The following is a 48,972-nucleotide window of genomic DNA, read 5'->3' as shown; positions in this document are numbered from 1 at the left end:
GGGAAACGCCCGGCTCCATTCCGAACCCGGAAGCTAAGCCCTTCAGCGCCGATGGTACTGCACTGGTGACGGTGTGGGAGAGTAGGACGCAGCCGGACAACCATTCACGACAACCCCGCCAGGTATCTGGCGGGGTTGTCGCATTTCCGGGTTTATCCTTGAGATTCGTGTTCTGTCTGCCAGGGGCTTGGGTGGGGACTTCTGGGCCGTCGAGGACGGCGAGCAGTACCACCTCCCTTGCGACGTGGACCGGGTCGGCGGTGCGGCAACGGACGGTCCCTGGTCCATGCTCTAGGCGGGGCGTCCTTGAATTCGTTCGGGCGAACGTGCAGTCGATTGGGTGCGCGACGTTCTCGGACGTGGTGGCCAGCGACAAGGCGCCGGGGCCAGTGCTCCCTGCTCTCGGGGGGATCTACGAGATGTGGGCGCCGGCGGCCGAGGGGAACTGGCACAGCGAGGCGTTCCGCGACCCGTGGATGTTCGCTGACCCTGACAGAACGGTGGCACATGCTCATCATGGCGCGGTCGGTGGCTGGCCTCCCTGACGATTCCTCGGACCGCGTCGACCGCGGGGTGGTGGGGCAGCGGGGTCGACCGACATGGAGAGCTGGGAGCTCGGGAACCGCTGTCGGCGCCCGGTAAAGGGGGATCTGGCAGCTCGAGGTTCTCCAGCCGATCGTAGTGGCCGGGTAGGAGGTGCTGCCTTTTATCTGCATGGCGGGTGCTCAGACCGGCTCAAGGCGACGGGGACCCTGGGCAGTGTGTGGATCTCCCTCGCCGAGTCGCCGCTCGGCCTTAAGGCATCGACGGCCCGACGGCCCGACGCGAGTTCATCACCCAGAGCGAGAGCTGCGAGGCCAAGTTCGTGGCCCTTCCCCAACGAAACCGGCGGCCAGTTCAGCGGCGAGATCACCGACCCGTATGCCGTCATCCCGGAGGGCGACCGCCTCGCCCTTACGCCGGCGCTGAGCTCGAGGGGTCGTCAGGCGACTGAGGTTCGGCGGGGTGCCGTCTACCCCCGCGAACGCTTTGTCCGCAACCTCGCCCCGGCCCGCGTCGGCCCGGAGTGGCGCGGCACGCGCGTGCAGCGATGGCGGGTGCCAAGACGCAACGCGCGCTCTGGGTACGCTAGCCCTTCAATGGACCTGTGCGGTGTGTGCGCAACAGCAGTGCGGGTCAATAGTTTTGGTGGAGAGGTAGCGCGTGGCGACGTTCGTCGAGTTGTTCGCCGGTTGCGGCGGGATGTCCCTTGGTCTCGAGGCCGCAAGCCACACGATGGTCCTGGCGAATGAGCTGTCACCCATGGCTGCGGAGTCCTATGCCTACAACCTCCTCGGGAGCGACATTCGTGACGAGGGCTTCGCGGCCACTCCGGTCTCGATGCGTCCCGTCCTATGGTTAAACAGCAGGTACGGCTCGGGGGATGTGCGTCCACGACTGGACGAGAATCCTCACGAATATGCGTCTGCGCCTCAGGTGAACGAGCTCGGTGAGTCGAACCTCAAGGGCAAGCTTGTTGTGGGGGACCTGAGGCGCCTGAATGAGTACGTGAGCGTCCTCAAGCGGCCCCTTCTGGACGCGCCGCCCGACATCGTGTCTGGCGGCCCGCCATGCCAAAGCTTCTCCATGGCCGGCCTTCGCGAGCTCAGCAACCATCGGAATAGGTTGCCGTGGGAGTTCGCAAGATTCGTCAGCGTGCACCAGCCCAAACTGGCGATCTTGGAGAACGTTTCAGGGATCCTGCGCCCATTCCTCGACAAGGGACAGCGCGTTTACGCCTGGCTCGAGGTGGCCAAGGCGTTCGCCACCGTCGGTTATGCGCCCATTTGCCTTCATGTGAACGCGAAGGACGCCGGAGTGGCGCAGAACCGCCCGCGGTTCATCATGATCGCCGTCCGGGATGTGCATATAGCGGACGTGAGGAAAAACCTGGGTGCCGACGGGGACCTGCTCGATTGGGGAACGGGTTTGCTGAAGACGCTGGCCACAGGCGAGAAAGTGCGCGAGGGCCAGCAAGATGGGGGGGTTGTGGATCTCACGCGCCCAGAAGTGGCAGAGCGATACCACGACGGTGTTCTGAGAGATCTGCTCACAACCGCGCATAGGCCTTTCACCGTGGAAGATGCGATAGGTGACCTGCATGACCCAGATAACCCGTCCCTTTCTTCATACGCTGTCAACATCAACACGACGCTGGGCGCGCACGTCACCGCCGCGCAAAGGAAGTGCGTTAGCAGTGGTCTTGCGAACAACGAACACCGAAGGCACACCGCGCTGGTGCAGGCGCGATTTCGCTTGTACCAGCGCATAGAAGAAGTCTCGGCCACCGGTGTGCGGCTGGATGGGGTACGCGCCTTCCTGCGCGGCGCTGAAGGGGTGGGGCTTCCAAGCGAGAAGGAGCTGCGTTCACTCCTGAGGAACGGGCCACTCCGCGACGCAGCTGGCGACGAAGTGCGCAGGGAGCAAGAGGTTTTGCGTCTTGTTTTCCAGCTTCGGACTCGTAAGCGAACGCAAAAGGCGCTGCGTCGAGGTGTTCCTGCGCCGGCCGCTCTATCCATACCAGACGACGCATGCCACTACTCCGAACCGAGAACCCTCTCGGTTAGGGAGATGGCGAGAATTCAGTCTTTCCCAGACAATTTTGAATTCCGCTCAGTGCCTACTACTGGGGGGGCGCGGCGCAAGTATCAGGTCCCGCAGTACACTCAGGTGGGAAACGCTGTCCCCCCTAAACTTGCTTATGCCGTGGGACGCGTCGCCGCAGCGATGCTGGGGGAAAGTATTACACCGTCCCGCTTCGAAACGAAGCTTGAGAACTCTTGGGTCGGTGGGGAGCGGGAGCTCGCCCTGGTGGACTAGGTTGTTATCGTGCCACTGGGATGGACTGCGGAAGAGAACCGTGAGGTCGTAAGGGCCTACATGGACATCGTCGAAGCTGACATGCAGGGGGCCCCGGTAATTAAGACGCGCGTGTACAAGGACCTGGCCGAGAAGCTCGGCCGGGCGCCAAAGGCCGTCGAGTACAAAATGCTCAACGTGTCAGGGGCGTTGGTAGACATGGGCTTCGGCTTTGCGCGTGGACTGGCTCCGGCCAGAAACTTCCAGCGAAGCCTCATCGACTTGGTGCACCTTGAGGGGGAACGTCGCCCTGAAGCCCTTGCTTATCTGGCGCGCCGCAAGGCGAGTGGAGCGGCGACGGGGCGGTCTCCATCACGTGCTGACGTTCCTTGGGTAGCGCCTGACCGAGAAAAACCATCACGGGAGCAAAGCGAGACCTTCTACATGCACCTTTATGACTTGTGGGACCTTGGCACGGGTGGCAGCGACGTCGCTGCATCGCCCGATACGAGCTCCAATGTGCCTCACGCTCCCACCCCTGCTGCCGTTGATCAGGCCGCGAGTTGGCTCCAGCAGGCACTCGCCGGGGAAACCAAGAACCGGCGAATGCTCTTTCTGGTTGGCGGCCCTGGCGGCGGCAAGTCCTTCGTGGCATCGCGAATCACAGGCTCTTTGGAGCGGCTTGACGGCCGCAAGGATGGTCTGGCCCACAGGGAGTACTCGTTCATGAGCCCGGGGGGCGAGCTGATCCTCATTAATGACGCGACGATCCCCCCCGAGGAGAGAAGCGGCCGGGCGGGCTCGACATTGTCCGCCGATATCCAGAAGAGTCTAAATCGGCATTTGCTGGCCTGCGTGAACCGCGGTGTTCTGGTAGACGAACTCTCGGCAGAGGACCGAGCCTCCGCCGGATCGATGGTTTCCTCCTGGCTTAGGGGGGAGGAGAGCGAGGAACCTGAGGGGCTGCCCTGGTCGCGCCTAACGGTTATCGCTAAGTCCGAGTATCTGCGTCAAGCGACCCTGGTATCAGGCGGCTCGACGATTGAACTGATGGCTGTCTATGTCGATGTCTGCTCACTCCTCGAGCCTGTTCCGGACTGCAACCTCCGCGCCTCAGGCCTGCTTGATGGCGAGCCTTATAAACTGCGCGGCTTCGAGTCGAAATCAAATCGCCTGGATACGCCCGCTGGCGAACTGCTCTCTTCAGTGGTCGATCACTTGTCTTGGCCTGCTGAGTTCGAGTACGATCCAATCGCAGCCAATCTGCAGACGTTGAGTCAAGAGAGGCCTCGAAACGGACTTCTGACCATCCTGCGAAGCGGAGAAATCCTCACTTCACAACGGCTAACTTTCCGCGAACTGTGGGGAGCTATCGCCCGGTGTGTCGCGGGCTCACTTCCGGAGACCATGCCGCCGGAGCACTTGGTGGAGTGGATCCTAACGAATACACCAGACTCGCTGGACGACCCAAGAACTGCCTTCGAAAAGGTGCGAAGGCTTGCCGCGGTTCGGTTCTGGCAAGCATTGTTCGGTGAGCCGGCAGAAGCAGCAACCCGGCACCCAGTCCTGCGCCTAACGGCTTCCGCAGATCCAGCTCGCGACATGATTCCGGGAAAACCTGACGATCAGGGCGACGGCTGGGCCACTCCTGTCACAGAAGCGTTCTCCAGCGCTGAGTTGGGCGACTCGCCTCTTCAAACACTGCTCCTCAGTGCGGGTACGCCTCAACTGGAAGAAGCCGTGACAGCGTTCGATCGGCTTCTCGACGACCGCTACGTCGAGGCCATGCACCATTCCACCGACTCACGATGGTCCAGCGAGGCAACCGCGTGGTACGGCACGTACCTGACGCGAATGCTGGCGGTCTGTCTGGGGTATCCGGCATTCAAGGCCGACGTGAGCTCTTGGGTGGAGGCCTGGCGGTTGTCGCCGGGGTTGCCTGAGGTTCTACGTAATCGTCTTGAAACTCTAATTAGCCCTCCACGGGATCCGGAGACGAGTTCTCACAGGTCGCAGGTGCCATTGTTCGCGGCACGTGCGGAGGCGATTCGTGGCAGGCCCGACTCCCCGGTGCTGGCGCTCGATGTGGAGGACATAGATCTGGAGACACACCGGGACGGCGAAACTCTCTTGCTCAGAATATCGAGGAAGGGAGAAGAGGTCGGAGTGGTCCAATTGGACCTGAACCTGGTCCGCGAGGCAATGGCGTGCGCGGGGGGATGGGTCGGCATGACAGACGCGACTGACTCGACTGTCCCGCGTTTGGAACGCTTCCGATCCTTGCAGCTCTTGGCGTCGCACCGTGGAGCAAGCAGTATTCGGATAGTGACTCCTATTCACGAGTATCAGGTCACAGTGGCAGGCAAGGGGCTATGACAAATCCACTGATAGTCCCGCTGAATCGGCCACAGTATGTCCCTATCGGCGAGGTTTTGGTATCCGAGCTCGCGCGGCGAGCGTTGAGCTGGTCCCCTGCGGAAGAGGGCCCCGAATCAGGAGCCTACGAGCCCCCCGAGTCGGCTAAGACGTATTCCGGGATCACGGATCCGAACGCCCCGCGGCGCTTCACCGCTCGCCAGGGCGGGAAGGGTGCTGTGAGCGTCGCTCCTTCCACCGCAGAGCAGGCCACGTGGTTTGCCTCGGCGCTCCGGCACGCTGGCCTACAGACGGATGCGCCGGATGATGTTCTGACGCAAGCGCTTGTCGACGCCGCAACCGGTCTCAGGAGCGACCAGGGAAAGGGCGCCTCCGCAAGCCCAATGTCGCGCAACTTAGCCCTCTCACAAAACTTGCGCGGGGTGCTTGGTGCTCCGAGGCCGCCCGATATGGGTGGAATTTTGGAGACGATGCATGACATGGGGCGCCACCCCGACTCTTCCTGCTCGGTAGAATCAATGGGTGCACGCTGGATCCAGGCCGCTGCGACCCGAACAACAGAGGACCCCGTTCTGAGGGCCCTCGATGCCGCGCTAGGACGATACGCTGCCCTAAATAGGTACAGGGAAAAGATGTCGGACGGCGTAGAACCCGATGATTCAGGCGTAAGCGCTGACGCCTGGAGCCGCTATGCCTATAAGGATACGCCGTTCAGCTGGTTGCGAGACAGCTGGAGAAAGCTGACGGACGACTCTTGGGTCGCGGCTATCCCACCAAGAGTTTGGGCGGACTGGTGCAGTATGGTCCTGAGAATGGGTTTGGCTTTCGGCTTTTTGTGGGAGTGCCGTTGGTACGAAGTCGTCGGCCGCTCAATTCTCATGCAAGACAACAATCCCGTCGATATTGCTACCCACATGTCGACGCCTCTGCTTCCGTGGCCTGGCAAGCGCCTGCCTGTGGCGTCGCGCAACGTAAAGCCCGTAATAAAACTGACGGCGAGCCGCGCAGTCGCGACAAGGGCCGCCATGCTTGTACACGACAAGGCGCATGGGGATGGCTGGCAATCGGCGGCATCTGTGGAAGAGGCTATCCGACATTTGAGGCGCTGTCGCCTCAGGGTGTCGGAGCTAGGAGACCAGAACGTCCGGGACAACATCAGGACGGCCCTGTCCGGGCGGGTGTGGAATCGCTCAACCAACAACGTCTATGAAACCATCCTGTACTCCCTGCAGCAGCGCAGCTCTAATGTGCTATCCGAGGATTACTACGGCTTTCTGCGACCTCGGGGTGGCAGGTATTCAATAGTAGCCCCTGGGACCGAGTGGATCGCCGTGGTGGCTAGCCTCGCTACGGACCGCCCAGGAGGTGAGACGCATCTGGGCAAGGTTCTGTCGTCCCTCGCTCAATTGGGCGTGCGTCCGGAGTTGCAAGAGTTAGTGGAGTTGCTGGAATCGGCGGGGCTCGCGCGTGGTAGCGCGGATGCTGACCATGGCGTACGCGTGAAGGGTGCCTTTTGATGACGAACAGAAGCCTCGTTGGAGCGTGCCTTGCCCGCATGGCCTGTGAGCGTGACGGATTGATGGCCGTCTACCTACCCAGCGGGGTCGACCGGCTGATAGGTCAGAGCATTGTTTGGGAGGCAAATAATATCCGTCGCAGCGAGCCACCTTTCTGCGTGTTTGTGAGCAATGCGGCGCACGAGCCGGATGCCTCCATGCCGGTCGTGGACCGCGCTGAGTCAATCAAGTTCCGCCAGGGAAACCGGCTTGCCGTGGTGGATTCCACGAGTGTTGACCTCGCATCCTTCGACGGAGCCTTCCGAGAAGTAGTTGGACCGGGATTCCCGGCGACCGCAGTAACCGGGTTCGACGTCGAGACACTGTCGAGAACAGCGACGTGCCTGCTCTTGGAATTGGGGGGCCTTGAAGCTGCCGACGTTGATCTTCCAGCCTGCAGCAGCCTCTTGGCCAAATGTCTCACGCAAATTGCGAACGTCTTTGCAGAGGAGCAAGACGGCGCCGTGGCCTGGAACGCAGCCTGGTTCCGGGCGGCGGATCGCGGACTCTTACGTTTGGCGGAGGCGATCCGCGCGGAGGCGACGGGCACAGGCGATCGCACGTTCGATGAATTGGTCCATGACTTGGTGTGGCCCTGCTTTGCTCTTCCGACCCCTGACGCGGGTACGGACTGGTCCAAACGCCACACTTTTGCTGACTTCGTTGGGGCGTACGGGGATCTTTGGTCCTCGGAGGAGTCGGTTTACCTCCACACTCGTGAGGCGCTCCTCAATCTGGGGGATTCTGCGCGCCCTCTAGAGAATTGCGAGAAGATCGGCTGGGACGGCTTATCCGAGTCCGTGGCGCGAAACGGGAGCCCGTTTCTTGCCTTGCAAGAGATCGCGACAGCATCCACCAAGCTGCTTGAGGCGTTTGCAGGTGTCCGTGAGTCGCTCTTCTTCCCCGTCAATGTCCAACAAGACTTGGACGTTCGTGGCGAAGGTGGCTCCGTGATAAACGTGGGCCCATCGCATTCTTCCCCTTTGCGTTTGGCATCGTCTGCCCCTAGTGCCGACGGAAGGCTCGCGTCAGAGGAGCTTTGGGCGATCGCTAGCCCTCGTTTGGAGCCTCCTCCTTCAGCCGTGATTGCAAGTCGTATTCACCTCAAGGCGAATGGCGGGGCGCGCGTCATTGAGGAGGGGCGACCAGAACTGCAAGATGGGAAGATCGGCTTCAGGTTCCGTCTGGAGATGCCTGCGAAGCCAGAGTTCAAACTGCGCAAGATCGCAATTTCGCTCGAGGTTGCAGCTGACGATCCGCTGTACGGGTATCTGCGGGACGCGGTTGTGCCTGTTTACGTCACGCCGCCCACGCGAAGCGCTCTTGTCCTATGCCCGTGGAGCAGCCGAACGCGAAAGAACTTCAAGACGCCATCATATGTTGGTCAGGAGTCGGCGTCGGACGTCGAAGATCAATATGACGCGGAGTTGCCCTTTAACGTCGCCTTCCGTGTCGTGGTCAAGGCGCCGGTAGCTCCTGTCAGCGATAATGTAAGTCTTGCGCCGGTGCCAAACCGAGAGGACTGGTTCGTAGCCGAGCTTCCGGCTAATTCGCCTGCCACAATCAGGGCTGGGGAATTCACTTGGACCTTGTCGAACGTGGGCCCCTCCGAGGCTCCGCAATCCCTTTTGCTTGCCGCGATAGCTCATGTTCCGGTAGCTCCTGAGGACCCTGATGCTCTAGTCGTCGAATCCTTCAGAGGCCAGTTTGAGAGCCTACTTTCTGCCAGGGCAGAGGACGGGGCCTTTCAGGACTTGCTCGGGCACGTCGTCCTGGGGGTAGATGTGGTTAGCGGTTTCGATGAAGTCTCCCGCCACCGGGGACTGTTGATGCCAGCCACAGTGCGAAAGGCTTGGGACGACCGCGTCAACAAGGCGGCTGTACCCAGCGAGGCGGTGCTGGATGCCCGGTCAAATTTCGTGGCGGTCTGGAGGCGCTGTTTGGATCGGCTCGTTCCGGTCAGTGACTTTACGTCAGGGGGGTGGCCGTCGAAGAGAACGATGGCGGCATTGGCGGCCGACCCACGGCTGCTCGCTGAATTGTTGGCCTCCTACACGCGGATGATGGAGTCTGCCGACGCGAGCCGTGACGCGCTAGTGCGGTTCCAGTGTGCCTATCCGTTTAGCGCGTCCGTCTGGAATCTGACGGGGACTGGAGGTGGGTGCGCTGCGGTGCTGCTCTCGCCATGGCACCCGATTCGGCTTGCTTGGCTTGCTGAGGCGGAGGGCGCACTGCAAGCCGCAGAGCGGGCCCAAGAACTCAGCGGCGTCCTAGAGGGTTGGCAATTCCCGTTAGTGGCGCCTGCCCCCTCACCGGTGGGCCGCATGGTGTCCGTGCCCATCGACGCCGGCGAAGGGCAAGTATTTGCCGGCTGGTCACTCATGGTCCGGTTGTCCACAGATGAGGCCCAGCCGCTGACTATCCCCACGCGGGCCGCCGGTCTTCGTCTTCCCGGCAGTTCGGCGAGCGGCCTCAGCGGCTCGGCCGTCGACGCGGCCGTCCGTGACTTCCGGAGAATGAACAGTCACCTTCCAACCGTCACTGTGGATCTTGCTAGCTCGGCTTCGGGGCCGCGCCTTCGCGATTTGGACAGCAGCGTGATCCGCGCCGCATCGACATGGGCAGCGTCCGCTGCGCCTGTGCGCGGGGTGCGTGTAATGGACTCGCTGAACCGCGCCGGAGATTTGCCGCGCGAAGAGCTCGCCGAGATGCTGCACACCGCGTCACCCTCGGTGGTCACCTGGTCCCGGTACGAGGATCGGCCTGATGCGCGTCCCTTGAGCAATCTGCGGATCCTACAAGACAGCGGCGTGAAGGCGCGTTTGGAGCTCTATGCCGACGCACGGGCCGGAGGTGTGGTGGGACCGCGCCCCCTTCGCCGTTTCGAGGCTCCGGCAGCCACCCATGCCGGCTCTGAGTCCTACGTTGAGCCTGGGCTCGCGGACGTCGACTCCCCGTTTGCACTGGCAATCAGGGCGTTGGAGGGCGCTAATCAGCCACCCCGTCTCGGCCTCGAGCTGGCGGTGTCGCAACTTGTCGATACTCGCGCTGAGTGGACAATTTCCGGCGAAGCCTTCATATCTCCGTCGGCGCTGGCGCGTCAACTCGGGTCGGATAATCCAGTCGACAAGCGGATGCTCTGGGAATGGCGCCCGCCGTTCCTGCGTCCCGAGAAGGGGGAAGCTCCCCTCAACAGGCGCCCATACCTATCCGTTTCAAAGGTTTCACGAGCCCTCATCGAGCGCGTCACGGACCAGATTGCCGGTATTGCTGGTGAGGAAACAGCCCCCGCGATAGCCAACGACGTTTTCCACGCCCTGGGCTCTCAGGGAATCGGCCTCTCCTCGCTCCTGACAATGGGTGGGCATCACGCGTCCGGCGCGCTGGGCTTCTACCTTGCCCTTCGATTGTCTAAGTTGGCTGCGCCGCAAGAGAACACCCTTCGTGTCGTAATGCCTCTGGACGCGTGCCAGTCGTTTCTCGAGGTGCTGGCACCGGATGTGGCCGCTGGAGAAGTCAAGAAGCGTGCGGACTTGCTCGTTATTTCGATGTGCGAGGATCAGCTGACTATCTCCCCGGTGGAGATCAAGTTCTACGGATCTAACGGTCAAGGTGGAGCGCTAAAGACGCCTGGGGCGGACTTCGCTGAGCCGCTGTCTCAGCTAGAGGCGACGATGGACTGCCTGCGTTCAATGCAGCACGAGCGCGCACGTCTCCGTGATGAACATCTAGATGCAGACGCCGCATTGTGGGACAACGCCTTGACAACGTTGGTCGAAGCGGCGCTTCGCTTGGCTACACCCTCCTCCTCTGAGGGATTCGAGCGTGCACGTATGACACTTCATCGGCTCGTTCGAGGGGATTATGCCATCAGGCTTGGGCGCCCGCTGATTATGTTCTTCAACCATCAATCCAATGCAGTGGACGACTTCGCCGTCTACTACGAGGGACGCCCGGCGGCTCACGACCCAATGGCGGCCTACGGGGCACTCTCGGCGCGTCCGGCCGCAGCTCTCAAGGCGGTCTCCGGTCCCGAATTGGGAGACGCCAATTCGGCCATGGTGTCAAGCTGGAGTGACCTTCTGGCTTGGTCTGAGCAGAACGCCGTGGGTCAGGTCTTGGAGACTTTGGATGAGGATGGTGAGGAGGGTTCACCCCTTACCCCTGAAGAATTGCCGGAAGAAAGCGTTGTGCCGCGACTCGATTCTGTGCCATTGGACTCCCCAGAAACGGTGACGTCGGACATCGATCCCGTCTCGAGTGGAGTTCAACGTGACCTCACCGTCACCGAGGGGCCCTCTGAAGCAAGCGAGGGGGGCGCGGCTGCTGCCATTCAACATGGCGTACGTTTTCCGGTTGGTTCCTTCATTGGCGCACTCGGCAGCGGCCTCGCGGAGTACTGGCCGGGAAACACTGAAACGACTCAGCTCAACATGGGCATAGTGGGAGATTTGGGGACTGGCAAAACGCAGTTGCTCAAGGCGCTGCTTTTGAACCTGCGCCGACAAGCAAGGGCGGCTCAGGCCACTCCGGTCAGTGGCCTTGTGTTTGATTACAAGAAGGACTTTCAGGGTGCCGACTTTGCTGCTTCGGTGGGTGCAACGGTCTGGCAGCCGACGAACATGCCCCTCAATGTGCTCGAACTGCACGGCGAATATACAGCGCCTGCGGCCTATCGTCGAGCTGCATCGTTCACGACGATGCTGCAACGCATTTACTCGGGAATTGGTCCCGTGCAGCGTGACAAGTTGATTTCGACGATCATGGGACTGTTCAAAGACCATGGGGGTCTAGCGCCAACATTGGCCGAGGTGCTCGATAGGTATGGCGACGCTAGCAAGCCTGATTCCGTAACGTCGGTACTGAATGCTTTCGTCTTGGGCCAAGTGTTCTCGGAGGACAGGCATTCGCTGGTGAGTTTGGACGAGGCCATGGATGACACGGTTCTTGTGATCGGGCTCAATAGCCTAGGCGCGGATACGTACACGAAAAACGCCATTGTCGTCCTTTTCTTGGAAATGTTCTACGAAAGTATGAAGCGCCGGGGACCGCTCGCGCCGCGCATAACACCGGAAGGGGAGACGCTTCGTACTCTGACCTCCTATCTACTCGTTGACGAGGCGTCCAATATCATGCAGTATGGCTTCGAAGTCCTCCAAAGCCTTTTGAAGGAAGGCCGGGAGTTTGGGGTGGGGACGATCTTGTCATCGCAATACCTTTCCCATTTCTTTCAAGGTGGAGTGAATTACGCAGAAACGCTCTCAACTTGGTTCATCCACAAGGTTCCCAACGCGACGAAAAGCGAGTTGTCCTCGCTCGGCATCCCAGGCGCTAGTCCTGAGATGGCCGAGCGGATCAAGTCGCTCCATGTTCATGAATCGTTATACCGCAGCGACCTGTCGCCAGCTCGGTTCATACGCGACATTCCGTTCTGGAGGCTCGTGAGAGAGTCTGAGGAAGGGAACTATTGATGGCGTCCGTGCCGCCTAATGAGCTGATAGTGCCTCGGGCTCCGGCCACCACTCCTTCTGCCTCATCGGCGCTGATCCGGGCCAAAATGCAGGCTCAGGGCAGTTATGACACAAAGCCAGAAGTGGCATTGAGGAGAGCCCTTCACCGCCGCGGAGTCCGGTTCCGCCGCGACCAATCGCTTCCAAGCTATAAGCGACGGCGTGCGGACATAGTTTGGCGAGGTCGTAGATTGGCAGTTTTTGTCGATGGTTGCTTTTGGCACGGGTGTCCACGCCATTTCGTGCTCCCAAAGACGAATAGCTCGTGGTGGGAGGCGAAGATCGATGGAAATAGGGCACGCGACGAGGAAACAACGCTTCAGCTGGCCTCGTTTGGATGGACTGTCGTGCGCGTGTGGGAGCACGCCAACCTTGACGAGGCCGCGGACTCGATCAAGATGCTTCTGACTCAGCCGCCAGGCGGAGTGGTTCGGATTGAGTGAGTCTGGGCACGGGAACTGCGGCCTAGCAGGCCGTGCATGATCGCGTTCATCAGGGTCGGGCGGGTGAATGCCGCGGAAGTCTGCTGGAGTGCCGCCCCGCGCGGACGTTGATCTCCTGTGCGTACAAGTCCTTGGCAGTCCGGCAGAGACCAGCTTGGCGCACGCCCCGCGCGCCCGCTTGTGCTCGGCGATGTCGGACTGCGTCGACACCAGCCGGAACTAGCAGATAATCAAGGTGCCCTCCTCGCCGGTGACGCCGTCGGCCTCGGGTGCAGGCAGACGAAGTCGCGCACAGCGCCACACGTCGCTGCTGCATCTGCGAGCGCGGGGCGTCGCCCATGTGCGCGACGCCTGTCGACGACGTTCGAAATCGATGGCCATAGCGACGGTTGAAGACGGGCCACCCAGACAGATTTGATGGGTGATCTCAGTGGAGGGATGGGCTCTGATCCGGCGGCTGGTGGCCGAGGGTGTCCGGCAGCGTCTGGTCGCGCGGGATCTGGGGGTCGGCAGGTGGACGGTCGCGCGGGCGTTGGCGTCGGACCGGCCACCGGAGTACGACCGGGCGGCGGTGCCGATGGCGTTCACACCGTTCGAGCCGCAGGCGCGGCATTTGTTCAAGGACACCCAGAACATGCCGGCGACGGTGATCGCGGAAGCGGGTCGGCTGGACCGGGTCGATCACGTGGCTCCGTGAACGCGTGACCAGCTGCGACCGGAGCATCGACCGGCCGATCCCGCGGACCGGCTGACGTGGCTGCCGGGTGACGCGCCGCAGTGCGACCTGTGGTTCCCCTCGAAGAAGATCCCGCGCGAGGACGGCACGATGGTGCTGCTGCCGGTCATGGTGATCACCGCGGCCCATTCGCGGTTCATGTTCGGCCGGATGATCCCGACCCCGCACACCGAGGACCTGGTGCTGGGGATGTAGGAGCTGCTGCAGCAGCTCGGGCGGGTCCCGCGCCGTCTAATCTGGGACAACGAGACTCGCGTCGGGCGCGGCAAACGGCACGCTGCAGGGGTTGGCGCGTTCATCGGCACCCTGGCCACCACGTTGCACCGGTTTAAGCCGTACGACCCGGAATCGAAGGGCGTGGTCGAGCGGCGCAACGGCTTCTTCGAAACCTCCTTCATGCCCGGGCGACCCTTCGAGTCACGGGCCGACTTCAATACCCAGTTCACCGACTGGCTGACCATGGCGAACGGCCGGGTCGTGCGCACCACTCAGGCGCGTCCGGTCGAGCGGCTCGAGGCCGACCGGGCGGCGGTGCTTCCCCTGCCGCCCGTGGCGCCGGGCATGGGCTGGGTCAACCGGGTCCGGTTGGGTCGTGAGTGCTACGTGCGTGTCGACCCTGCGACTACTCGGTCGACCCCGCGGTGATCGGCCGGTTTGTCGACGTGACCGTGGACCTGTCCCATGTCGAGGTCCGCCACGAAGCCCGCCGCTCACGACCGACTGGCGGCGCGCGGGATGACCATCACCGACCCGGTCGATGTCGCCGCAGCCAAAGGAAGCTGCGCGAGCAGTTCCAGCGACCTGCCCGAACAGCCCCATCAGCCCCGATCCCCATCAGAGCTTGGCGCGGGACTTGGTCGACTCGGACCGCGCGATCGGGCTCCTCGACAGCGGGCTCCGCGATGGTGAGGTGGCCTGATGCCGGGCAGGGCGACCTGCCCGACGGCTACCGGGACAAGTTGCTGGACGACATCCTCGCCGAACTCGCTGACCAGATGACTGAGCAGCCGGCGGCGTGCGGACACCCGGAAGGGACTGCGCTCAGGCGCTGCCACGTCGTGGCGGTCTGCATGGGCGGCGACAACCGCTACTGCAGCCACTGCGAGGACTGCCGCACAGGGACGGTCCGCTCGGCGACACCCTCGACTCGGAGCGAGTCGTCCTGCAGCACAGGTGGATCACTTGGAGGCTGGATGGGGAAACGGGCTACCGAGGTTTCAGCAGCTGCATCTGATGGGGCCGGCTTGGAGTGCGCCAAAGTACGCTATAGGGCGTACTCCTCAAGCCGGAGGTAGGCCCTTCCGCGGTGTACGCGCGATAGTCAGCAGCCCTCAAGCGGTCAGAACCGCTGGCCGACTACCGTACGAAGGTCGCCGTCGCCCGAGCGGAGCCTCCAGAACTTCCGCCCGTTGGTGTTCACGGTCTCTCGCTTTCCAGGGACGTGGGAGACCACTGCCTCCGCGGCGGCTGTGGGTGAAGAGAACACCTTGCCAGACCAAGGAGCCGACGTGATGCGAACTTCGAGGCTCGCTGGGTTGAACTCAGCCTCGAAGGTTTGGCCTTTGAAGACCCGGTAGACGGGAATCCACTTTGTCTCGCGGACAACTGACGACTGCTCGGGCGGCGTGGATGCTTGAGGCGCCATTCGAGCCCGCTGAGCCGCCGGAGTGTGTCTTGCCTCGGGCACATTCGAGCGTGGCGCCTCTTGATCAAGTCTTGAGACCAGCATTGCGACTACCTCGCCAGGGGAACATCCCATTAGTGCCGCTGAGAAACGCAGCTTCTCGTACGTGGAACTGTCTACGGTCACGCTGGCCACGGAGGCTCCTATCTCGGCAAGCTCAAATGTCCGTTGAGACACCCTGATGACACTTTCCGAACATCCTTGAATTGCAGGGACGTTCTGTGCGAATTGGTTCCGCGGCCGGCACTCCCCGCGCGTGGCGTGCGCCGCATGTGCGCCAGAGCGCGTAGGCGAGCAAGTGCACCAAACTCGCCACTCAACATGGCCGAGTCGCGCCGCATCGCGACAAGCAAGCGCGGCAATGGGTCCTCACCTGCGATCGTCCTCGTCGTTAGCCGTTCTTGCCATTAACTCCTGAAGGCGTTCGATAACTGCGGGCCAGAGGTCCGGAGCGAGCGCATGGCGGATCTCAGCAGCGATTGTTTCTGCAGCGCCATCGACGATGGTGCGATTAAGCAGGCCAAGCCTCGGAAGTCGCAGAGAGTGGCGTGGCCTCGCGACTCCAGCTGCAGCGTGATCATCAATCGTGGCGGGGTCGGCGCCAAGGTCGTCTGACTCTGGTTGAGGTGAAACGATTTGCGCGCTAGGTGTTGACTCCCTCGCTGTTGGGGTGAAGAGATCGGTTTGCTCTAGCCCCCGGACCTCCGCGATCTCTAGTAGACCGTCGCTGACCGTTTGGTCCTTGGGGAGCGGCAGTGGGTCACCGGTATGTACCACAGTCAGGTACTTGGTCGTTCGTGTCAGCGCTACATATAGATGACGGAGGCCCCATTCGGACTCGTGCACGATTGCTGCAGGGTCGAGAATGACGACCGCGTCAAACTCCAACCCCTTTGCCTCGGCCGGGCTGGCGATGTTGATCGACGCGTCCAGCTGTCCGGCGCCGACGTCCGCCCATTTCACGTCGTGCCAGATGAGTTCATCCTCGAGTTTTTGTCTGTGCGCGTCCGGACAGATGACGCCGACGAATCGCCCGCTACCGGCGTGGCCCCTCGCCGCGGACAGTGCAGCATCCACCAGATCGCCGTCCTCCGACATCACTAGCTCGGGCTCCCCCGGGCCAAGTCGAACGACGGTGGGCGGGGTGAGGCCAGGGGCGACATACGGCAGTAGTTGAGCGGCGAACTCGTAGATCTGTCGTGGCACGCGATAGCCGAGCTCCAGCTGCTCGAAGGCAACCTTTGCGTCCATTGTGAGCGCAGCCTGAACGTCGTCCCAGCTGTTGCGCGCCCAAGGGCCCGTCGACTGGGCGATGTCTCCCAAGACGGTCATCGAGCCGTCGCTGGAGCGGCGTCTGATCGATCGGAGCTGCATCGGCGAAAGATCCTGCGCTTCATCTACGACGATGTGACCGTAGGTGGCGGTGAAGCGCCCGTTGATGAGCTCGTCCGCTTCGTCCAAGAGAGCGACGTCTGCGTCCGACCATTGCTCGTCCGAGACCTTGTCGGAGGCTGCGCGCGAGAGCCTGCTGACCTCGGATGCAGTGAAGAGGTCTCCCGCGGCTGCCAGCAGCCGATCGCGTGAGCCGAACAGGTCGCGAAGGAAAGCCGTCGTAGTGAGCGACGGCCACACCCGCTCCACAGCGGCGTCAACTGTTGCCGGCGCGATCACTACGCCACGCGGACTCCGCATAGAAGTCTCGCGCTGGATGAATGAGCGGAAGGAGGCCCTGCCGACGTTGTACGAACCGCGATCACGGTGCCTCGGGAGTTCTGACTCGATTTCCTCGCGTGTAAAACGCGGACTGCCGAAACCGGTGCCGACCTCGATCGTTGCGGCGCGCTCAGGGAATCGCACACGTTGCCACAAGGCAGTCCTGAGCAGGTCCACCATCCGGGCTTCGCCCTTGATCCGCCTGACGGAGGTCGACTCGTGGCGGCCAGTAGATCGCTGAGGGCCCAACGACCGAAGATCCCGGTACTCGACGTTGTCGTCGCCCAACCCCGGCAGCACTCCGCGGATGTACTTGGTGAAGGTGTCTGTCGGGCCGACGACGAGCACGTCTTCCGGGGGCAGAGCGCCGGCATGGTTGAAGAGAAGCCACGACACTCGGTGAAGGGCTACCGCTGTCTTCCCGGTGCCCGGACCGCCTTGAATGATGAGGAGCTGCTCGAGGGGGCTGCGGACGAGGGCATACTGCGCCGCTTGGATGGTCTGGACGATGTCACGCATCTCGCCAGTGCGACCAGCGTCGAGGTCACGAAGCAGTGCGTCATCAACACCCCATCGTTCCTCGTCGGTGGCAATCATGCCGGCGACCCGCTGCGCGAGTTCCTCGAACAGGATGTCGTCGAAATCTTCGATCTCGTTGCGTGTGCAGGTGAAGGTCCGTTTGAGTGTCACGCCCATGGCGTTGTCAAAGGACGCTTCGAAGTACGGGATGGCGGCGGGTGCCTGCCAGTTGATGACCAGGAGATCGTGGTCATCATCTGAGATCGCGTGCTTTCCGACATAGAGAGTCTCCCCGGCGATGTCGATGCGGCCGACCGCGACAGCCTCCTCGGGGGCGCCTAGTTTTGATATGGCCGCCTGAGCGGCTCGACGCACGGCAGCCGCCGCCTTCTTTGGGCCGCCCGCTGCCTCGCCGGCTCCATCGAGCGTCTTACGGGTGCTCTCGCGGGCGACCCAAGCTGCGTCGAAGTGAGCTTGCTCGGCCTTAAGCACGTCCTGAACGACGGTCAACACAGTCCCCTGTAACTCATACCTGCGGTTGCTGCCGCCACCGTAACTAACCGCCGCCCGACATGGGCGGGAATCTCGGGAAGTGTTCCTCATCTAACGGGCTGCGACTCGCAAGCGCCTCGTGAGATTGGTACCTGAGACCGGCGCCGCCGCAAACGCAATATGCGGCGAACCTCGAGCAGCTCGGAAACTGCATCGGCCTCGCCCTCCAGCACAGTCTCGCTCGCTCCGCTGGTCTAACGGTCGTCCCCCGCGGTCAGCCCAGCAATGCCGGCGCGGCGTGCGCGACCCGGCCTCACGCGTACGCCCAGAGCTGGAGGCTCGACCCTCGGAGACCGCCGCCGGCGCGGCACAACGGCACAAAACGCTTCCCATCCTGCCGTCCGCTCTTACCATTTCTTGACGGGCTCATTACGCCCGCCCGGTCGAGGGGAGCACGACATGGGGACGCAACGATCGACCCCGCTGATCGGGGCCGGCGGTCCTCGCGAGGCTGACGTGCTGCGACTCGCCATCGACGTCGCCCGCCAGATCGCCGCCGGCGAGCCGTTCAAGCACGACTTCGTACGCCGCATCGAGGTCGTGCTCGCCGCCGACGGAGGCTGCGGGCTGGCCACCTTCAGCGCGGACCTGCAGCCCGGCGACGCGCCGGACGTGGTCACCTCCGACGGCTGCATCGTGCTGCCCGGGCAGGCCGAGCGGGCAGCGCAGTTCGTCGGCACGCACCCGTCGTTCGCGGCCATGTTCCAGTTCGGCGCCACGCGCCCCGTCCGCACCAGCGACCAGGTGCGCATGGACGCGTTCTGGGAGACGGAGGAGTTCGACGCGATGCACGGCTGGCTGCCGACCGCCCACTACCCGGCCTCCATCGCCCTGCAGGTGAGCCCGGGCGGCTTCGCGTTCCTCGGCCTGCACCGCGACCGCCGCGACTTCACCGACGACGACCTCGACGCACTCGCCCTGATCCAGAGCATCGTCGCCCCGGCCCTGACGCTCAACGCGCGGCTCGAGGCGGCCACGAACCGGCTCCGGGCCCTGGCTCTCGACGAGGGCTCGAACATCCTCGGCCGCGACGAGCTCACGGCACTGACCCGCCGCGAGGAGCAGGTCCTGGCGCTCGCCGCCGGGGGCCTCACCAGCGGCGCCATCGCGCACCGCCTCGGGCTCAGCGAACGCACCGTCCGCAAGCACCTCTCAGCCGTGTACGCGAAAACGGGCCTTCGCGGGCGTGCCGCGGCCACAGCGTGGTGGGCGGCGCAGAGCCGCCGCGGTGGCGAACCGCCCGGTCGCCGGTGACGGCCCAAGGGACAGGTGTCGTTTCCGACACCTAGCGCCCGGCTCCTCCGCATTCCATCCTTGGGGAGCGGCGCCGCCGTTCCCTCCCTGCGAGGGAGCGACGGCGGCGCCAGAGGGGGCCAGAAGTTGATCGGACCGCCGGCAGCCGGACGATCCACTCCTGGGGGAGTTCAAGGGGGATTACTGGGTGCGCCTGGTGGGGCTACTGGGCGCACCCACCCATGCCCGGTGCCGGTCAGGAGTACCAGGTCTTCGTGTAGGCCAAATTGTCCTCGAACGAGACGTAGACGTAGCCGCCGCTCGTGTTCCGCCACTGGTAGCCGGCGTACGTCTTGCCACCCGACTCCATGAAGCTGATCCGCGTGCCGTTCGACCCGAAGATCGAGCGGACCCGTGCGAGCGAGTCGCCACCGTCCCACGGCGCCTGCACCGTCGTGTACTCGGTCCACGTCACGGTGCCGTAGTTGGTCACCTTCACCACCGAGGCCGTGCGGACCCGGTAGAGGCTGTAGTAGCTGTACCTGTAGGCCGTGTACGAGACCGTCTTCGAGAAGGTCGACGGCAGGCTCGCCCCGTAGTCGTAGATGTCCGTCGTCTGCATGCCGACCGTCGGCGGCTCGTACCCCAGGTACTGCCCCTGGATGGCGATGGTCCTCGTCACCGAAGCCCCGGCGCCGGTGAAGTTCTCGAGCGTCACGTTGCAGGTCGCGTTGACCGTCCAGGTGTAGCCCCCGCCGTCGTCGAAGTAGCCGGTGATGGTGCAGGAGTTGAGAGTGTCGTAGTCGACGTTGTAGCTGACCGTCTTCGTCGCCGTGTACGGCGTCGCCTTGCGGTACTTGTACGTCGAGTAGACCGTGTAGTTGCCCGGTGCCGTCCACCGCGACGTTACGTTGGAGGCCAGTGTCTGGCCCGCCGAGTTCTTCACGGTGACGCGACGGTCGATGACCGTGTAACCCGACACCGGAGGTGTCGCGGAGGGTGCGAGGTTGGCCTTGTATCCGTTCCACGAGTACGCGTTGTGCGTCGTCTTCGCGGTGCGGATCCAGGTGACGGCCTGCGCCTCACCCGGCGATGCTGCGACCAGGGCAGCCGTGGCCGCCATCAGCGCGACGAGACCTCGCGCCAGCTGCTTCTTCATTCACGTCCAATCGTGCGCGCCGAGATCAGACTCGGCGAAGGGAGCACCGCGGACCTTCCCTGTGACACCGCGGTGTGCGCGCTCGGACCGGGTCCGGGCGACGACATCTCGGGACGCTACTGAGTCCCACGACCGGTTTCTGTGAAATGCCCGAATTGCTCGTGAGAGGAACCCGACAGTGCCGCGCTCTCAAAGGCTTTCAGCGCGGCAGCCGGCTGACCCGCTCCCAGAAGTGGTCGCGCAGCAGGAAGCGCAGCTGGTCCTCGACGTCATAGCGGTCCAGGCGAGCCGACAGGTCCAGCAGCAGCGCCCGGTCGAGGTCGTTGGGGATGAACGGCTTCTGGCTCATCAGGCGTGAACGGTCGGCAGGGCTGGCCGTGATGGCCCACGTGTCGATCACCCGGCGGCATACCTCGTCGATGACCTCCAGCTCGTGGGGGCTGACGGCCGACACCGGCTCGGTGGTGCCGTTCCCGTCGCTGCTGCTCGACCACACGACACGCGGCGGGCTCCCCACGGGCCCCGGCGCCGCAGGCTTCGGCGACGGCCTGCTGCCTGCGAGCACCGCGGGAGTGGGCCGGGCCGACGCGGCGGTCGACGGCTCACCCTCCACCACCAGGGGCGCAGTCTCGACAACGACCGGCTCGCGCGGCCCCGGCAGTGGGACGCCCCCGGCCGCGGCGACGGCAGCAGCGGCCGGCGACAGCGGCACGTCGGTCTCCGGCTGGAGCTGGCGCACGTGCACCGTCTCGTCGATGACCGCCCCGTCCAGCACGATGAGGTCGTCGGCCTCGCGGATCAGGTGGCGCGACACGGCGTGCGCCTTGCCCGACCGGTCGGGCACCGCCATGAGCACGACCTGCATGCCGTGGCTCTGCGCCTCCTCGACGGCCTCGCTCAGGTCGTCGTCGCCCGACAGCAGGTAGATGACGTCGACCGAGCGGTTGCGCCCGTGCGCGGCGAGGTCGAGGCCGATGCGAAGGTCCACGCCCTTCTGCTCGCCCTGCGGCGACGTGCGCCCCAGCCGCAGCTTGACGCGCGGCAGCATGCCGATGCCCTCCTGAGTGGCGTCGGGCGTGCCCCCGGACCGGTTGCCGGAGTCGTACCAGTGCAGCCGCAGCAGCGGCAGCCCGCTGGCCTTCTCGGCGTCGGCGATGAGGCGCGCCACGAGGTCCGGGTAGGACACGACGACGCCCTTGCGCAGCGACGTGCCCGTCACCCGGGTGGCTGCGGCCGCCAGCAGGTACCCGACGTCGACGTAGAGCGCGCAGTAGGACCGCATGCGAGGAGCGTCTCACGCCCGCCGCCGTATGCCGGCACGTGCCGCGGGCGGGTCACTCGCAGTTCGCGTACACTCCCGAGAGCGGCATCTCCATGAAGCACGTCGGGCAGACGGCGCCCCGCCGCTCCTCGGAGGACGTGCGCGTGGTGGCGCGTGGAGAAGAGGCCCGGGCGGCAGCGCGGGGAGTGCGCGTGCTGCGCTCGCGAGCCTCTCGCGTACGCGTGTGAACCGTCGGGCGCGCGTCCGCGGGCACGTCGGCGCCCCAGTGCCGGTAGCACTCGAGGCGTGCGGTGGCGGCCTGCAGCTCACGCTCGTCCGGGTCGTCGAGCGGCGGCTGGCCCGCCAGCTTGCGCGCCTCGTCGTAGCCCGTGCTGACCCGACCGTCCTGCTTGTGCACGACGAGCGACGTCAGCGGCGGTTCCTCGCGCACGTGGTTGACCTTCGCCATGTCGGCGAGCAGCGGGCCGATCCACGTGCGCATCTCGGACTTGCTCCACAGCGCCGACCGACGTTGCACCTCCTCGGCCAGCTCGGAGTAGGTGATGACGGCGTCGTAGCGACCCGCCGTCTCCACGAGCACCTCGTACGCGTGCTTCGCCCAGTGGGGGTGCCCCACCTGAGTTGTCACATAGGTGCCGCTCTCAGACACGGCCGACCCTCCCGTCCCGTCATGGTCACCGACCCAACCAGTCTCCACCCTGGCGCAGGGGGACCGAGCGCCACCCTGCTGACAGGTGCGACGTCGACAGATCAGCTCGCGGGCCTTGGTGCCAAGGCGAGACGAGGCCGCAGAGCCGGCAGTCGCCCAGCCCGAGTGTCCATGACGCCGGTCCAGCCATGCGGGGTGACGACGTAGACGTCACCGGGGACGGCGCTCTGGAGGTGGTCGCTGAAGCGCCAGGCATTCAGCCAGCGGTGCTCGGTGATGGTGTCGATGACCCGCCCCTCACGGCACACGACCGTCACGAGCAGGTGAGTGGCAGGGCTCCATCCTGTCGCCGTTCGCCTGCTCGGTGGGACGAGCTGCTCGGCGACCTCTGCAAGACGGTGACTGGCGTCGAGTCTGTCCCAACCCCGCTGCGACTCAGGTGGATCCGGCACGACGACGGCAGCGATCAGCTCTTGGGACTCCATCTGCAGAGAAGCCACCACGACCTGGCCGACCCGCAAGGGGCAACAGCTGTCGATCGCGCGCAGGACTCGTCCGGGGTCTTCCAGCTCCCATCGTTCACGTGATCTCGTCATGGTCGGACCGTGCCACCGCGAAGCGTTTGAGCGCTCGAGTTGTCCCCAGCCACGGTGTTCGGACATTGCGGTTCGAGCCTGTGGATGACCCCGGCTGTTGTCGCCGCGGTGGTGGTTGGGTCGTCGGCACACCGGCACACACCGGCACACCGACGCGCAGCAGGGAAGGACCCCGTGGGCTACAGCACGCACTACCTCGGCCGGCTCGACATCGAGCCGGTGCTGAACCAGGCCGAGATCGAGTGGCTCCGGGCCTATGCAGAGGTCTGGGAACCGGGTGAGTGGGGCTATGACCTGCCGCCGAACCCCCGAGGGGCGATTCCCGACAGCCGTAGGCGAGGCCGAGAGCTCACTGGTGCCGATGAAGATCCAGAAGTTCGGACGCCGTGGGGGAGGTGCGACTGGCGGCCGTGTGTGCAGGGCTGCTGCCTCGGGTGGAGGGAGTTCGAGAAGTCGAACAATGCTGTGGCCTGGCTCGAGCACCTGGTCGAGCACTTCCTTTGCCCCGACGGCCTGGCGCGCGGGATGCACCGCGATTTCGCCGACTTCACGTTCGACCACGTCGTCCGAGGTGTCATCGCGGCGGAGCGCGGGGACAGTCGCCAGCTCTTCCTCATCCGGGCGGTCGACAACGTCATCACCACAGAGACGCTGGTCGCCGGTGACCCGTGGGACTGGTGACTGACGGTGACTACAATGAGGCATGAGGTGGTCACATTGAGTCGGCGTCAGGTGGGGATCCGCGAGCTCAAGAGCAAGCTGAGCGAGTTCCTCTCGCTCGCTCAGGCTGGTGAGACCCTCGTCATCACCGACCGAGGCAAGCCCGTCGCGGAGCTCCGCCCACTCGCCGGCCGCACGACCCTTCAAACGCTGATCGACGAGGGCCTCGTGACACACGCCCGGCCCAAGGAGAAGTTGCCTCCACTGATTGCTGTCGAAGGTGGCATCAGCGACCTCGTCAGCGACCAGAGCCGGTGATCCTCTATCTGGACACGTCGGCGTTCGTGCCGCTGCTCGTCGCCGAACCCTCCTCGACCGTGTGCCGACGGCTCTGGGACGCGGCCGACGAGGTCGTCTCGTCGGTGGCCCTGCGCCCGGAGGTCGCGTCGGCCATGTGGCGGGCTCGCCACGCCGACCACATCACCGCGCGGCAGATGTACGACCTTTCGAAGGCCGTGGACGCCCTGGCCGACCAGATGCACCTCGTGACCCTCGGTGACCGGCTCTCGCGGGACGCGGCGTCGTTCGCGGCGTCCTACGGACTGCGCGCCTACGACGCCGTCCATGCCGCCACCGCCGCGCTGGTGGTGGGTGACGACGGGCTGGCTGCCTCCGGAGATCGGGACCTGCTCGCCGCGTGGCAGTCTGCGGGATTCGCGACGTGTGACGTCAACGCCATCACATCGTGACATCGGCGCTCCGTGCGGGGCTTGGGCCGCCGGCGCTCGGATCTTGCTGCGCTGAGGGGAGCAGGATCCGAGTCAGCCGACCGTCCCCGGCGGCCCCATCTCCGTGGCGATGACGTGCATGACCGCGTTGATGAGCGCCAGGTGGGTGAACGCCTGCGGGAAGTTGCCGAGGTGGCGCCCGTTGTGGGTGTCGATCTCCTCGGCGTAGAGCTCGAGCGGCCCCGCGAGCGAGAGCAGCTTCGCGCACAGCTCGTGGGCCCGCTTCGTCTCCCCGATCTCCGACAGGGCGGAGACGAGCCAGAACGAGCAGATCGTGAACGTGCCCTCCTCACCGGAGAAACCGTCGTCGGTCTCCTCGACGCGGTAGCGCAGCACCAGCCCATCGACCGTCAGCTCGTCGGCGATCGCGAGCACCGTCGCGCGGATCACCGGGTGGTCCGCCGGCAGGAAGCGCACGAGCGGCGCCAGCAGCAGCGACGCGTCGAGCGCATCCGTGCCGTAGTACTGCGTCAGCACCCCGCGCGAGTCGACACCGTTGGCGAGGATGTCCTCCTTGATCTCGTCAGCGGCCAGCCGCCACTCCGACGCCTGCGAGTCCTGGCCGATCATCGTGGCGAGCTTCGCCCCGCGGTCGACGGCGACCCAGCACATGATCTTCGACGACGTGAAGTGCTGCAGCTCGCCGCGCACCTCCCAGATGCCGGCATCCGGCTCGCGCCAGTGCTTGAGCGCCGCCTCCACCTGCTTGCCGAGGATCGGCCAGATGCGCCCGTCGAGGTGGTCGGCGACCTTGGAGTGCAGGTAGACCGAGTCCAGCAGTGCACCCCAGACGTCGTGCTGCACCTGCGAGTGCGCGGCGTTGCCGATGCGCACGGGGCGCGACCCGGCATACCCGGGCAGGTGGTCGAGCTCCGACTCCGGCAGGTCGCGCTCCCCGCCGATGCCGTACATGATCTGCAGGTCCTCGTCGCGCTCGGCCATGTCGGCGATGAACGCGAAGAAGTCGACTGCCTCCCAGTCGAACCCGAGCGAGTAGAGGCCCCACAGCGCGAACGTCGCGTCACGGATCCACGTGAACCGGTAGTCGTAGTTGCGCGCCCCACCGATGGTCTCGGGCAGTGACGTCGTCGCCGCGGCCGCGATCGCCCCGGTCGGCGCGTACGTCAGACCCTTGAGCGTCAACGCACTTCGCTGCAGGTAGCTGCGCCACGGGTGGTCGGGGAACTTGCCGCGCGCGAGCCAGTGCTGCCAGTGATGCGCCGTCCACTCCAGCCGGTCGTGCGCGTCCTCCGAGGTCAACGGCGGCTCGATCGCACCCCACGACAGCGCGACGTAGCGCTCGTCGCCCTGCCTGAGCAGCGTTCTGGCAGAGGCCTGCCCGCCGTCGAAGCCGATGCGCATGTCACTCGTCAGCGTGAGCGTGACGCCCGACCCGTTCCCCTGCGAGACGCACTGGTGGTAGCCGTGCTCGGTGTACTCCCACTTCACCGGCGTGCGCCCGTAGTCGAGGATCGGCTCGCAGTCCACCACCGTCTGCACCTCACCCGACACGCACCGGATCGAGCGCAGCAGCGTGTGCTGGGAGTCGTAGTCCATCGGCGTGCGGTGGTGCTTCTCCGAGATGCCCTCGTCGTGGTGCCACGGCCCGATCAGCAACACGTCGCGCACGATGATCCAGCCCGTCGGCGTGCCCCAGCTCGTCTCCAGCACCATGGTTCCCGGCAGGTAGCGCCGCGCGGTCGGCACGCTCACGTCCGACGGGCCGAGCCGGAAACGCCCCGCGTGCCGCCCCAGCAGGCAGCCGAAGATGCTCGGAGAGTCCAGGCGCGGCAAGCACATCCAGTCGATGTCGCCGCCCGGGGCGACTAGTGCCGTCACCTCACCGTCCGACAGGAACCCGTAGTCCGCGATCGGCACCACCTTCGCGTGCGGGAGTGCATCCGGTGCCGCCGCATACCCGTGACCGTCCATGCAACCACCCTGCTCGCGGCGCAAGGAGACCGCAAGAGTTCCACAAGGTCAACGGAATACCTTCGTAGTGACCCGAAAAGCGCCCTTCACTGGACGTAGTCGTCAGGGGATGACGAAGGACTTTGACGGTTGGCCCGTTGTGGTACGTGAACCGTCTCGGGGCCCGGCGCTCGCAACGCGAGACGGGCCCCTTCGTCGTGGTCGACCGGCTCGGGGGTTCGACCGGCTCGGTGCCCTCAGGCGACGGCGATGTCGACGAGCAGCTCGGTCGCGAGCCTCTCCAGGTCGGCGCGCAGCGCGCCGCTGTCGGACTCGGCCGGCACCCGCACGACGACGTGAGCCTCGAAGAGCAGCCCTCCCGCCATCGGCGCCTCGCGCGTGCCTGTGGTCATCGTCTCGATCGACAGCTCGTGCCGGCTCAGCACCGACGACACCTCGCGCACGATGCCGGGGGAGTCGTTGCCGAGCAGGTCGATGGTGAGGCGCTGCGAGCCGGCGTCGTCGGGCACCGAGTCGACCTCGGCACCCGGGTGCGTCGTCACCTCCAGCAGCCCGTCGAGCTCGTGCAGGGCCGCCGTCAGCTCGTCGACCCGGCCATCCGGCACACCCACGACGACGATGCCGGCGAACTTGCCGGCGAGCTCGGCCAGCTGGCTGTCCTCCCAGTTGCCGTCGTGCGCGGTGACGACGTCCGCGAGCGCGTTGACGAGGCCGGCGCGGTCGTCGCCGATGACGGTGAGCACGAGTCTGGGCACACCCGCAGCCTACTGACGCGCCGCGGCCCCGTCCGTGCGGCGCTGGAAAGTGAGCAATCGACGGGGAGGAAGGGCGAGATCTTCTGGTCGAGTGCTCACTTCCTGAATCCGCCCGTCGGAGAGTGAGCACTCGACGAGAGAGGGGGCGCCGTCTTCGCGGGCCGGAGTACCGTCAGGAGGATGCGGGGCGACCCGGCGGCCGCGCGGTTCGCGGCGATGCGGTCCGGCTACGAGAGCCACTACCTGCGCGCGGTCGCGCCCGGTGGCGGTCTCGGCTTCTGGCTGCGGCACACGGTCCACGTCGAGTCCGACGAGCTGCCGCTCGCGTCGACGTGGTTCACCCTCTTCGACGCCGCCGCGCCTGGCCCTGTCACGGCGAAGCAGACCGTCGAGGGCCCGCCCACCAACGACCCGCACTGGGTCGGCGTCGCCGGTTCGACGCTCGGGCCGACCCACGCCACCGGCTCGATCACCCCGGCGCCCGGTCAGGTGCACCCGCACCTGCCGGTCTCGTGGGACCTCACCTTCCTCGGCGAGCCCGCGCTCGAGCACCTGCCGTCCCCGTGGATGTATGCCGCCCCGATCCCCAGGACGAAGCCCGTCAGCCTGCACCCCAGCGCCCGGTTCACCGGCACGATGACCGTCGGAGACCGCGCCGTCGACGTCGACGGCTGGAAGGGCATGGTCGGCCACAACTGGGGCAGCGAGCACGCCGAGCGGTGGATCTGGCTGCACGGCCTCGGTTTCGACGGCGAGCCGAGCAGCACCTGGATCGACGTCGTGCTCGGCCGCCTGCGGGTCGGCGGGCGCACGACGCCGTGGGTCGCCAACGGCATGCTCTCCGTCGTGGGCGAGCGCCGGAGGCTGGGCGGCACCGCACACGCCCGCGCCACCAGGGTCGAGGAGCGACGCGACGGCGCCCACCTGCGCCTACCCGGTAGGGGCGGCCTCGTCGTCGACCTCAAGGTCGTCGCACCTCCGGAGCGCTGCGTGGCCTGGCTCTACGCCGAGCCCGGCAGGCCGGCGCGAGGTCCCGCCGACACCGGCGACACCGCCGACACCGGCGACCGCGGCCACCCCGGTGCCGCCGCGCACCGAGTAACGGCACACCACGACGACCACGCCGTCACCAACTGCTCGATCGCAGACCTGGAGATGACGGTGACCCAGCCCGGCGGCAGACGCCACGTGCTCACGTCAGCAGGCCAGGCGGCATACGAGATCGGGACGCGTGAGCGGCCGGCCGACGTGCCGCTGCAGCCCTGGCCGGACGGCGCGGCTGAGCGGCCGACCGGAGGATGAGGCACCGGGCCGGGTGCGCCCGCTTCTTGAGCGGCACCCGGCCCGGTCAAAGGTGGCCGCTCAGACGGCGGCCTTCTCCCCGACCGGGCCACCGGACCCGTCGGGGTGATCGGGGGACTCGAGTGAGTCAGGCGTGTCGCTGGGCCGGCGCTCCGCAAGGCCGGCCATGCCCCAGCGCACCGCCGCCGTGCCGAGGTGGCCCAGCGGTCGCGCCACCAGCGACGAGACGACGCCGGGCAGCGGGATGCCGAGCATCTCGCGCGCCCACCCCGGCAGCAGGGAGACGCCACCGGACGCGATGGTCCCGTAGCCCGGGCGGGCGTAGAGGGGCAGCGGCGGGTTGAGCAGCAGGAAGCGCGCCGCCTCGCGGGCCGCGGGCGTCGCCTCGAGCTCGGGGCGGTACGCGTCGAGCACCTCGCGCAGCGCCGCCACCGAGGTCGGCGGGTCGACGACACCGAGCCGCGACGCCGGGATGCCGGCCTGCGCGACGTAGACGTCGGCCTCGTCGGCGGTCAGCGGCGTCGCGGCGAAGGTCTGGAAGCCCCGCAGGAACGAGTCGACCTCCGCCGCGTGCACCCACATCAGCAGGTGCGGGTCGTCGGCGCGGTAGGACCGGCCGTCCGGCGCCTTGCCACGCACCCGCGTGTGGATCGAGCGCACCGCGGCGATGGCCTCCTCGGCGTGCTCGATCGTGCCGAACGTCGTCGTCGCGAGGTAGTGGCTGGTGCGTTGGAGCCGGCCCCACGGGTCGCCCTTGTAGCCGCTGTGGCCGGCCACTCCGGCCATCGCCAGCGGGTGCAGCGACTGCAGCAGCAGCGACGTGACCCCCGCCGGGAACATCGAGGCGTCCGCGTGCACGCGCCACACCGGGTCGTCGGGCGTGAACCAGCGCTCCCCGCGGGCACCCCAGATCCGCTGCGCACGGGCCGGCGCGTCGTCGCCGGCGACCTTGCTGCGCAGCATCCTCCCCAGCTGGCGTTGCACCAGCCGGGCACCTGCGGCCGAACTCATGCCTTTCACGGTATGCGCAGGTCAGGGCCCTGCAAAAATGCGTGTCCAACCTTTGGAGCGCTCGTTGTCCAAGGTTGTGCGGGCGTGCGCGGTCGGTCGGGCGGCCGTTAGGTCAGGTCAGCGTGATGCGGATCCCGGCACGCGCCGTGCGCTTGCGGAACCGGTCGGTCACGACCGCGATCGCGTCGCCCAGGCGCGCCATCAGGTACTTGCGCCCCATGGCGCGTTTGACCGCAGCGACGCCTCCCGGGGTGCGGTCGACGACGGCCGTGCCGGCATACGTCGGCGCCCCCTCGGGCACCCGGCCGCGGAAGTCGCACGGGCGCAGCTCGACGCGCGAGGTGTGCGCGAGCCGCTTCAGCTTGCCCGTCGGGTCGACCGTGATGACGACGAGCTCGTCGCCGTCTCTGGCGATCCACACCGGCGACGACACGGGTGTGCCCGTGCGCCGGAACGTCGTCAGCTGCACGTAGCGGTTGGCGTTGACGACGTCGAGGTCGCCGGGCAGGGCAGTCGCGCTCACCCCGCCAGCGTATGCCGTCCGCTTCGCCCACAATGGGGCATGGCGCTCGCGCTCTGCCTCCTCCTCGACCGGCGCTCCGACGCGCTCGTGCGTGAGCTGTGGAAGCGCTTGGAGGAGAACGGCATACCGACGCTGCTCTCGCACACCCACGGCCGTCACGTGCCCCACCTGTCGTATGCCGTCCTGCTCGACGGCGACCTCGGCGCGGTGCGCGAGGCCGCCGTCTCACTGCCCGACTCGGGCCCGGTGGACGTCTCGGTGCAGGGGACCGTCGTCTTCCCGCGCGGACGAGTGGCGCTCGCAGGCTCGGCGTCGTCGGTGCTGGCCGCGCGGCAGGCGCGCGCCATCGAGGTGCTGCGCGGCACCGGCGCGACGATCCACCGGCACTACGAGCCCGGGCACTGGATGCCGCACGTGTCGGCGTCGACCGGGGTGCAGATGGCCGACCTGGGGCCCGTCGTCACCGCCGTGTCGGACCGGCTGCCCCTGACGCTCCACTGCGACGGCGCCGCCCTCATCGAGACGACCGACGGCACGGCGTGGCCGCTGGCGGGCGTGCCCTGAGAGCGGTGCCCGGCTGGGTGGTGAGGTGTCCGTTTTGAGTACGTGTGCCCAGTACTGCCAGGACGGCTCGGCGCTCTTCTCCCCGAACGATCCACCAGCGATCACCACACCAAAGGGGAAAGGCACCACCGTGCGTATCAGCTTCACACCCGCCGAGAACGGCTTCGCGTTCAGCAACCAGTTCACCAACCACGTCCTTCGCATCCCGGCCCTCGGCATCGACGTCACGACCCGCGGGCGCTGCGGCGGCATGGCGGCCGCGGCCATGGACTACTGGCACGCCGGGCTCGCGATGTCGACGAACGGCTCTCTGCCGCAGGACGGCTCGCTCGTCGCCGACTACATCTACTCGCGGCTCATGGACACCTTCGTCGACAACGGCGCGAAGTTCGTCCAGTACGCGACGAGCCTCGACCACCCGACGTGGCTGCGTGGCAAGGGCGTCGCCCGCATGACCCGTGAGGACGAGCTGCCGAGGCTCAAGGCGCGGCTCAACTCCGGGCAGCCGGTGCTGCTCGGCCTCACCCAGGCCCGCGACGTCACCCAGCTCGGCAACGACCACCAGGTCGTCGCGTACGGCTGGGAGCAGGACAGCCGCTACACCTACGTGCTCGTCTACGACAACAACAACCCGGGCCAGGAGGTGCGCCTCAAGCTCACCACCGTCGACGACCCGGCCGAGCGTGCCATCACCGGGAGCAACGGCAAGACGTGGCGCGGGCTGTTCGTCGAGAGCTACACCCGCAAGACGCCCGGCTTCCTCGCGAACGGCCGGCTGGTCCACGACTCGACCGACCCGAAGATCCACGTCATCCGTGGCGGTGGCGCGTTCTGGGTGCCTTCGCCCGCAGAGTTCGATGCATGCGGATTCCGTTGGGACGCAGTCGTGGCCGCCAAGCCGGGCTCGATGGCACACGTCGCGACCCACCCGGGCAACGGGACACTGGTGCGTGAGCGCGGCACCGACCCGATCCACGTCGTCTACGGCGGCAAGGCCTTCTGGATCCCGTCGCCCGAGGTCTTCGAGGGTCTCGGCCTCGACTGGAACGCCGTGCGCGAGATCCCCCAGGGCTCGCTCTCCGGGCTGCGCCAGGTGCCGCGCGACCGCACCCTGCTGCGCGAGCGGTCCTCCGACCCGGTGTGGTGCGTCGAGGCCGGCCGGCTGCGTCACGTGACGAGCCCCGCTGTCATGGACCGGCTCGGCCTCGAGTGGGGCTGCGTGCGCGTCGTCCCGGACGGGGCGCTCGCCGGCCTGCCGACGGGGATGCCGATCTACTGAGGGCAGTGGGTCGGTCGCACCGCGGGTGACTAGTCACCAATGGTCCGTTCGGACCAAATGTCCATCTTTTCACTGACGTCGTTCACACCGGCGTGTCAACCTGACGGAGTCGTTGCAGAACGGGACACTTTTCCCAAGCGACACAAAGACTTCGGCGGTTGGCCCGTTGTGGTACGTGAACCGTCACTGATGGCCCGGACTCGCATCTGCGAGCCGGGCTTCATCAGTTTCCGGGCCCTCTGGGTGCTGTTCGCTCCGTCACCCGCGCTGTGAATCCGACTAACGCCCAAAGGGATCCGGACTACCGTTGACCACATGAGGCGACTCGTCGCACCCGTCCTCGTCGGCGCCGCGGCCCTGTCGGTCGTGACCGCCCGCTTCTCCGCGCTGCACTGGGGCGCCACCACCGAGGAGTCGCGCGAGCCGCTGCCGGGCGACGAGCTCATCCCCGCACCGGGCCTCGTCGCGACTCGTGCCATCACCATCGAGGCGGTGCCCGAGGTCGTGTGGCCGTGGGTGGCGCAGATCGGTGCCGACCGCGGCGGGTTCTACAGCTACGACCGGCTCGAGAACCTCGCCGGCTGCAACCTGCGCAGTGCCGACGCGGTCGTGCCGGAGTGGCAGCACCTCGCTCGCGGCGACCTGGTGCGCCTGCATCCGCAGGTCGCCCTCACGGTCGTGTCCGTCGAGCCGGACCACTCGCTCGTGCTGCAAGCGGCACCACCCCCCGGGGCGGAGGGTTCGCCCGGCGTCGCACCCTACGACTTCACGTGGGCGTTCGTGCTGCACCGGCACCCGCACGCCGCGACGCGGCTCATCACGCGGGAACGGTTCGGCTACACCCACTGGTGGTCACCGCTGCTCGTCGAACCGGTCTCGGCCGCGAGCTCGCTGATGAGCCAGAAGATGCTCCGCGGCATACGTGACCGCGCGGAGCGTCAGGCGTCGGCAGGCGCCTGAGCGACGACCTTGCGACCGCGCGCGAAGTAGGCAAGCGGCCCGACGAAGTTCACCGCGATGATCGCGGCCCACATCGCCTTGCTGCCCTCGACCTCCTCGGCCGGCCGGCGCGCCAGGTCGGCCCACGCCGTCGCTGCGAGCGACAGCTGCACGCAGCCCGCCACGATGGTCGCCGTCCTCTGGCCGCTCGTCAGCTCCGACCACTGCTTCTTGGCCATGGCCCCTCCTCGGGTCACCTCATTCAGGGGCGCCCCTCGCCCCTCTTCCGGAGTAGCACGGCCACGCGGCGCGCCGCAGCCGATGTGACCGACGAGACGCCTTGCGCCCCGGTCGATGTCGCGGCACGGTGCCACGCTGGAAGAGGCAGGGGATTCGGTCGGGAGTCACCATGAAACGCGCCATCACCGTCGTCGCCGTCCTCGTCGCACCGTTACTCCTGGGACCGCTCGGACCGCTGGGGGCGGGACCGGCCGGGGCCGCGCAGCCCCGGATCTACCACACCATCGGGTCCACGTCGGCGTCCGCGAGCACCACGACGATGCAGGGCTGCGAGCTCACCGAGGTCTTCGCCTCGTCGAGCACGGCGATGTATGCCGCGCAGCCCGGTCCCGTGAACAAGCAGGGCCTCACGTCGGTCCTCGTCCGTGTCAGTGACACGTGCGCGAGGAGCCCGATGGACGTCCAAGCAGCGGCTGGAGGCGGTGGGGGTGGCGTCGTCCTCTTCGAGGCGGAGGCGCAGAGCGGTGCGCCGCTCGCCGTCGACCCGCGCCTGACGCACGCCTCAGTCACGAGCGACCTCCCCGGCACCGACAGTCAGGGCAACCCCGTCACGGTTCACCTGGTCGCGACCTGGACCGGGACTGGCCCGCTCGAGCACACGACCGTGGTGAACTCCAACCACGACGCCGACGGCAACGTCTCCGCGACCGACAACAACCTGCGCCGGGATGCCTCGGCCGAGCTCAGCGTGATGGTCGGGGACCGCTCGGCTGCGGGCCCGGCGACTGATGGCGTCATCGAGCAGACACGGTCACGATGCGTCGAGGTGCCCCGGCCCGGCGTCGAGGGTTTCTTCCCCTGCTTCGGCTTCCCCGGCTGACGCTGGTCCGCATGGCGGTCGGCACCGACCGATGCTCGGCCGAGCGCTGTCGGTGGCCGCACATATGTTCGACTCATGGCACCGGAACCGTCGACGCTCGAGCTCCTGAGGAGCCGGCTCGCTGACCTCGAGGAGCGTCAGCGTGCGGCGGGTGGCGTGGCCGAGGTGGGGTTCTGGCAGCTGTTCCCGGGGCGTATGCCGTCTGGTTCGTCCCAGCAGACCGCGGCGTCCCGACGGGGCGCGCCGACACCGGCTACGGCGACCGGGGCATGCGGGTCAGGCGCGCCGGGCGCGCCGCTATCGCGTAGGCGTGGCAGGGCATGGCGGGTAGCGCCTGAGTCGCGGCCCGCCTCGAAGCCGCAGGGGGCGTGGGAGGGGTGGTCGACGCAGGAGCTGGAGTCGGTGGACCTGCTCGCGATGCCGTGGCTCGACATGGCCGGCTACGAGGAGATGGTCAACGACCCGGTGTGGATCGAATCGATCGAGGAGCGCATCGAGGCCAAAGCTGACCTCAGCGGCGAGGGCCAGACTGCGAGCTGGCACGCGACGGAAGCGGTGACGCTGGAGGCGAGCCTCGGGGTCGGGCTGGGCGGCCACCCGGAAGCCGCGCTGGTGGGGGCGATGGAGCGGGTCGCGGCGCAGCGGCGGGGCCTGGAGGTCACGTTGGTGACGTTGGTGTCCGAGCTGGTCGCGCGGGGGGTGGACGCGCCGGGTGCGTTGTCGCGGGTCGACTGGCTCCGCAGCCTCGACCCGTCCCTGACCGCCGGGCAGGCGAAGGCGTTCGTGACGGTCGGGACGGCACTCGCTGACAGCCGGTGGGCGCGGCTGCGGATGCTCGTGGCCACGCAGCAGGTCACGGTGGGCAACGCGGCGCAGGTCCTCGACTTCGAGGAGCGGGTCGCGCCGGTCGCCGACCCCGACGACCTGCACACGGCCGTCACCGACCTGACGGCGCAGGCGGGGGTGCTGCGGCCGGAGGAGCTGGCCCGCCTGGCCCGGCACCACACCGAGCAGGTCCGCCCGCCGCGGGACGAGGACACGCTGGACCAGGGCCGACGCCAGGCCCGCGGCCTGTGGTTCACCCCGCCCACGAAGACCGGGATGGTGGGCCTGCGCGGGATGCTCGACCCCGAGGGCGCCGCGATCCTCCAAGCCGCGATCGACCCGCTCGCGGCGCCGCGTCCGGTCAAGGACGAGCACGGCCACACGACCGCCCCGGACGAGCGCACCCCGGCCCGGCGCCGGATGGACGCGCTGCTCACGATCGTGGGCCGCGGTGTCGCGGCCGCCCGCGGGGTCCCGGTCACCGACAAGGCGAAGGTCGTCGTGCTCATCGACTACGACGCCCTCACCGCCGACCTCGAGAACACCTTGGGCGCCGGCAAGGGCGCCGGCAAGGGGGCCGGGATGACGTTGACCGGGGACGTGCTCTCACCGTCGGTGGTGCGGCGGCTGGCGTGCGACGCGGGGATCATCCCGGTGGTCCTGGGCCGGGACGGGGCACCGTTGGACGTCGGCTACCGCGAACGGCTCTTCACCTACAGCCAGCGCCTCGCGTTGATCGCCCGAGACCGGGGCTGCAGCTTCACCGGCTGCACCGTGCCCGCGACCTGGTGCGAGGCCCACCACGTCGTCCCGTGGCACCGCGGGGGCCGGACCGACCTGGCCAACGGGGCCCTGCTCTGCCCCCACCACCACACCCACGTCCACCAGCACGACCTCACCGCGACCGTCACCGCGACCGGGGTCACCTGGCACACGAGATGACCCCGCCCCGCACCCCGCCCCCAGCCGGCGGGGTCAGTGGCCTGCCGTCATCGGCGCGGGCGCGGGCGCGGGCTCAGCGCAGGATCGCCGCGAAGGCCTCGAGCAGGATCTCGATGTCGGCGTCGGTGACGACGAGCGGGGGAGCGATGCGCACCGTCGAGCCGTGGGTGTCCTTGACGAGCACGCCGCGCTCGAGCAGGCGGTGCGAGGCCTCGCGTCCCGTCATGAGGTCGGGATCGAGATCGACGCCCGCCCACAGACCACGGCAGCGCACCGCGTCGACGCCGTGCCCCACGAGGGTGCGCAACCCGCTCTCGAGGGCAAGGCCCAGCCGGTGCGCCTGCTGCTGGTACTCACCCGTCGCGAGCAGCCCGACCACTGCCTGACCGACCGCGGCCGCGAGCGGGTTGCCGCCGAAGGTCGACCCGTGGCTCCCGGGGGTGAAGACGCCCAGCACGTCGCGGTCGGCGACCACGGCCGACACCGGCACGATGCCGCCACCGAGCGCCTTGCCGAGCACGTAGACGTCCGGCACGACGCCCTCGAAACCGCAGGCGAAGGTCGTGCCCGTGCGGCCGAGGCCCGACTGGATCTCATCGGCCACCATGAGCACGTTGCGGCTACGAGTCAGCTCGCGCACGCCACGCAGCCAGCCGTCGGGCGGGATGATGACGCCCGCCTCGCCCTGCACCGGTTCGAGCAGCACCGCCACGGTGTCGTCGGTGATCGCCGCTTCGAGCGCCTCGAGGTCGCCGAAGGGCACCGTGTCGAACCCGGGTGTGTAGGGCCCGTAGTGGTCGTGCGCGAGCGGGTCGTCGGAGAAGCTGATGATGGTCGTCGTGCGGCCGTGGAAGTTGCCGGCCATGACGACGATCCGCGCCTGGCCGTCCGGCACCCCCTTGACCTCGTAGCCCCACCGGCGCGACGTCTTGATCGCTGTCTCGACGGCTTCGGCGCCGGTGTTCATCGGCAGCACGAGCTCCTTGCCGGCCAGCGTTGCGAGGTCGCGGCAGAACGGTCCGAGCCGGTCGCTGTGGAAGGCGCGGCTCGTCAGGGTCAGTCGGTCGAGCTGTGACCGCGCCGCGTCGACGAGCAGGGGATGCAGGTGCCCGAAGTTGAGCGCCGAGTAGCCGGCGAGCGCGTCGAGGTAGCGGCGCCCCTCCACGTCGGTGACCCACGCCCCCTCGGCGCTCTCGATGACGACGGGCAGCGGGCTGTAGTTGCTCGCCACCCAGTCCTCGGCGAGGGAGACGTGCTCGTGGGTCGGGGTGCCAGGGGTGGGAATCCGGGCCGGGCTGATCAGCTCGCTGGCCTCGGGTCGTGCGGCCGTGTCGCTCACCCTTCGATCGTCGCACCGTGCCGGTCGTGGGGCACCCGCTTCGGACGTGACCCCGCTCTCTGCCGCCCGCCGCGGCCCGGGCCCGGTGGGACACTGGCGATGGCGGGCCTCGCAGCCAGGACTACCCGCGCTGGGGTGTGTCGGTCACGTCGGTGGCCCAGCCGCGGAGATGGCCATGCACAGCAGCACCGATCACACGAGCAGCGATCACACGAGCATCGATCACACGAGCATCGATCACACCAGCACTGGCTCGCACCGCACCCGCGTCGTCATCCTCGGCGCCGCCGGTCGCGACTTCCACGACTTCAACGTCGTCTTCCGCGACGACCCGAGCCACGAGGTGGTCGCGTTCACGGCCACGCAGATCCCCGACATCGAGGGTCGGCGCTACCCGCCGGAGCTCGCGGGCGACCTCTACCCGGAGGGCATCCCGATCGTCTCCGAGTCCGAGCTGTCCGACCTCATTGGGCGCGAGCACGTCGACGTCGTCGTCTTCGCCTACTCCGACGTGCGGCACGAGCAGGTCATGCACCTCGCGTCACAGGCCATCGCAGCCGGCGCCGACTTCCGGCTCCACGGCGCACGCCACACGATGCTGCGCAGCACGAAGCCGGTCGTGGCCGTCACTGCAGTGCGCACGGGGGTCGGCAAGAGCCAGACCACCCGCTACCTCTCGCGGCTGCTCCGCGACCTCGGCCTGCGCGTGGTCGCGGTGCGCCACCCGATGCCGTACGGCGATCTGGCCGCCCAGGCCGTGCAGCGCTTCGCCACCCATACCGACCTCGACCTGCACGACTGCACCATCGAGGAGCGCGAGGAGTACGAGCCGCACATCGACAGCGGCGTCGTCGTCTACGCCGGCGTCGACTACGAGCGGATCCTGCGCGAGGCCGAGCAGGAGGCCGACGTCATCCTCTGGGACGGCGGCAACAACGACCTGCCGTTCTACGTCCCCGACCTGCACCTCGTCCTCGCCGACCCGCTGCGCCCCGGCGACGAGGCCACGTACCACCCCGGCGAGGCGAACGTGCGCCTGGCCGACGTCGTCGTCGTCGCCAAGTGCGACTCGGCCCGTCCCAGCGACATCGAGGCCGTCGAGGCTTCGGTGCGCTCGCTCAACCCTGCGGCAACCGTGCTGCGCGCCGACAGCCCCGTCACCCTCGACGACCCGGACGCGGTGCGCGGTCGCCGCGTCATCGCGGTCGAGGACGGCCCCACCCTGACCCACGGGTCGATGACCTACGGGGCCGGCGTCGTCGGCGCCCGATCCGCCGGTGCCACCGAGATCGTCGACCCGACGCCGTATGCCGTCGGGTCGATCGCCGCGACCTACGCGAAGTACCCGAACGCCCGGGGCGTGCTCCCGGCCATGGGCTACGGCGCAGCGCAGGTCGGCGACCTCGAGGCGACGATCCGCGCCGCCGTCGCAGCCGGCGCCTGTGACGCCGTCGTCGCCGGCACCCCCATCGACCTGACCCGCGTCCTGTCGGCGCCGGTCCCGGTGGTACGCGCCCGCTACGAGCTGCGCGAGGTCGTGCCGGGTGGGCTGGCCACTGCGGTGCGCGCGGCGCTGCCCGCCGAGCTGCTGGAACGGCATACGGCCTCGGGGGAGTCGTTCGCCCGTGAGGGCGCGTCCTCGGTTCCCGCCGGGAGCGCGCCATGAGCGCCGCGACCGAGCACCAGCCGTCCGACTCGCGCGACCACCGGTCCGGCCACCTCGACGAGCCGCAGCAGAGACCGGGCAGGGCGGCCCGTAGCGGGGGCTACGGCGGTGGCGTCCTCGTCAACGTCGTCATGCTCGTGCTCGTCAATGCCTGGCCCGGATGGGAGGCCGTGCCGTTCCTCACCGACCGCACTCCGGAGGTCCTCGGCATCGTCAACGCCTCGCTCGTCGTCGCAGCGGTCGCGAACCTCCTGCTCGCCGCCGCCGACCCGCCGCGCTTCAAGGCCCTCACCGACCTCGCCATCACCGGTGTCGGCATCGCCGCCATCGTGCGTATCTGGCAGGTCTTCCCGTTCGACGTGCTGGGCACACCCTGGGAGACCGTGATCCGGGTGCTGGGGGTGGTCGCGCTCGTCGGCAGCGGGATCGCGATCCTGTCCGCGGCGGTCCGGCTCGTCCGCGGTGGCCGCGACAGCTCGTGAGGTGGGCCACGAATGTCCCTGTTCCCAAGCGGATTCGTCAGATCGGCGTAGCGTGAAGGAACCGGGGAACCCTAGGACGCTGACCAAGCCGTCCGCGTCGCCCCGGCGCAGGAAGACACGGCCTCTTCGCCGAGACAGGTCGCTGCAGCGTGTCCGGAACCAGCAGCCCTCCACCCGTGCGTGCCTCGCACCCCACCCGTCCCCATCTGGTAGCCCTCGTCATCGGCTGCCTCCTCATCCTTCCCGGCCTCGGCCTGCTCCTCGGGGGCGCAGGCCTCGCCATCACGTATGCCGTCGGGCGTGACAGCGCCGGCTACTTCACCGGCTCGCTGCCGAGCCTGCGCAGCGCCACCCCCGCGATCACGGCCGAGGACGTCGCGGTGCAGGCCGGGCAGGACGTGCCGACCTGGGCGTTCGACCGACTGGGCGTCGACGTCCGGCTCACCGCCAGGTCCACGGACAACGGCCGGCCCGTCTTCATCGGCATCGGTGACGCGCAGCGCGTCGACTCCTACCTCGGCGGCGTCACGCACGACGAGGTTGTCGACATCACCGACCCGTTCTCCCGCGGGCAGCGGGCCGCGGTGCTGCGCACCGTGCCGGGTGGTTCGACCGTGACCCCGCCCTCGACCCAGACCTTCTGGGCCGCCTCCGCCGACGGCACCGGACAGCAGGTGCTCACCTGGCACGTCACCGACGGTCGTTGGGCCGTCGTGCTGATGAACGCCGACGGCAGCCCCGGCGTCGACCTCGCCGTCACCATGGGCGTGCGCGCGAACTTCCTCATCCCGCTCGCCCTGATCATGCTCGGTGTCGGTCTCGTGCTGACCGGTCTCGCCGTGGCCCTCATCATCCGGGGGACGACAGGCTCCCGCTCTGGCGACCACCCGAGCGGCCCCGGTTACCCAGCCACCTCGGCCTACCCGGCCACGACGGGCTACCCCGCGCAGAGCGGCTACCCAGCGCAGGCCGACCACGCGGCACCCGCCGCCCCCGGTCGGGAGCCGCTGCCCCCGCAACCGGGCGCGACGGCATACGCCGTCAGTGGGGCGGCAGCGGCCGCACCACCCACGTGGGGTGCCGCCACCCGTGCGGTGAGCCCGGTGCGGCTGGACGCACGGCTCGACGAGCCGCTCTCACGGTGGCTGTGGCTGCTCAAGTGGCTGCTCGTCATCCCGCACCTCGTCGTGCTGGCGTTCCTCTGGCTCGCGTTCTGGGTCGTGACGGTGATCGCGTTCTTCGCGATCCTCGTGACGGGGCAGTACCCGCGCGGCCTCTTCGACTTCAACCTCGGCGTGCTGCGCTGGTCGTGGCGCGTGTCGTACTACGCGAACGGCGCGTTCGGCACCGACCGCTACCCGCCGTTCAGCCTTGGCGCCGAGCCCGACTACCCCGCGACGCTCGACATCGCCTACCCCGAGCGCCTCTCGCGCGGGCTCGTGCTCGTCAAGTGGTGGCTGCTCGCGATCCCGCACTACATCATCGTGGGGCTCATCGTCGGTGGCGGCTGGGCGTGGAACCGGGCCCGTGACGGCGGCGCTCACCTCGAGTCCTTCGGGTGGGGCCTGCTCGGCCTCCTCGTGCTCGTCGCCGGGCTGTCGCTGCTCTTCGCCGACCGCTACCCGCGGGCACTGTTCGACCTCGTCATCGGGCTCAACCGGTGGGTCTACCGGGTGGCTGCGTACGCCGCGCTGATGACCGACGTGTACCCGCCCTTCCAGCTCGACGAGGGCGGCCCCGAGACGCCGATCCCGCCGCCACCGCCGGCCGTCGGGACGGAGCGCGCCGAAGGGCCGCCGCAGTACTCCATCTGAGCACTCGACGGTGGGCGCGCGTCGGAAACTGAGCACTCGACGGTGGGCGCGCGTCGGAAACTGAGCACTCGATGGTGGGTTGGTCGGGGACCCCCACACAGTCGAGTGCTCAGTTTCCTACGGCTTGCGCGGGCGGGAGAGGGCGAGACCCAGCCCGGCGAGCGCGACGACCGGGCCGATGACGGCCCAGACGACCTGGCCCGACATCGCGCTCCCGCCCACGAGCCGAGGCCCTGCAGGGTCCAGAGCACGCCCATGGCCAGCAGGACGGCCCCGACGACGATGCGGAACGGCCGGTTCACGACGGCGCCGTGACGAGGTGAGCGTCGAGCCACTCGACGATCTCGGTCTCCACCTCGTCGCGGTTGGTCTCGTTGAGGATCTCGTGGCGCGCGTCGGGCCACAGCCTCAGCGTCACGTCCTGCACGCCGACGCGGCGCAGCTGGTCGGCCACCGCTCGGACTCCCTTGGCGTCCTTGCCGCCGACAGGGTCCTTGTCGCCGGAGACGAGGTGGACGGGCAGACCCTTGGGGATGCGCGAGGCGAGGCGGTCGGTGTTGACCGACTCGAGCCCCCGCAGCAGGTCGGCGAAACCGCCTGCGCTGAAGACGAACCCGCAGTCGGGGTCGTTGACGTACTTGTCGACCTCATCGGGATCTCTTGACAGCCAGTCGAACTGGGTGCGGGCCGGCTTGAAGGCCGAGTTGTACTGGCCGAACGTCAGCGTGTTCATCAGCCCGCTGGTGTGGGCGTGACCGCGCAGCCGTGCCTGCGTGGACGCGAGGAAGACGCCCACCTTGCCGAGGGCTCCCGCCCCGCCGGCGGTGCCCGACAGCACGAGGCCGGCCAGCTCGGAGCCGTACTGCGCGGCATACCCCCGCGAGATGAACGAGCCCATGCTGTGGCCGAGGAGGAAGACGGGCAGTCCCGGCTGCTCCTCGCGCGCCTTGTCGGTGACCGCGTGCAGGTCGTCGACGACGGTCTGCCAGCCGTCCTTCTCGCTGAAGAAGCCGCGCCTGCCGGACGACTCGCCGGACGTCTGGCCGTGGCCGCGGTGGTCCGAGCCGTAGACGGCATACCCGTGGTCGGTGAGGCGCTGCGCGAAGCGTGCGTAGCGGCTCGAGTGCTCGGCGAGCCCGTGCGCGAGCTGCACGACCGCCTTGGCGGGACCGTCGGGGAGCCACCGGTTGACGAAGACCTCGGTGCCGTCGGGCGTGGTCAGCGTGAAGGTGCTGCTCTGCATGAGCCGAACTGTATGCCGCCGGGAAGCGCTGCGCCCGTGACCACGCGCCGCCCCCGACCACGCGCTGCTGGGGGCTGCCCGTTTCATCACGTTCTGCCCGGTTCCCTCGCTAAAACCACAAAAACGGGCGCCCGAATCTATTTACATCGAACCGATCCGGTGGTTTCCTAGAGGCACGACCCCACGACGGGGCGCACCGAACGACAGGACGAAGGAGTCCGGGTGTACGCAGCGGAGCGGCAGCAGCGCATCATCGCCGAGGCCCGTCGGGCCGGCCGTGTCGAGGTCGCCGCCCTCGCCGACTCCCTGGGGGTCGCCGCCGAGACCGTGCGCCGCGACCTCACCGCCCTCGAGCGCCGCGGGTCGCTGCGCCGGGTCCACGGCGGCGCGATCCCCGTCGAGCGTCTCGAGGTCGAGCCGACGCTCGCCACCCGGTCCGGGCGCCTCGCCGACGTCAAGCGGCGCATCGCCGCCCGCGCCCTCGACGAGCTGCCGAGCGGCGGCAGCATCATCCTCGACGCCGGCTCGACATCGCTCGCCGTCGCCGAGATGCTCCCGCCCGACATCGACCTCACGGTCATCACCAACAGCCTCGCCGCGGCCAGCGTCCTGTCGACCCACCCGGGCATCAACCTCTACCTGCTCGGCGGCCGGGTGCGCGGCACGACCGGCGCCTCCGTCGGCGACTGGGCGGTCAGCCCCCTCGCCGACATCACCGTCGACCTCGCGATCATCGGCACGAACGGCATCTCCGGCGCCCGCGGCCTCACCACCCCCGACCAGTCGGAGTCGCTCGTCAAGCGCGCGATGGTCCACGCCGCCCGCCGGTGCGTCGTGCTCACCGACTCGAGCAAGGCCGGCGACGACCACCTCCACCGTTTCGCCCAGCTGTCCGACATTGACCTCGTCATCACCGACACCGACCTCGACGACGACGTCGCCGCCGAGATCCGTGCGGCCGGACCGGAAGTGGTGACCGCATGATCGTCACGCTCACGCCCAACCCCAGCATCGACCGCGCCGTCTTCATCGACGCGCTCCACCGCGGCGAGGTGCACCGCGGCACCGGCAGCCAGCTCGACCCTGGCGGCAAGGGTGTCAACGTCTCCCGCGCGCTGGCCGCCCAGGGCGCGGCCACGACCGCCGTGCTGCCCATCGGCGGGCCCGAGGGCCACCTGCTCGAGGACCTCCTCGACACCGCCGGCGTCGCCCACGCCTCCGTGCCCGTGCGCGGCACCGTGCGCATGAACATCAGCGTCCTCGAGCCCGACGGCACCACGACGAAGCTCAACGAGCCCGGCCCCGACCTGTCGCAGGACGAGGTCGAGGCCCTCCTCGAGACCACCCTCGAGCGCAGCGTGGGCGCCGACTGGGTCGTCGGCTGCGGCAGCCTCCCGCCCGGCGCCCCCACCGACCTGTATGCCGTCCTCGTCGCCCGGGTGCGCGGGCGTGGTGGCCGTGTCGCCATCGACTCCTCCGGCGCCCCGTTCGCCGCCGCCGTCGCCGCGAAGCCGCACCTCATCAAGCCGAACCACGAGGAGCTCGCCGAGCTCGTCGGCCACGACCTGCCCACCCTGGGCCACGTGCGCGACGCCGCACGCGAGCTCGTGGCCGGCGGCATCGAGGTCGTCGCCGTCAGCCTCGGCGGCGACGGCGCCCTGTTGGTGACCGCCGGGGCCTTCGCGCACGCCCGAGCCACGATCACCGCCCCCCTGTCCACCGTGGGCGCCGGCGACTGCATGCTCGCCGGCCTGCTCCACGGCCTGTCCACCGGGCTCGACCCGGCGGACGCCCTGATGACCGGGGTGAGGTGGGGCGCCGCGGCGGTCACCCTCCCCGGAAGCCGCGTGCCGACCCCCGACGACCTCGACGGCATACGCGCCGAGCTCACCCACGAGCCCGACCTCGCCCTCGCACTCACCTGACCGACGACGACCGGCCTCGAAGCAGGCCACCGCGCCGGCCCCGAAGCCGGCCCCACGACACCGAAACATCGATCGACCCGATCCTCCGAAAGGAAAACCCCATGTCCCTCATCACCGAAGAGCAGGTCGTCCTCGACCTCACAGGTGCCGACCGCCACGAGGCGACGCGGAGGCTCGGCGAGCGCCTCGTCGCGACCGGCAGGTGCACCGACCTCGACACCTTCCTCGACGACGTGCGCAAGCGCGAGGAGACGATGGCCACCGGTCTGCCCGGCGGCATCGGCATCCCGCACGCCCGCAGCGCCGCGATCACCGAGCCGTCGCTCGTCTTCGGCCGTGCGACGGGTGACGGGGGCGGCATCGACTGGGGCGCCAAGGACGGCCCGGCCACGCTCGTCTTCCTCATCGCAGCCCCCGAGGGCGGCGGCGACGCGCACATGCAGATGCTCCCCAAGCTCGCTCGCGCCCTCATGAAGAAGGACTTCAAGGCGGCGCTCGCCGCGGCCACCACCGAGGCCGAGGTCGTGCGCATCGTCAGCGCCGAGGTCGAGCTCGACCAGCCCGCCGGTGCCGCCGCACCCGCCGCCGCCCCGGCTGCTGCCGCCGCGTCCGCCGGTGCCGCAGACCGCACCGGTGCCGCAGCCGGCTCCGTCGCCACGGCCGAGGCGCCCGCCGCGCGCACCCTCAACCTCGTCGGCGTCACCTCGTGCCCGACCGGGATCGCCCACACCTACATGGCCGCCGAGGGCCTCGAGAACGCCGCGAAGGCCGCCGGCCACACGATGCTCGTCGAGACCCAGGGCTCCGCCGGTTCCAAGCCGCTCACCGCGGCCCAGATCGCCGCCGCCGACGCCGTGATCTTCGCCCACGACCTGCCCGTCAAGGACGCCGGCCGCTTCGCTGGCAAGCCCCTCGTCGACGTGGGCGTGAAGAAGGGCATCTCCGACGGCCCGGCGCTCGTGCTCCAGGCCGAGCGGCTCGTCGCCGAGTGGGACGCCGACCCGAGCAAGCGCGAGGCCGCGGCCCGCGCCGCCGCCGCCGCGGGCGCGTCGGGTGGCCTCACCTCGAAGGTCGAGGAGGGCGCGAGCACCGCGACGAAGGTGCGCCAGTGGCTGATGACGGGTGTCTCGTACATGATCCCGTTCGTCGCCGCGGGCGGCATCCTCATCGCCCTGTCGTTCATGCTCGCCCAGGTCGCGCTCGGCCAGGACGGCGCGATCCAGATCGTCAAGTACAACCTGACCTCGACCGACCAGTTCAACATCGCCCAGAACTTCAACCCGGTCAGCCTGACCTCGTGGGCCGCGCTCCTCTTCGTCATCGGCGGCGCGTCGTTCGGCTTCCTCGTGCCGATCCTCTCCGGCTTCATCGCCTTCGCGATCGCCGACCGCCCGGGGCTCGTGCCCGGCATCGTCGGTGGCGCCGTGGCCTCCACGATGGGTGCCGGCTTCCTCGGCGGCCTCGTCACCGGCCTCATCGGCGGCTTCGTCGCCCGCTGGGTCTCCGGCTGGAACGTCGCCAAGGGCGTCCGCGGCGTCATGCCCGTGGTCGTGATCCCGCTCCTCAGCTCGCTCATCACGATCGGCCTGTTCATCACCGTGCTCGGCCGCCCGATCAAGGGCCTCACCGACGGCCTCAACAGCTGGCTCACCGGCATGACCGGTGCCAGCGCGATCGTCCTCGGCATCATCCTCGGCGCGATGATGGGCTTCGACCTCGGCGGCCCGGTCAACAAGGTCGCGTACGCGTTCGCCACCACCGGTCTCGCGGCCGCGGGTGCGTCCACCAACGCCCCGCAGCTGAAGATCATGGCCGCCGTCATGGCCGCCGGCATGGTCGCCCCGCTCGCGATGGCTCTCAGCACGACCATCCGTCCGCACCTGTTCTCCGAGCCGGAGCGTGAGAACGGCAAGGCGGCCTGGCTGCTCGGCTTCTCGTTCATCTCCGAGGGAGCCATCCCGTTCGCCGCCGCCGACCCGGTGCGCATCATCGCCAGCTCGGTCATCGGCTCCGCGGTCACCGGTGCCCTCGCGATGCTGTTCGGCACGACGCTGCGCGCCCCGCACGGAGGCATCTGGGTGCTGCCGCTCATCGGCAACTTCCTGCTCTTCGTCGTGGCGCTCGCAGTCGGTGTCGCCGTCATGGCCGGCATCGTCATCACCCTGAAGTCGCGAGAGACGAACCTCGCCGAGATCGACGCGACCGCTACGGTCTGAGATAGCGGTGGACGTGACCCAGGTCACCACGTGCTTCATCGTGGACCTGGGTCACGTCCGCTCGACTGACTGCACGACGACTGACCTCCAGCCTGACCTCCAGCCTGACACCACGCCTGACACCAAGCCTGTCATCCCAGAAGGAGCACGCCTCATGCCAACCCGTACCGTCACCATCGCCTCCTCGGTGGGCCTGCACGCCCGGCCGGCCGCGCTCTTCGTCGAGGCTGCGAGCAGCTCGGGCCTCGACGTCGAGATCGCCAAGCCGGGCGAGGACCCCGTCGACGCGACGAGCATCCTCGGCGTCATGGCCCTCGGCGCCAAGCACGGCGAGGAGGTCGTCCTGACGGCAGAGGGCGACGGCGCGGACGAGACGCTCGACTCCCTCGTCGAGCTGCTCTCGCGCGACCTCGACGCGGAGTAGGACGGAGCAGTCCCCATGGCCGACTCGGAGACCAGCCAGACCACCCGGACCAGCCAGACTGGCGAGGCCAGCCAGACTGGCCAGGACAGCCAGCGCGGCGAGACCAGGCAGGGCATCGGCGTCAGCCCGGGCACGGCATACGGGCCGGTGGTGCAGGTGGCGCCACCGGTCCGCCCGCCCGCGCACGAGCCGGCCGTCGACGACCAGGACGCAGCGCTCGCCGACGTGAAGGCGGCCTTTGAGTCGGTCGCGGTCTCGCTCGAGGAGCGAGCCACCCGGGTCGAGGACACGGCCCAGCAGATCCTCAAGGCGACGGCCCTCATCGCCCGCGACAAGGGCCTCGTCAAGGCGGCGTCGAAGGAGCTGGCCGCCGGTCACGGCCGCGCCACCTCGATCGCCAACGCCGTCGAGACGTATGCCGCCCAGTTCGAGGCGCTCGGCGGGTACTTCGCCGAGCGGGTGGCCGACCTCCGCGACGTCGGATCCCGTGCTGTCGCAGCGGTGCTGGGCGTTCCCGCGCCGGGCGTGCCGCCCTTCTCCGAGCCGAGCGTCATCATCGCCGAGGACCTCGCCCCCGCCGAGACGGCGACGCTCGACCGGTCGCTCGTCGTCGGCATCATCACCGAAGCGGGTGGCCGCACCAGCCACACCGCGATCCTCGCGGCGCAGATGGGCATCCCGGCCGTCGTGCAGGTGCCCCACGCGACCGCCATCCCGGCCGGCACGCCGGTCGCTCTCGACGGCGACTCGGGCGAGGTGACGATCGACCCGGACATGTCGCTCGTCACCGCCCAGCGCGAGCGGGCTGCCCGTCGCAAGGAGGCGCTGTCGCAGCTCTCCGGCGCCGGACGCACGTCCGACGGTGCGCCCGTCGCGCTGCTCGCCAACATCGGAGGCGTCGAGGATGCCGTCGCGGCCGGCGCCCAGGACCTCGAGGGCGTGGGCCTCTTCCGCACCGAGTTCGTCTACCTGTCGGCCACGAAGGCGCCGACGGTCGAGGAGCAGGCGGAGATCTACCGCGGAGTCTTCGCGCCGTTCGAGGGCCGCCGCGTCGTCGTGCGCACGCTCGACGCCGGGGCCGACAAGCCGCTGAAGTTCGCCGACCTCGGGCCCGAGGAGAACCCCGCCCTCGGACGCCGTGGCCTTCGCCTCTCCGCCGAGCGCCCCGACCTGCTCGACGCCCAGCTCGAGGCCCTCGCCGTCGCCGCTCGCGAGACCGGCGCCGACGTGCGCGTCATGGCGCCGATGGTCGCGACCGCCGAGGAGGCGGCGTGGTTCGCCCGTCGCGTCCGTGAGAACGGCCTGCCCAAGGCGGGCGTCATGATCGAGGTGCCGGGCGCCGCGCTGCGCGCCAAGGACGTGCTCGGTGAGGTCGACTTCGGCTCGCTGGGCACCAACGACCTGGCGCAGTACACGATGGCGGCCGACCGCATGCAGGGTGCGCTGTCCGACCTGCTCGACCCGTGGCAGCCGGCGGTGCTCGACGTCGTCGGTGCGGCCTGCGAGGGCGCGGCGAAGGTCGACCGTCCCATCGGGGTCTGCGGCGAGTCGGCGGGCGACCCGCTGCTCGCGCTCGTGCTCGTCGGCCTCGGCGTCACCTCGCTGTCGATGGCGCCGAGCAAGGTCCCGGTCGTGCGGCTGGCCCTGTCGCTGCACTCGGTGGCGGAGTGCCAGGCGCTCGCGACGGCGGCCCGCGACGCGCGTACGGCGGTCGACGCCCTGCACGCCGTGCGCGAGGGCGCCAGGAGCGAGCTCACCGACCTGCTCTGAGAGGCGGCCAACGTGACGCCGGCCACGGTGCTCGATGCCTTGCGCCGCAAGGCCCTTCACTAGACTGGAGACGGGCGCCGGTCCCGGCGTCCGCACGGCAAAGGAGCTCGACATGAGCACGCCCAGCCTCTTCATGAACCGGGTCCGCCTCGAGGACGGCTACCACGAGGACGACCTCCCCTTCATCGAGCGCACCCTGACCCAGCTGTTCCACCAGCTGAGCCGGTTCGACCCGTCGATGGTGCACATCGGCCTGCGGGTCAAGGATCGTGGCCAGCCCGGCATGCGCACCTCGATCGAGGTCCACGTCAGCGGGCTTCCGACCGTGATCGGCGCCTCCGACCTCACCGACACGAAGGCGGCCCTGCAGGACGCCGAGGCGAAGGTCGTCTCCCAGCTGCGCGAGGCCGCCGACCGCCACCACGACCGGCACCCCCGGGGGCCTCGGCACTGAGACACGTCGCCGAGGTCATGCACTGAGGTCATGCACTGAGAGCCCTATGTCAAGCGGTCTGTTGTTGGAGGACCACCAAGCGTCCGTGTAGGTCGGGGTCGTAGGGCACGTGGTCGTGCCAGCAGCGCCAGAGGATCCTGGTCCAGCTCTGGG

38 protein-coding genes and 1 rRNA gene are annotated in these 48,972 nt (G+C 68.0%); 27 read left to right on the top strand and 12 right to left on the bottom strand.

The window, feature by feature from the left end:
* The 8 genes from rrf to ACXR8F_RS20710 form a co-directional block, all read left to right on the top strand.
* Positions 1 to 98, top strand: a 5S ribosomal RNA gene (gene rrf, locus ACXR8F_RS20745); the annotation flags it as partial.
* A gap of 1,105 nt (positions 99 to 1,203) precedes the next feature.
* A complete protein-coding gene (locus ACXR8F_RS20740) occupies positions 1,204 to 2,859 on the top strand; it encodes a DNA cytosine methyltransferase (protein ID WP_458803410.1) in 1,656 nt (551 codons plus the stop codon).
* 60 nt (positions 2,860 to 2,919) lie between these two features.
* Complete coding sequence (locus tag ACXR8F_RS20735; RefSeq protein WP_458803408.1) at positions 2,920 to 5,214, top strand: hypothetical protein; 2,295 nt, start codon at positions 2,920 to 2,922, stop codon at positions 5,212 to 5,214.
* 1,516 nt (positions 5,215 to 6,730) lie between these two features.
* Complete coding sequence (locus ACXR8F_RS20730; RefSeq protein WP_458803406.1) at positions 6,731 to 12,241, top strand: ATP-binding protein; 5,511 nt, start codon at positions 6,731 to 6,733, stop codon at positions 12,239 to 12,241.
* A complete protein-coding gene (locus ACXR8F_RS20725) occupies positions 12,241 to 12,723 on the top strand; it encodes a very short patch repair endonuclease (RefSeq protein WP_458803404.1) in 483 nt (160 codons plus the stop codon). Before ACXR8F_RS20730 ends, ACXR8F_RS20725 begins: the two co-directional genes overlap by 1 nt.
* Before the next feature lie 421 nt (positions 12,724 to 13,144).
* The gene (locus ACXR8F_RS20720; RefSeq protein ID WP_458803402.1) at positions 13,145 to 13,420 is read left to right on the top strand and encodes a hypothetical protein; all 276 of its coding nucleotides are present in this window, start codon (positions 13,145 to 13,147) and stop codon (positions 13,418 to 13,420) included.
* Between the two features lie 396 nt (positions 13,421 to 13,816).
* The gene (locus tag ACXR8F_RS20715; RefSeq protein ID WP_458803400.1) at positions 13,817 to 14,104 is read left to right on the top strand and encodes a hypothetical protein; all 288 of its coding nucleotides are present in this window, start codon (positions 13,817 to 13,819) and stop codon (positions 14,102 to 14,104) included.
* The gene (locus ACXR8F_RS20710) at positions 14,056 to 14,754 is read left to right on the top strand and encodes a Mu transposase domain-containing protein (protein ID WP_458803398.1); all 699 of its coding nucleotides are present in this window, start codon (positions 14,056 to 14,058) and stop codon (positions 14,752 to 14,754) included. Before ACXR8F_RS20715 ends, ACXR8F_RS20710 begins: the two co-directional genes overlap by 49 nt.
* A 44-nt stretch (positions 14,755 to 14,798) precedes the next feature.
* Here the strand turns inward: ACXR8F_RS20710 and ACXR8F_RS20705 are convergent, their stop codons facing one another.
* Complete coding sequence (locus ACXR8F_RS20705) at positions 14,799 to 15,278, bottom strand: hypothetical protein (RefSeq protein ID WP_458803396.1); 480 nt, start codon at positions 15,276 to 15,278, stop codon at positions 14,799 to 14,801.
* A 234-nt stretch (positions 15,279 to 15,512) separates the two neighbouring features.
* On the bottom strand, positions 15,513 to 17,885 hold the full coding sequence (locus ACXR8F_RS20700) for a HelD family protein (RefSeq protein ID WP_458803394.1): 2,373 nt from the start codon (positions 17,883 to 17,885) through the stop codon (positions 15,513 to 15,515).
* 441 nt (positions 17,886 to 18,326) lie between these two features.
* On the opposite strand from ACXR8F_RS20700, the gene ACXR8F_RS20695 reads away from it, so the two are divergent.
* Positions 18,327 to 19,181, top strand: coding sequence for a helix-turn-helix transcriptional regulator (locus ACXR8F_RS20695; protein ID WP_458803392.1), 855 nt, complete (start codon positions 18,327 to 18,329; stop codon positions 19,179 to 19,181).
* 235 nt (positions 19,182 to 19,416) lie between these two features.
* On the opposite strand, the gene ACXR8F_RS20690 is transcribed toward ACXR8F_RS20695, so the two are convergent.
* From ACXR8F_RS20690 to ACXR8F_RS20680, 3 genes are all read right to left on the bottom strand, one after another.
* Positions 19,417 to 20,319, bottom strand: a complete 903-nt coding sequence (locus ACXR8F_RS20690; protein WP_458803390.1) for a hypothetical protein — start codon at positions 20,317 to 20,319, stop codon at positions 19,417 to 19,419.
* 199 nt (positions 20,320 to 20,518) lie between these two features.
* Complete coding sequence (locus ACXR8F_RS20685) at positions 20,519 to 21,601, bottom strand: NYN domain-containing protein (RefSeq protein WP_458803388.1); 1,083 nt, start codon at positions 21,599 to 21,601, stop codon at positions 20,519 to 20,521.
* A gap of 52 nt (positions 21,602 to 21,653) precedes the next feature.
* The gene (locus ACXR8F_RS20680; protein WP_458803386.1) at positions 21,654 to 22,250 is read right to left on the bottom strand and encodes a hypothetical protein; all 597 of its coding nucleotides are present in this window, start codon (positions 22,248 to 22,250) and stop codon (positions 21,654 to 21,656) included.
* Positions 22,251 to 23,020: 770 nt separating this feature from the next.
* On the opposite strand from ACXR8F_RS20680, the gene ACXR8F_RS20675 reads away from it, so the two are divergent.
* From ACXR8F_RS20675 to ACXR8F_RS20665, 3 genes are read left to right on the top strand one after another with little or no spacing between them, the layout of a single operon-like run.
* Positions 23,021 to 23,527 (top strand): hypothetical protein, encoded by a 507-nt coding sequence (locus ACXR8F_RS20675; protein ID WP_458803385.1) that lies wholly within the window; start codon positions 23,021 to 23,023, stop codon positions 23,525 to 23,527.
* A gap of 36 nt (positions 23,528 to 23,563) precedes the next feature.
* Entirely contained in the window at positions 23,564 to 23,824 is a 261-nt protein-coding gene (locus ACXR8F_RS20670) for a type II toxin-antitoxin system Phd/YefM family antitoxin (RefSeq protein ID WP_458803384.1), read from the top strand.
* Positions 23,821 to 24,255, top strand: a complete 435-nt coding sequence (locus tag ACXR8F_RS20665; RefSeq protein WP_458803382.1) for a type II toxin-antitoxin system VapC family toxin — start codon at positions 23,821 to 23,823, stop codon at positions 24,253 to 24,255. The genes ACXR8F_RS20670 and ACXR8F_RS20665 overlap by 4 nt, the downstream gene beginning before the upstream one ends.
* Before the next feature lie 72 nt (positions 24,256 to 24,327).
* On the opposite strand, the gene ACXR8F_RS20660 is transcribed toward ACXR8F_RS20665, so the two are convergent.
* Together ACXR8F_RS20660 and ACXR8F_RS20655 are read right to left on the bottom strand one after the other, a co-directional pair.
* On the bottom strand, positions 24,328 to 26,226 hold the full coding sequence (locus tag ACXR8F_RS20660; RefSeq protein WP_458803380.1) for a glycoside hydrolase family 15 protein: 1,899 nt from the start codon (positions 26,224 to 26,226) through the stop codon (positions 24,328 to 24,330).
* Between the two features lie 236 nt (positions 26,227 to 26,462).
* On the bottom strand, positions 26,463 to 26,981 hold the full coding sequence (locus tag ACXR8F_RS20655) for a glycine cleavage system transcriptional repressor (protein WP_458803378.1): 519 nt from the start codon (positions 26,979 to 26,981) through the stop codon (positions 26,463 to 26,465).
* Positions 26,982 to 27,161: 180 nt separating this feature from the next.
* Between ACXR8F_RS20655 and ACXR8F_RS20650 the strand changes: the two genes are divergently transcribed.
* Positions 27,162 to 28,283 (top strand): hypothetical protein, encoded by a 1,122-nt coding sequence (locus tag ACXR8F_RS20650; protein ID WP_458803376.1) that lies wholly within the window; start codon positions 27,162 to 27,164, stop codon positions 28,281 to 28,283.
* Positions 28,284 to 28,343: 60 nt separating this feature from the next.
* On the opposite strand, the gene ACXR8F_RS20645 is transcribed toward ACXR8F_RS20650, so the two are convergent.
* Both ACXR8F_RS20645 and ACXR8F_RS20640 read right to left on the bottom strand, forming a co-directional pair.
* Positions 28,344 to 29,294 carry an oxygenase MpaB family protein gene (locus ACXR8F_RS20645; RefSeq protein ID WP_458803374.1) on the bottom strand — a complete coding sequence of 317 codons (951 nt, stop codon included), beginning with the start codon at positions 29,292 to 29,294 and terminating at the stop codon, positions 28,344 to 28,346.
* Between the two features lie 112 nt (positions 29,295 to 29,406).
* On the bottom strand, positions 29,407 to 29,817 hold the full coding sequence (locus ACXR8F_RS20640) for a PPOX class F420-dependent oxidoreductase (RefSeq protein ID WP_458803372.1): 411 nt from the start codon (positions 29,815 to 29,817) through the stop codon (positions 29,407 to 29,409).
* 39 nt (positions 29,818 to 29,856) lie between these two features.
* Here ACXR8F_RS20640 and ACXR8F_RS20635 point away from each other — a divergent pair, with 39 nt between their 5' ends.
* The 3 genes from ACXR8F_RS20635 to ACXR8F_RS20625 all read left to right on the top strand — a co-directional run bounded on the left by ACXR8F_RS20635 (position 29,857) and on the right by ACXR8F_RS20625 (position 32,620).
* On the top strand, positions 29,857 to 30,381 hold the full coding sequence (locus ACXR8F_RS20635) for a 2'-5' RNA ligase family protein (RefSeq protein ID WP_458803370.1): 525 nt from the start codon (positions 29,857 to 29,859) through the stop codon (positions 30,379 to 30,381).
* Between the two features lie 130 nt (positions 30,382 to 30,511).
* Positions 30,512 to 31,660: a hypothetical protein gene (locus tag ACXR8F_RS20630; protein WP_458803368.1), complete on the top strand. Its 1,149-nt coding sequence runs from the start codon at positions 30,512 to 30,514 to the stop codon at positions 31,658 to 31,660.
* A 315-nt stretch (positions 31,661 to 31,975) separates the two neighbouring features.
* Complete coding sequence (locus tag ACXR8F_RS20625) at positions 31,976 to 32,620, top strand: SRPBCC family protein (RefSeq protein WP_458803367.1); 645 nt, start codon at positions 31,976 to 31,978, stop codon at positions 32,618 to 32,620.
* On the opposite strand, the gene ACXR8F_RS20620 is transcribed toward ACXR8F_RS20625, so the two are convergent.
* Entirely contained in the window at positions 32,599 to 32,838 is a 240-nt protein-coding gene (locus ACXR8F_RS20620; protein ID WP_458803365.1) for a PLD nuclease N-terminal domain-containing protein, read from the bottom strand. The two genes, ACXR8F_RS20625 and ACXR8F_RS20620, sit on opposite strands and share 22 nt — an antisense overlap.
* A gap of 170 nt (positions 32,839 to 33,008) precedes the next feature.
* Here ACXR8F_RS20620 and ACXR8F_RS20615 point away from each other — a divergent pair, with 170 nt between their 5' ends.
* The gene (locus ACXR8F_RS20615; protein WP_458803363.1) at positions 33,009 to 33,719 is read left to right on the top strand and encodes a hypothetical protein; all 711 of its coding nucleotides are present in this window, start codon (positions 33,009 to 33,011) and stop codon (positions 33,717 to 33,719) included.
* 402 nt (positions 33,720 to 34,121) lie between these two features.
* Positions 34,122 to 35,486, top strand: coding sequence for an HNH endonuclease signature motif containing protein (locus tag ACXR8F_RS20610; protein ID WP_458803362.1), 1,365 nt, complete (start codon positions 34,122 to 34,124; stop codon positions 35,484 to 35,486).
* Positions 35,487 to 35,559: 73 nt separating this feature from the next.
* On the opposite strand, the gene rocD is transcribed toward ACXR8F_RS20610, so the two are convergent.
* The gene (gene rocD, locus ACXR8F_RS20605; RefSeq protein ID WP_458803360.1) at positions 35,560 to 36,825 is read right to left on the bottom strand and encodes an ornithine--oxo-acid transaminase; all 1,266 of its coding nucleotides are present in this window, start codon (positions 36,823 to 36,825) and stop codon (positions 35,560 to 35,562) included.
* A 175-nt stretch (positions 36,826 to 37,000) separates the two neighbouring features.
* Between rocD and ACXR8F_RS20600 the strand changes: the two genes are divergently transcribed.
* The 3 genes from ACXR8F_RS20600 to ACXR8F_RS20590 all read left to right on the top strand — a co-directional run bounded on the left by ACXR8F_RS20600 (position 37,001) and on the right by ACXR8F_RS20590 (position 40,787).
* Positions 37,001 to 38,491, top strand: coding sequence for a cyclic 2,3-diphosphoglycerate synthase (locus tag ACXR8F_RS20600; RefSeq protein WP_458803358.1), 1,491 nt, complete (start codon positions 37,001 to 37,003; stop codon positions 38,489 to 38,491).
* Entirely contained in the window at positions 38,488 to 38,973 is a 486-nt protein-coding gene (locus tag ACXR8F_RS20595; RefSeq protein WP_458803356.1) for a hypothetical protein, read from the top strand. The genes ACXR8F_RS20600 and ACXR8F_RS20595 overlap by 4 nt, the downstream gene beginning before the upstream one ends.
* Positions 38,974 to 39,149: 176 nt before the next feature.
* Positions 39,150 to 40,787: a DUF4389 domain-containing protein gene (locus ACXR8F_RS20590; protein ID WP_458803355.1), complete on the top strand. Its 1,638-nt coding sequence runs from the start codon at positions 39,150 to 39,152 to the stop codon at positions 40,785 to 40,787.
* A gap of 298 nt (positions 40,788 to 41,085) precedes the next feature.
* Here ACXR8F_RS20590 and ACXR8F_RS20585 read toward each other — a convergent pair whose 3' ends face one another.
* Positions 41,086 to 42,030, bottom strand: coding sequence for a lysophospholipase (locus ACXR8F_RS20585; RefSeq protein WP_458803353.1), 945 nt, complete (start codon positions 42,028 to 42,030; stop codon positions 41,086 to 41,088).
* A 222-nt stretch (positions 42,031 to 42,252) separates the two neighbouring features.
* Between ACXR8F_RS20585 and ACXR8F_RS20580 the strand changes: the two genes are divergently transcribed.
* The 6 genes from ACXR8F_RS20580 to ACXR8F_RS20555 all read left to right on the top strand — a co-directional run bounded on the left by ACXR8F_RS20580 (position 42,253) and on the right by ACXR8F_RS20555 (position 48,819).
* Positions 42,253 to 43,014: a DeoR/GlpR family DNA-binding transcription regulator gene (locus ACXR8F_RS20580; protein WP_045192752.1), complete on the top strand. Its 762-nt coding sequence runs from the start codon at positions 42,253 to 42,255 to the stop codon at positions 43,012 to 43,014.
* Positions 43,011 to 43,955: a 1-phosphofructokinase gene (gene pfkB, locus ACXR8F_RS20575; RefSeq protein WP_045192751.1), complete on the top strand. Its 945-nt coding sequence runs from the start codon at positions 43,011 to 43,013 to the stop codon at positions 43,953 to 43,955. Before ACXR8F_RS20580 ends, pfkB begins: the two co-directional genes overlap by 4 nt.
* A 101-nt stretch (positions 43,956 to 44,056) precedes the next feature.
* A complete protein-coding gene (locus ACXR8F_RS20570; protein WP_458803350.1) occupies positions 44,057 to 46,171 on the top strand; it encodes a PTS fructose transporter subunit IIABC in 2,115 nt (704 codons plus the stop codon).
* A 154-nt stretch (positions 46,172 to 46,325) separates the two neighbouring features.
* Positions 46,326 to 46,595: an HPr family phosphocarrier protein gene (locus ACXR8F_RS20565; protein WP_045192766.1), complete on the top strand. Its 270-nt coding sequence runs from the start codon at positions 46,326 to 46,328 to the stop codon at positions 46,593 to 46,595.
* Positions 46,596 to 46,610: 15 nt separating this feature from the next.
* A complete protein-coding gene (gene ptsP / locus ACXR8F_RS20560) occupies positions 46,611 to 48,365 on the top strand; it encodes a phosphoenolpyruvate--protein phosphotransferase (RefSeq protein WP_458803348.1) in 1,755 nt (584 codons plus the stop codon).
* Between the two features lie 112 nt (positions 48,366 to 48,477).
* A complete protein-coding gene (locus ACXR8F_RS20555; protein ID WP_045192748.1) occupies positions 48,478 to 48,819 on the top strand; it encodes a hypothetical protein in 342 nt (113 codons plus the stop codon).
* Positions 48,820 to 48,972 lie beyond the last annotated feature (153 nt).

Source organism: Terrabacter sp. AAH1 (assembly GCF_054456855.1).
The sequence above is the reverse complement of the archived record's forward strand: the minus strand, read 5'-3'. Positions and strand labels throughout refer to the sequence as shown.

Coding starts and splice junctions, on each gene's coding strand:
- pfkB (WP_045192751.1), top strand. CDS start 43,011: ATGATCGTCACGCTCACGCCCAACCCCAGCATCGACCGCGCCGTCTTC.
- ACXR8F_RS20735 (WP_458803408.1), top strand. CDS start 2,920: ATGGACATCGTCGAAGCTGACATGCAGGGGGCCCCGGTAATTAAGACG.
- ACXR8F_RS20730 (WP_458803406.1), top strand. CDS start 6,731: ATGACGAACAGAAGCCTCGTTGGAGCGTGCCTTGCCCGCATGGCCTGT.
- ACXR8F_RS20600 (WP_458803358.1), top strand. CDS start 37,001: ATGCACAGCAGCACCGATCACACGAGCAGCGATCACACGAGCATCGAT.
- ACXR8F_RS20570 (WP_458803350.1), top strand. CDS start 44,057: ATGTCCCTCATCACCGAAGAGCAGGTCGTCCTCGACCTCACAGGTGCC.
- ACXR8F_RS20595 (WP_458803356.1), top strand. CDS start 38,488: ATGAGCGCCGCGACCGAGCACCAGCCGTCCGACTCGCGCGACCACCGG.
- ACXR8F_RS20690 (WP_458803390.1), bottom strand. CDS start 20,319: ATGAAGAAGCAGCTGGCGCGAGGTCTCGTCGCGCTGATGGCGGCCACG.
- ACXR8F_RS20625 (WP_458803367.1), top strand. CDS start 31,976: ATGAGGCGACTCGTCGCACCCGTCCTCGTCGGCGCCGCGGCCCTGTCG.
- ACXR8F_RS20650 (WP_458803376.1), top strand. CDS start 27,162: ATGCGGGGCGACCCGGCGGCCGCGCGGTTCGCGGCGATGCGGTCCGGC.
- ACXR8F_RS20555 (WP_045192748.1), top strand. CDS start 48,478: ATGAGCACGCCCAGCCTCTTCATGAACCGGGTCCGCCTCGAGGACGGC.
- ACXR8F_RS20565 (WP_045192766.1), top strand. CDS start 46,326: ATGCCAACCCGTACCGTCACCATCGCCTCCTCGGTGGGCCTGCACGCC.
- ACXR8F_RS20620 (WP_458803365.1), bottom strand. CDS start 32,838: ATGGCCAAGAAGCAGTGGTCGGAGCTGACGAGCGGCCAGAGGACGGCG.
- ACXR8F_RS20725 (WP_458803404.1), top strand. CDS start 12,241: ATGGCGTCCGTGCCGCCTAATGAGCTGATAGTGCCTCGGGCTCCGGCC.
- ACXR8F_RS20615 (WP_458803363.1), top strand. CDS start 33,009: ATGAAACGCGCCATCACCGTCGTCGCCGTCCTCGTCGCACCGTTACTC.
- ACXR8F_RS20660 (WP_458803380.1), bottom strand. CDS start 26,226: ATGGACGGTCACGGGTATGCGGCGGCACCGGATGCACTCCCGCACGCG.
- ACXR8F_RS20685 (WP_458803388.1), bottom strand. CDS start 21,601: ATGCGGTCCTACTGCGCGCTCTACGTCGACGTCGGGTACCTGCTGGCG.
- ACXR8F_RS20635 (WP_458803370.1), top strand. CDS start 29,857: ATGGCGCTCGCGCTCTGCCTCCTCCTCGACCGGCGCTCCGACGCGCTC.
- ACXR8F_RS20645 (WP_458803374.1), bottom strand. CDS start 29,294: ATGAGTTCGGCCGCAGGTGCCCGGCTGGTGCAACGCCAGCTGGGGAGG.
- ACXR8F_RS20585 (WP_458803353.1), bottom strand. CDS start 42,030: ATGCAGAGCAGCACCTTCACGCTGACCACGCCCGACGGCACCGAGGTC.
- ACXR8F_RS20695 (WP_458803392.1), top strand. CDS start 18,327: ATGGGGACGCAACGATCGACCCCGCTGATCGGGGCCGGCGGTCCTCGC.
- ptsP (WP_458803348.1), top strand. CDS start 46,611: ATGGCCGACTCGGAGACCAGCCAGACCACCCGGACCAGCCAGACTGGC.